General features: G+C 61.7%; 53 protein-coding genes and 1 tRNA gene (1 of these 54 running past the window's edge). 23 read left to right on the forward strand and 31 right to left on the reverse strand.

Going from position 1 to position 57671, the window contains the following annotated elements:
* The 4 genes from AC1HIY_RS09330 to AC1HIY_RS09345 all read left to right on the forward strand — a co-directional run.
* Positions 1-813 (forward strand): type IV pilus twitching motility protein PilT (locus AC1HIY_RS09330; protein ID WP_479576458.1); only part of this gene is annotated, 813 nt, incomplete at its 5' end.
* A gap of 43 nt (positions 814-856) precedes the next feature.
* Positions 857-2815: a PilN domain-containing protein gene (locus AC1HIY_RS09335; protein WP_479576459.1), complete on the forward strand. Its 1959-nt coding sequence runs from the start codon at positions 857-859 to the stop codon at positions 2813-2815.
* A gap of 22 nt (positions 2816-2837) precedes the next feature.
* A complete protein-coding gene (locus tag AC1HIY_RS09340) occupies positions 2838-3836 on the forward strand; it encodes a hypothetical protein (protein WP_479576460.1) in 999 nt (332 codons plus the stop codon).
* Positions 3837-3872: 36 nt separating this feature from the next.
* Positions 3873-5297: a type II and III secretion system protein gene (locus AC1HIY_RS09345; RefSeq protein ID WP_479576461.1), complete on the forward strand. Its 1425-nt coding sequence runs from the start codon at positions 3873-3875 to the stop codon at positions 5295-5297.
* 55 nt (positions 5298-5352) lie between these two features.
* On the opposite strand, the gene AC1HIY_RS09350 is transcribed toward AC1HIY_RS09345, so the two are convergent.
* Positions 5353-6108: a hypothetical protein gene (locus AC1HIY_RS09350; RefSeq protein WP_479576462.1), complete on the reverse strand. Its 756-nt coding sequence runs from the start codon at positions 6106-6108 to the stop codon at positions 5353-5355.
* Positions 6109-6575: 467 nt separating this feature from the next.
* Between AC1HIY_RS09350 and AC1HIY_RS09355 the strand changes: the two genes are divergently transcribed.
* Positions 6576-7769 (forward strand): zinc-binding metallopeptidase family protein, encoded by a 1194-nt coding sequence (locus AC1HIY_RS09355; RefSeq protein ID WP_479576463.1) that lies wholly within the window; start codon positions 6576-6578, stop codon positions 7767-7769.
* Positions 7770-7796: 27 nt separating this feature from the next.
* The gene (locus AC1HIY_RS09360) at positions 7797-8594 is read left to right on the forward strand and encodes a sugar phosphate isomerase/epimerase family protein (protein WP_479576464.1); all 798 of its coding nucleotides are present in this window, start codon (positions 7797-7799) and stop codon (positions 8592-8594) included.
* Here AC1HIY_RS09360 and AC1HIY_RS09365 read toward each other — a convergent pair.
* The gene (locus tag AC1HIY_RS09365; RefSeq protein ID WP_479576465.1) at positions 8591-9271 is read right to left on the reverse strand and encodes a porin family protein; all 681 of its coding nucleotides are present in this window, start codon (positions 9269-9271) and stop codon (positions 8591-8593) included. The genes AC1HIY_RS09360 and AC1HIY_RS09365 overlap by 4 nt on opposite strands.
* Positions 9272-9511: 240 nt before the next feature.
* Between AC1HIY_RS09365 and AC1HIY_RS09370 the strand changes: the two genes are divergently transcribed.
* The 7 genes from AC1HIY_RS09370 to AC1HIY_RS09400 all read left to right on the forward strand — a co-directional run bounded on the left by AC1HIY_RS09370 (position 9512) and on the right by AC1HIY_RS09400 (position 16227).
* Entirely contained in the window at positions 9512-10174 is a 663-nt protein-coding gene (locus AC1HIY_RS09370) for a lysophospholipid acyltransferase family protein (protein ID WP_479576466.1), read from the forward strand.
* Between the two features lie 60 nt (positions 10175-10234).
* Complete coding sequence (locus AC1HIY_RS09375) at positions 10235-10564, forward strand: hypothetical protein (protein WP_479576467.1); 330 nt, start codon at positions 10235-10237, stop codon at positions 10562-10564.
* A 24-nt stretch (positions 10565-10588) separates the two neighbouring features.
* Positions 10589-11749, forward strand: a complete 1161-nt coding sequence (locus AC1HIY_RS09380; RefSeq protein WP_479576468.1) for a DNA cytosine methyltransferase — start codon at positions 10589-10591, stop codon at positions 11747-11749.
* 6 nt (positions 11750-11755) lie between these two features.
* A complete protein-coding gene (locus AC1HIY_RS09385) occupies positions 11756-12172 on the forward strand; it encodes a very short patch repair endonuclease (RefSeq protein ID WP_479576469.1) in 417 nt (138 codons plus the stop codon).
* A 4-nt stretch (positions 12173-12176) separates the two neighbouring features.
* Positions 12177-13034, forward strand: coding sequence for an NgoMIV family type II restriction endonuclease (locus AC1HIY_RS09390; RefSeq protein WP_479576470.1), 858 nt, complete (start codon positions 12177-12179; stop codon positions 13032-13034).
* A gap of 306 nt (positions 13035-13340) precedes the next feature.
* Positions 13341-14681, forward strand: a complete 1341-nt coding sequence (locus AC1HIY_RS09395) for a hypothetical protein (RefSeq protein WP_479576471.1) — start codon at positions 13341-13343, stop codon at positions 14679-14681.
* The gene (locus AC1HIY_RS09400) at positions 14668-16227 is read left to right on the forward strand and encodes a hypothetical protein (RefSeq protein WP_479576472.1); all 1560 of its coding nucleotides are present in this window, start codon (positions 14668-14670) and stop codon (positions 16225-16227) included. The genes AC1HIY_RS09395 and AC1HIY_RS09400 overlap by 14 nt, the downstream gene beginning before the upstream one ends.
* A 9-nt stretch (positions 16228-16236) precedes the next feature.
* Here the strand turns inward: AC1HIY_RS09400 and AC1HIY_RS09405 are convergent, their stop codons facing one another.
* The 3 genes from AC1HIY_RS09405 to AC1HIY_RS09415 are packed head-to-tail and all read right to left on the reverse strand — an operon-like array spanning position 16237 to position 18108.
* Positions 16237-16647, reverse strand: a complete 411-nt coding sequence (locus AC1HIY_RS09405; RefSeq protein ID WP_479576473.1) for an ExbD/TolR family protein — start codon at positions 16645-16647, stop codon at positions 16237-16239.
* A gap of 41 nt (positions 16648-16688) precedes the next feature.
* Positions 16689-17414, reverse strand: a complete 726-nt coding sequence (locus tag AC1HIY_RS09410; protein WP_479576474.1) for a MotA/TolQ/ExbB proton channel family protein — start codon at positions 17412-17414, stop codon at positions 16689-16691.
* A gap of 31 nt (positions 17415-17445) precedes the next feature.
* Entirely contained in the window at positions 17446-18108 is a 663-nt protein-coding gene (locus AC1HIY_RS09415) for an SPOR domain-containing protein (RefSeq protein WP_479576475.1), read from the reverse strand.
* A gap of 18 nt (positions 18109-18126) precedes the next feature.
* Here AC1HIY_RS09415 and AC1HIY_RS09420 point away from each other — a divergent pair, with 18 nt between their 5' ends.
* Positions 18127-18897, forward strand: coding sequence for a hypothetical protein (locus AC1HIY_RS09420; RefSeq protein WP_479576476.1), 771 nt, complete (start codon positions 18127-18129; stop codon positions 18895-18897).
* A 21-nt stretch (positions 18898-18918) separates the two neighbouring features.
* On the opposite strand, the gene AC1HIY_RS09425 is transcribed toward AC1HIY_RS09420, so the two are convergent.
* From AC1HIY_RS09425 to AC1HIY_RS09435, 3 genes are all read right to left on the reverse strand, one after another.
* Positions 18919-19140 carry an HU family DNA-binding protein gene (locus AC1HIY_RS09425; RefSeq protein ID WP_479576477.1) on the reverse strand — a complete coding sequence of 74 codons (222 nt, stop codon included), beginning with the start codon at positions 19138-19140 and terminating at the stop codon, positions 18919-18921.
* A gap of 125 nt (positions 19141-19265) precedes the next feature.
* On the reverse strand, positions 19266-21062 hold the full coding sequence (locus AC1HIY_RS09430; protein WP_479576478.1) for a porin family protein: 1797 nt from the start codon (positions 21060-21062) through the stop codon (positions 19266-19268).
* A 43-nt stretch (positions 21063-21105) separates the two neighbouring features.
* Complete coding sequence (locus AC1HIY_RS09435; RefSeq protein ID WP_479576479.1) at positions 21106-24030, reverse strand: tetratricopeptide repeat protein; 2925 nt, start codon at positions 24028-24030, stop codon at positions 21106-21108.
* A 416-nt stretch (positions 24031-24446) separates the two neighbouring features.
* Between AC1HIY_RS09435 and AC1HIY_RS09440 the strand changes: the two genes are divergently transcribed.
* The 5 genes from AC1HIY_RS09440 to folB all read left to right on the forward strand — a co-directional run bounded on the left by AC1HIY_RS09440 (position 24447) and on the right by folB (position 27897).
* Entirely contained in the window at positions 24447-24674 is a 228-nt protein-coding gene (locus tag AC1HIY_RS09440) for a hypothetical protein (RefSeq protein WP_479576480.1), read from the forward strand.
* A gap of 53 nt (positions 24675-24727) precedes the next feature.
* The gene (locus AC1HIY_RS09445; RefSeq protein WP_479576481.1) at positions 24728-25414 is read left to right on the forward strand and encodes a hypothetical protein; all 687 of its coding nucleotides are present in this window, start codon (positions 24728-24730) and stop codon (positions 25412-25414) included.
* A gap of 109 nt (positions 25415-25523) precedes the next feature.
* Positions 25524-26456, forward strand: a complete 933-nt coding sequence (locus tag AC1HIY_RS09450; RefSeq protein WP_479576482.1) for a PfkB family carbohydrate kinase — start codon at positions 25524-25526, stop codon at positions 26454-26456.
* A 26-nt stretch (positions 26457-26482) separates the two neighbouring features.
* Positions 26483-27505, forward strand: a complete 1023-nt coding sequence (locus AC1HIY_RS09455) for a hypothetical protein (RefSeq protein WP_479576483.1) — start codon at positions 26483-26485, stop codon at positions 27503-27505.
* Between the two features lie 11 nt (positions 27506-27516).
* Positions 27517-27897 (forward strand): dihydroneopterin aldolase, encoded by a 381-nt coding sequence (gene folB / locus AC1HIY_RS09460; RefSeq protein ID WP_479576484.1) that lies wholly within the window; start codon positions 27517-27519, stop codon positions 27895-27897.
* A gap of 1 nt (position 27898) precedes the next feature.
* Here the strand turns inward: folB and miaA are convergent, their stop codons facing one another.
* The 20 genes from miaA to AC1HIY_RS09560 form a co-directional block, all read right to left on the reverse strand.
* On the reverse strand, positions 27899-28816 hold the full coding sequence (gene miaA / locus AC1HIY_RS09465) for a tRNA (adenosine(37)-N6)-dimethylallyltransferase MiaA (RefSeq protein WP_479576485.1): 918 nt from the start codon (positions 28814-28816) through the stop codon (positions 27899-27901).
* A gap of 14 nt (positions 28817-28830) precedes the next feature.
* Positions 28831-29172, reverse strand: a complete 342-nt coding sequence (locus tag AC1HIY_RS09470; RefSeq protein WP_479576486.1) for a rhodanese-like domain-containing protein — start codon at positions 29170-29172, stop codon at positions 28831-28833.
* Positions 29173-29178: 6 nt separating this feature from the next.
* The gene (locus AC1HIY_RS09475; RefSeq protein WP_479576487.1) at positions 29179-30129 is read right to left on the reverse strand and encodes a tyrosine-type recombinase/integrase; all 951 of its coding nucleotides are present in this window, start codon (positions 30127-30129) and stop codon (positions 29179-29181) included.
* Between the two features lie 126 nt (positions 30130-30255).
* Positions 30256-31059: a tellurite resistance TerB family protein gene (locus tag AC1HIY_RS09480; protein WP_479576488.1), complete on the reverse strand. Its 804-nt coding sequence runs from the start codon at positions 31057-31059 to the stop codon at positions 30256-30258.
* Between the two features lie 61 nt (positions 31060-31120).
* A tRNA-Lys gene (locus AC1HIY_RS09485) sits at positions 31121-31196 on the reverse strand.
* A gap of 95 nt (positions 31197-31291) precedes the next feature.
* The gene (locus tag AC1HIY_RS09490; protein WP_479576489.1) at positions 31292-33223 is read right to left on the reverse strand and encodes a DNA gyrase/topoisomerase IV subunit B; all 1932 of its coding nucleotides are present in this window, start codon (positions 33221-33223) and stop codon (positions 31292-31294) included.
* 30 nt (positions 33224-33253) lie between these two features.
* Entirely contained in the window at positions 33254-35593 is a 2340-nt protein-coding gene (locus AC1HIY_RS09495) for a DNA gyrase/topoisomerase IV subunit A (protein WP_479576490.1), read from the reverse strand.
* Positions 35594-35753: 160 nt separating this feature from the next.
* Positions 35754-36407, reverse strand: a complete 654-nt coding sequence (locus AC1HIY_RS09500; RefSeq protein ID WP_479576491.1) for an AlbA family DNA-binding domain-containing protein — start codon at positions 36405-36407, stop codon at positions 35754-35756.
* 20 nt (positions 36408-36427) lie between these two features.
* The gene (locus AC1HIY_RS09505; RefSeq protein ID WP_479576492.1) at positions 36428-37456 is read right to left on the reverse strand and encodes an NAD(P)H-dependent glycerol-3-phosphate dehydrogenase; all 1029 of its coding nucleotides are present in this window, start codon (positions 37454-37456) and stop codon (positions 36428-36430) included.
* Between the two features lie 54 nt (positions 37457-37510).
* On the reverse strand, positions 37511-38194 hold the full coding sequence (gene plsY / locus AC1HIY_RS09510; RefSeq protein ID WP_479576493.1) for a glycerol-3-phosphate 1-O-acyltransferase PlsY: 684 nt from the start codon (positions 38192-38194) through the stop codon (positions 37511-37513).
* Positions 38195-38356: 162 nt separating this feature from the next.
* Positions 38357-38548: a PID-CTERM protein-sorting domain-containing protein gene (locus AC1HIY_RS09515; RefSeq protein ID WP_479576494.1), complete on the reverse strand. Its 192-nt coding sequence runs from the start codon at positions 38546-38548 to the stop codon at positions 38357-38359.
* A 39-nt stretch (positions 38549-38587) separates the two neighbouring features.
* Positions 38588-41062, reverse strand: a complete 2475-nt coding sequence (locus tag AC1HIY_RS09520) for a T9SS type A sorting domain-containing protein (protein ID WP_479576495.1) — start codon at positions 41060-41062, stop codon at positions 38588-38590.
* Between the two features lie 274 nt (positions 41063-41336).
* Complete coding sequence (purM, locus tag AC1HIY_RS09525) at positions 41337-42335, reverse strand: phosphoribosylformylglycinamidine cyclo-ligase (protein WP_479576496.1); 999 nt, start codon at positions 42333-42335, stop codon at positions 41337-41339.
* Between the two features lie 150 nt (positions 42336-42485).
* Positions 42486-43313, reverse strand: a complete 828-nt coding sequence (locus AC1HIY_RS09530) for a squalene/phytoene synthase family protein (protein ID WP_479576497.1) — start codon at positions 43311-43313, stop codon at positions 42486-42488.
* A 229-nt stretch (positions 43314-43542) separates the two neighbouring features.
* Positions 43543-44337: an enoyl-CoA hydratase/isomerase family protein gene (locus AC1HIY_RS09535; RefSeq protein WP_479576498.1), complete on the reverse strand. Its 795-nt coding sequence runs from the start codon at positions 44335-44337 to the stop codon at positions 43543-43545.
* Positions 44338-44354: 17 nt separating this feature from the next.
* A complete protein-coding gene (locus AC1HIY_RS09540; RefSeq protein WP_479576499.1) occupies positions 44355-45086 on the reverse strand; it encodes a hypothetical protein in 732 nt (243 codons plus the stop codon).
* Positions 45079-46383 carry a threonine synthase gene (gene thrC / locus AC1HIY_RS09545; protein ID WP_479576500.1) on the reverse strand — a complete coding sequence of 435 codons (1305 nt, stop codon included), beginning with the start codon at positions 46381-46383 and terminating at the stop codon, positions 45079-45081. Before thrC ends, AC1HIY_RS09540 begins: the two co-directional genes overlap by 8 nt.
* On the reverse strand, positions 46383-47360 hold the full coding sequence (locus AC1HIY_RS09550; protein WP_479576501.1) for a homoserine kinase: 978 nt from the start codon (positions 47358-47360) through the stop codon (positions 46383-46385). The genes thrC and AC1HIY_RS09550 overlap by 1 nt, the downstream gene beginning before the upstream one ends.
* Before the next feature lie 79 nt (positions 47361-47439).
* Positions 47440-48489, reverse strand: coding sequence for a class 1 fructose-bisphosphatase (gene fbp, locus AC1HIY_RS09555; protein WP_479576599.1), 1050 nt, complete (start codon positions 48487-48489; stop codon positions 47440-47442).
* Between the two features lie 100 nt (positions 48490-48589).
* Complete coding sequence (locus tag AC1HIY_RS09560; protein ID WP_479576502.1) at positions 48590-49429, reverse strand: alpha/beta hydrolase; 840 nt, start codon at positions 49427-49429, stop codon at positions 48590-48592.
* A gap of 295 nt (positions 49430-49724) precedes the next feature.
* On the opposite strand from AC1HIY_RS09560, the gene AC1HIY_RS09565 reads away from it, so the two are divergent.
* Positions 49725-50918: an ATP-grasp domain-containing protein gene (locus AC1HIY_RS09565; RefSeq protein ID WP_479576503.1), complete on the forward strand. Its 1194-nt coding sequence runs from the start codon at positions 49725-49727 to the stop codon at positions 50916-50918.
* 231 nt (positions 50919-51149) lie between these two features.
* On the forward strand, positions 51150-51887 hold the full coding sequence (locus AC1HIY_RS09570) for an SH3 domain-containing protein (RefSeq protein WP_479576504.1): 738 nt from the start codon (positions 51150-51152) through the stop codon (positions 51885-51887).
* Positions 51888-51914: 27 nt separating this feature from the next.
* Here the strand turns inward: AC1HIY_RS09570 and AC1HIY_RS09575 are convergent, their stop codons facing one another.
* Positions 51915-52607 (reverse strand): TIGR04282 family arsenosugar biosynthesis glycosyltransferase, encoded by a 693-nt coding sequence (locus AC1HIY_RS09575; RefSeq protein ID WP_479576505.1) that lies wholly within the window; start codon positions 52605-52607, stop codon positions 51915-51917.
* A 35-nt stretch (positions 52608-52642) separates the two neighbouring features.
* Complete coding sequence (locus AC1HIY_RS09580; protein WP_479576506.1) at positions 52643-53803, reverse strand: cysteine desulfurase family protein; 1161 nt, start codon at positions 53801-53803, stop codon at positions 52643-52645.
* Positions 53804-54024: 221 nt separating this feature from the next.
* Here AC1HIY_RS09580 and murA point away from each other — a divergent pair, with 221 nt between their 5' ends.
* Entirely contained in the window at positions 54025-55344 is a 1320-nt protein-coding gene (gene murA, locus AC1HIY_RS09585; protein WP_479576507.1) for a UDP-N-acetylglucosamine 1-carboxyvinyltransferase, read from the forward strand.
* A gap of 26 nt (positions 55345-55370) precedes the next feature.
* Positions 55371-56195, forward strand: coding sequence for a TIGR02757 family protein (locus AC1HIY_RS09590; protein WP_479576508.1), 825 nt, complete (start codon positions 55371-55373; stop codon positions 56193-56195).
* On the opposite strand, the gene AC1HIY_RS09595 is transcribed toward AC1HIY_RS09590, so the two are convergent.
* On the reverse strand, positions 56158-57671 hold the 3' portion of the coding sequence (locus AC1HIY_RS09595) for an LTA synthase family protein (protein WP_479576509.1). Its footprint extends 631 nt past the window's final position; the window shows 1514 of its 2145 coding nt (coding positions 632-2145); the start codon falls outside the window, past its right edge; it ends in the stop codon at positions 56158-56160. The genes AC1HIY_RS09590 and AC1HIY_RS09595 overlap by 38 nt on opposite strands.

Raw genomic sequence — 57671 nt, forward strand, 5'->3', positions numbered from 1 at the left:
GCCACCATTTATTTCGATATGGAACACCTGGCGCTGAACATGCGCGCCATCAGCGAAGAACTGCGCCCGCTCCGCTCGCTGGCGTTCCACCCGCTCATCGAGCGCGGCCTCATGTTTCGCCATGTGCGGGACGGGCTCACACTCGTGACCGGGGTCACCGGATCGGGTAAAAGCACCACGCTCGACGCCATCGTCGACGCCAACAACAAAGACATCCCCGGGCACATCGTCATCATCGGAAAGCCCATCGAATTCATGCATGTCTCCAAGATGTGCATCGTGCGCCATCGGGAGGTCGGCAGCGACGTGCCCTCGTTCAAGGACGGCATCGTGCAGGCGCTTCGCCAGGACCCCGACATCGTGGTCATCGGCGAGATGCGCGACCCCGAGACGATCTCCTCCGCGCTCGAAATCACGGATTCGGGCCACAAAGTTTTCTCCACGCTCCATACCTCCTCCGCCGTCGAAAGCATCGACCGCATCATCGGGGAATACCCGCCGGAGGAGCAGACGCGCATACGAAACCGGCTGGCCGACGTCCTGCGCTGTGTGATCTCCCAGAAACTATGCCCTCGCGTCGGCGGCGGGCGGGTGCTGGCCAAAGAGGTGCTCTGGATGACGCCCTCGACGCGGGCGGCCATCAAGAATGAGAACACCAACGAGATCTATCAGATGATGTGGGAAGGGTGGAATCAGGGGCAGATCACCCTGGAACAGGATCTTTTCAGGCTCATGCGTCAGGGAAGCATCACGCCGGAGATTGCCATGAACTATGCCAACAACAAGCGTCGGATGAAGCAGCTCATGGGATAGCCGAACGCAAGGCCTGGACACGGACGCAAGATCAAAACGCACTATGAAAAAGTACGGAAGCAAACCATACGTTCTCGGGGTCATGGTCACCAGTCGCACCATCGACGCGGTGCTGCTTCATGACGGTCCGGAAGGGCCCGTGATCCTTCGCACGTTCCGGCGGCATCGAAACACCATGCCGGCTATGGCGGCGGACATGAGCGAGCCGTCCGGCATGGAGAGCGATGAGAGCGGTGGCGACTTCACCATCCAGTTCGGAGACGCCGGCGATACGGGTGCGGATCTGTTCCTGATGTCCGAGTTCGACAGCCTCGATCCGGCCGCGTCCGGAGAAGTGGGCGACCCCGGGGGAGCGCTCGAAGTCAAAACCTTTGAGCTCGAGCTCCGAGACATCATCGCAGAGTGTGAAGATGCGGGCTATGCCGACCCCAGGGTCGCATTCTGCAACGGAAGCATAGACGTAAAGACCACGGAGGTGCGCACGCCGGTCCTCAGGAAAGAGGAAGCGAAGGACGGGGAGTCCAAAAAGAAGAAGGAGAAGCGGAAAAAGCGGGAGGAAGCAAAAGCGAAGCGGAACGCGAAACCGCTCGACAAAGGGGCGCTCGTCGAGAGGCTCGCGGAACAGACGGGCGAGGAAGTGGACCCGGAGCGGGTCGCATTTCTCCCCATGACGCCGGGCGAAGGCGATCTCCCCCGGTATCTCGCCATTATCGGGAAGGATGCCGACCCGGTGGTCGAGACGGTCAAGGTTCTTCGTTCAAAGAAGAGCCGAATGCCGCAGATTCGCCTGCTGGACAACGAAATTTCCGCCTATCTCGGTCTGGCCCGGGCTGCGAATCTCCTGCGGATGAATGCGGAGATGGAGGAGGGGGCCGAAGTCGCCTTCGATCCGCTCGACCCGGAGCCTCGAAAGACCCTGGTGGTTCGGGCGGGCGTGGAAGACACCCTCGTGATGTTCCTCGAAGAGGACACGCTTCAGCACTTCGAAAGTCTCCGGTCGATCACGACGTACGATGCGCCGGAGACGATCTGCAGCCGTGTGCTGTTGCTCCAGGATGAATATGGTACGGGCGAGGTGCAACAGGTTTATCTTCTGGGAGAGGAGCGTGAGGAGACGCTGCTCGAGAGCTTTACGCTGTTCTTCCCGGACGCATACGTCGAGTCGCTCCGCACGTATCTGCCGTTTTCGGAGGGGGAGGAAGCCTCCCTGGAACGGACCAAGGTGCTGGCCGTCGCCGCCGGTCTCCGGCTGATCAAGGACGACCTGTATGAAAGCGTCTTCCCCGACGTCAACCTGATCCCGGAGAAGATGCTTCGCAGACAGTTCACGATGCCGGTCTCGTGGCATTCCGTGGCGCTTCTGGTGATCCTGTTCTGCACCGTGCTCTTCTTCGTATACCGGTATTTCACGCTCCGGCATCACGAAACGCTTGCGCGCCAGCGCCTGCAGCTCCAGAATATGGCCGAGGTGGAAGCGGACGCCAAGAAGCTTCAGGCGCGCATCGACAGCATGGAAGCCGCCACGGCCGGCTACGTGCGCGCGCTCGACGTGCTCGACTCGCTGCTCGTCGGCAGCGATCAATGGAGCCGAGCGCTCGAAAAAACCGCGCGCGAGACGGCCGCCATTGCAGGAGGCATCTGGGTCGAGAGCTGGCGCATGGAAGGGCCGAACCTCGAACTGGAGGGCAACGCTACCTCACGGGATTACGTCGTGAGCCTCGCCGATCGGCTCGACGCCTCGATCCGAAGCCTGTCCTTCTCCGAGATCCGGGAATGGCCCGTGTTCTCGTTCCGGATGATCTTCCCCATCACGCGCGAATTGCCCGAAGCGGCCCGGTATCTCCGGGAGCACGTCACCGTCGAAGACGCCCTCGAGCCCGTTTCCGGAGAAGAGGCGCCGGAGGAAGCGGCCCGAACGACGGCTGAGGCGCAAACGCCTGCGGAGACCGAACCTTCGGAGACTCCGGAGACGCCCGTCACCCCAACAAGCACGCCCCTTTAATTTCCCCAGGATTCAAGCCGCCATGTCAAACATCATTCAAAACATCGTAGTGCTGGCCGTCTGCTGGTTGCTCGTCACCGGTGCGGGGATATACGTGACGTTTTTTGAACAGCCGGAGGAGATCGCCCGTCTCGCCAAAGCCGAGAAGGTGGCGCGAATGAAGAAAGCCGAAGTGGCTGCGCTTCTGGCCGAAGAGGCGTCCACGGAGGAACGCGCCGAGCAGATCGTGCGTCGCTGGCGGGCCCGGTACAAGGTGATCCCGAAGAAGCTCGAAGACGAGGAAGTGGTGGCGTATCTCAACCACCTCAGCCACGACGGATTCAACAATTTCGACATCACGTTCGAAGGGGAAAAACGCAATCCGGATTTTCGAACCTATTCGTATCAGGTTTCGGGACGCGGGTACTTCGACGATCTGTACCGCGTCGTGTGGCAACTCGAGAACAACCGGAATTTCTACCGGGTGCGTGAACTTCGGCTGAACCACATCGACCTCATGACGAAGGATCGTGAGACCGAGCGGGACGCCCTTCAGGTGATGGTCTCCTTCACGATGAAAGTGGATGCCTTCTTCGGCGGGGCCAAGGGCCTCAGCGCCGAAACGATGGTGACGAGCCTCTACGAGAACGGCGAACTTCAGGCGCAACCCATGAGCGCCCTGCCACCGGTGCCGGCCGAGGTGCTCCCGGATGCACAGCCGGCCAAAAACCCGTTCTTCCCGATCATCATGGAGCGCATCCCTCCAAATACGGACAACCTGGTCGATCTCGAAGAAGCGACTCTGGTCTCGATCGTGGGCGGGAAGGCCGTTTTCCACTGGAAAGGCGACTACTATCAGCTGGACGTGGGCGACCGCGTTTATCTCGGGCAGATTATCGCGGTCGATCCCACCGAGGACCGTGTGGTGGCCCGGCTGAACAAAGGCGGCATCATCGACGAGATCGAGATGAGTCTGCAAACCGGGGAACGCTACCGCCAGGCCCTCGGCCCCGTCAACCTCTCTCCCCTCCAGGACCATTAAACACACCCGCGCTGATGTGACGCGGAGGCAATGCATATGAAACGGAAAGACATGAAACGCTATGCGGCCCTTATCACGCTCGGTCTGTTGCCCCTGGTGACGGCTCTGACGTGGGTTGCGCCGGTACAGGCACAGGACCGCCCGCCCGAGCGCCAGATCCGAAGCTATATTCCGCCGGATCAACTCGTCTCTTTCTTGCCGTCGACGCCGTTCGATAAATTCATCGACTTCCTCAACCCGATCTTTCAACGCGTCACCGGCAAGCAGGTCATCGACCCGGACAGCCGCACCCAACCGATCGGAATCTCGATCGCGGGTGTGCACTTCTTCGACGCCTTCGAACTGGTGCTTCAGTACAACGGGTTGACGTATCGGGAGACGGAACGGTACTTCATCGTGGAGAATGCGCCCGAGGCGCCCTCGGTCATTCTCGACGCCGATCAGGCGGCAGGACGGGAATCTCCCGAAGCTTCGATCTCGGTGCAGGGGGAATCGCTTCCGGCTACGCTGGGGACGCGAGAGATTCAGATTAACGCGATCCTCTTTGAACTCGATCACACGCGCGCCAGGGACATCGGCATCAACTGGGGCGTCTTCCTCGGCAATACCACAGGAGGTGCGGGGGGATCCGGCGGATCGGGTGGATCCTCCGGTTCGTCGGGTGGAAGCTCCGGAGGAACGAACGGACAGGGAAAAAAGGACTTCTTCCTGAAAACAGACGAACTCTTCAGCGGCGTGAAAGACGTCGTCATTGCCCCGGAACGCCTCAATTTCAAGGACCTGAACCAGTTTTTCCGGCTCGCGGAACAGCAGGGCATCGGGGAAACGATCGCCAGCCCCAACGTCACCGTGCAAAGCGGCGAGAAAGGACGCATCCAGATCGGAACCGACGTGCCGGTCCAGGTGCGTGACTTTGCCGGCAATACCGTGACGCAGTTTTTCTCGACCGGCATCATCGTCGACGTGACGCCGACGTTGATCGAGCAGGCCGTGGTCGATACCGCCGACGCCCCGACGATCGAGTTCATCCATCTCAACGTGAAGGTGGAGAAGTCGGGCAGCACGCCTTCGGCAGCCGGCCCGGTCATCGACCGGAATGCCGCGAACACGCAGGTTTTGCTCCTCGACGGCGAACAGACCGTCATCGGCGGCCTGTACTCTACGGATGAGTCGGTCTCGAGGTCGGGCGTGCCGATCCTCAAGGATCTTCCGGGGTGGTTCTTCGGACTTCGCTACATCTTCGGCCGCACGCAGCGTTCCACGACGCAGAAAGAGTTGCTGATCGTGCTACAGGCGCATGTGCTGGACCCGCTCGAAGATCGGGCCGCGCGTCCGATTCGTGAAAACGTCCTCGATGAACAGCGCCGGATGATCGAAAAAGCACTCCGACAGTTCAATCAAGAGGTAGGCGCGAAGACGGAGATGATGGAGAAGTACCACCAGGAACTGGAGAATAATTAGCCTTCCCGGAGGTCAAAGCGGAAAAGGGCGGCGTCGTAACTGACGCCGCCCTTTTTTATGCCGCCAGGTGTTGGGAGGGATCGAGCAGGCGGGGTCGCGGACGCGCCCGGTAGAGGGGGATATGTCGGTAGCGCGGCTTGCGTTTCGGGCGTTCGGGGGGGGGCGAAGCGGCCCTACGAGTCCAGGCGCTGAGGGCGTCCGCGAGCGAGGGAAGGTTCTGGCGGAGCCGGCGAAGAAGCCAGAGCCGGTACATCTCTGCCGGCGTGATCACAGCGGTGACGCCGACGAGAAGCGCAAGCGCCGCGACGTTGCCGGTGGGACCGGCAGCGTCGCCCCCGAGGAAAAAGAGCAAGCTGAGCAACAGGAGCAGCGCGTCGAAGCCCGGACGCGGCAGCGGCATGCGTCGGAGCAGCCGTTGCCGGGGGGAAGGAGGCGGGGTCGTCTGCCGGGGGTGCGTCGGCGGGGTGAGCCGGGCGGCCAGCGTGGAGGCGAGCAGGCTTCGTTCTCGGATGCGCCCATGATGGAGAAGCGCCGTGAGCAGGTCCGGGGCGGCTTCCGCGTACCGGAGGAACTGCCGCTCCATCCCGAGTTGCCGCGCCGCGTGATGCGAGCGGAGGGCAAGCCATCCTTTCCTCATGAGATAAAGCGAGAGAAAGAGGAGCGAGAGGGGCGTCGTGTAACCCTCCGCCGGCCCGGAAAAGGAGTATGCCAACACGCCGAACGCGGTGAGAAAGCAGACCAGACTGACGAAGCGAAGGCGGGCGTACGTGCGCCCGATGCCTATCGTACGGGTTAAAATGCTTGCCAACATCGCATGGGTGGGAAAGCGTTCATGCATGGCAGGGCCGCCGTGGACACCGATCGTACAAAAATGCTGCGGCTTTCGCAAGCGCAACACGGGGGGCAACCTCGAAAAAACTTGGATAATGAATGGATTTAGAGGGAAAACGAGGGGTGGTTTGTTTCTGATGTTGCCGCGATAGGGAACGTCTCCGGAGAAAAAGCTATTTTCGAGATATGCCTGCCGACAAATCGTCCCCGCAACCTCCCCGTCGCCCTGCTTCTTGCGCCGGGCGCCCGGCGCAGCGTTTCTTGCTTGCGCTCGGAGCATTCGTCGCGGTCCTTTCTGCGTACGGATGTGTCACCGTCGCAGTCGACGAAGAGCCGGTTCGTTCTACGCCGCTTCGCCCGGTATGGTCGGAGTTGGAAGTGCGGCGGCATCTGAGCTTTTTTAACAGCGATGCGGTTGCAGGCCGCGCCACGGGAACGAGGGCGTACGTGCTGGCTTCAGCGTACGTGGCGGCGCGCATGCGCGCGTTCGGGCTTCAGCCGGCTCTGGGCTCCGAGTTCCGCACGCTCTACCCCACGCGCGTCAACTTTCCGAAAGCCTTCAGGCTGACGGCGTCCGGGCGGCTCGACACCCTGCTCTTCATCCCGGGCGTCGATGCGCTGCCCGACGGCAGAACGGACGGCGGGCACATCGAGGGGGATCGGGTGCTCATCCGACCGGACAGCGCGCAGCGTCTGAGCGACCACGTGGTGCTCTGGCCCGCCGAAGAGGCGACGACCGAGGCGCTCATGGGTCTGAGGAGGCAGGGCGCTCGGGCAGTGCTCACCGTCGGGCCGCTTACCCCGCGGCGGGTGGAAGCGCCCGTCACGGGCCTCGTGGTGCTTCAGGTGACGGAGCAGGCGCTCGGGCGACTGCTCGGCGTCGACGAGGCGGCGGCCCGGCGGATTCTGGCGGAGACGCGCAACCGCACGCGTCGCCTGCCGCGAACGATTGAACTCGACGTGGAGGTCGAGGCGCTCCCCGAACTGCAGGGGATCAATCTCCTGGGATATGTGCCCGGAAAGGTCCCTCCCCATCTCTCGGAACTGGTCATCGTGTGCGCCGACCTCGACGCCGTTGGGGACTTCGGCGGGGCGCGCGTCATCGATCGCGCCCATCCCGGTGCAGGCGCGGCGGCGCTCCTCGAACTGGCGCGGCAGTATAGCGTTTTTGCCGACTACCTCACCATCCCCGACCGCACGATTCTCTTCGCCGTCTGGTCCGGCGCACGCACCGGACACGCGGGACTTCGCGCCTATCTCGAAGAGCCGGGCTGGGTGCGGGACAACATCCGATCGGTCATCTACGTCGGTCCCGATGCGGCGGACACGACTGGCCTGCGCGCACTGGTCGAGCCGCACGGGTGGCGTTTTCACGCCGTCCTGCCTCCGGACAGCCTCGCTCCCGTACCGGAGCCGATCCTCCTGCCGGAGGCCCCCTGGATGAAGGTGCTGCGCGATCTCCGCCCCGACGACGTCCCGCCGGCTCCCGATCTCGACGAAGAGCGCACCCGTGCCGGGCAAGCCGCCCTTGCCCTCGCTGACCGGGCGCACCGACGAATCTTACGGGAAACCGTGGTTCCCGCGCCGCCTGTCCTGTTCATCGGAGATTCGCTCTACGTTCCACGTGTGAACAACGAATGAGCGCAAGCCTTCAAAAATGTCGTGCCCATGTCTCCCGTCTGGCTTACCGACACCGTGACCCCCGACCTTGACCGCGCGCTTCACTACACGCATCTGTGGGGACTCGAAGGGTTGGTGCTTCGCACGCTCGGACGCGCAGGCGACCGCGTGCCGTTCGTCAATGAAGCCAAACTTCGCCGTCGCATGGCCGAGCATGAGATGCCGGTGGCCGCCGTCGTGCCCGGTATGTTCGAAGGCGACGTTTCGGACCGCATCGCATGGTTGAATGAGTTGGCGGCGTTCGAGGAGACGCTCGCCTTCTGCCGCCGGATCGATTGTCCGTGTGTGCTCGTTTCGGCGTTTCAGCCGGGAGCGCCCGTCGAGGCCGCCGCCGAGGTGCTTCGGCGTGCAGGCGAAGCCGCCGCTCGGCGAGGGGTCGTGGTGGGGGTGTGCAACGAATGGGGCGGCGCGTTCCCGACGGCGCGCGCGCTCGGTTCCGTGCTGGAGGTCGTCGCGCATCCCTCCGTGCGGGCCGCCTGGAGCCCCGCCGACGCGCGCCGCGCGGGAGAACCGGCGACGGAGGGGATGGAAGCCCTTCAGGGGCGTCTGACGTTCGTCCGATGCCTGGACGGGAGGGGGGAAGGAGAGACCTGGCGACCGACGGCGCTCGGAGAAGGAGAGGTCGGTTGGGGCGAAGTGCTTCGGTGTCTGTGCGCCGACGGGTACGAGGGGGCGCTCGGCCTCGAAGTGACCACCCTGCCTCGCCCTCGCGCCGGACTGCGGGACGCGACGGCGTTGCTCAAGATGCTTCGCGCGGCTGAGCGGGAGCACATGGGAGGGGCTTAGAACGCAACGCCGGTGAAGAAAATGAAACTCGTATTGCGAAGCGGCGAGGAGCGGCGTTTCCGGGTGTTGGCCAGGCCGTACGAAGCGCGCACGCCGAAGCTCAGGCGTTGTCCCCCTACGTCGAACTCCAGCCCGCCACCGACCACCGCGCCGTAATCAACGCCCTCCACCGTGGAATCGCTCTCTTCTTGTTCGGGACCCCCCGAAAGCGCTCGAAAGCGGACCTTCGCGTCGAGGAGAAAAGAGAGCGACGGGCCGGCGAATACCTTCGGATGCACGCGGCCGTTCGTCTCCAGGCGAAAGACGACGAGCACCGGAATTTCGACGTACGTGAACTCGAAGTTGGCCCGGATGGGCACGCCCTCGCCCCCGCCCTCACGGATTGGTGTGAGCAGACCCTGATCACTGAGCACGAAATCCGCCTGCGTGCCTTTCACCACGTACAAAAACTCGGGCATGACGCTCAGTCCGTGGCGGAACCTGTAGCGGAACCCGACGCCTCCCGCAAACCCGGTGCGGGTCCGGAAATCGGCCGCGGATTCCCCCCGGAGTGTGGTCGCGGCCAAGCCGATCTTGAACTCGGGGGTGATGTTTTGCGCCGTGGCGACGGAGGTTGCGAACGAGAGCGCGAGGAACAGGAATCCGAGAAATATTTGTATGGGGCGGCTGAAATTCATGCATCTCGCGGAGTACCTTCGGACGGACGACGTGGAAAAGGTACGTGCCCCGAGAGCGGTCTCCAAGGCAGAAACCGGTGCATCGGAACGCGCATTCCTCCCCATCGACGGTTGTACGTTCGAGAAACAGCGCTTATGAAGCGAGGAGCGAGGAAGCCGGAAACCGTTTCCGGTGAAGGACTCCGGAAGACGTGGAAGACGCGTCTCTTTGCCGTATGGGCCGTATCGTGGGCTTCGCTCATGACGGTCCTCTTCGCGGTGGGGTATCTGGTGAGCAACCTCATCCGCTCGAAGCCCGGCACCTTTCGATGGTGGGCCGGCCGGTGGGGGCGAGCCATCCTTTTCGGCATCGGCGTTCGCCTCGTGGTGGAGGAACGCGCGGCGCTCGATCCGGATCAGCCCTACGTCTTCATCGCCAATCACCAAAACTCGCTCGACATCCCGGTGCTCGCGGCGGCGCTCCGGCATCCGTTCGGCTTCGTGGCAAAGGCCGAACTCGAGAAAACGCCTTTCCTGGGGTGGGTGCTCAAACATTCGCCGTCGGTCTTCGTGGATCGTCGAGAGCCCCGGCGCTCGCTCGAAAGCATCAAAAGGGCGGGCGAGCGCATCCGAAAAGGTAATTCGGTCATCATTTTCCCCGAAGGGGAGCGCACTTTTTGCGGGCGGCTGGCTCCGTTTCGGAAAGGCGCGTTCGTGCTCGCCGTCGAAGCAGGGGTGCCGATGGCGCCGGTCATCATCCGCGACGCCTACCTCGTACTGGACGAGCGGAGGCACGTGGCCCGTCCGGGGGTGATCCACGTCGTCGTGGGCGAACCGATTCCGCTCGAAAACAAACGCCGCCGAGACATCCCGGCCCTCATGGAGACCGCCCGCCGCGCCATCGCCCGCGAGCTCGACCCGTGAGCCGGAATTTTCTTTGCATTGGTATCACTTAAGCGTGCTTGTTGAAGGCTTGAAAATTAGTTGCGATCTATCAACTATCTCCAATATGCTGTCAACATAATTGTTGACATTGCCAACGATTATGTTGAACTTGCGGTTGCAACGATCCGACACGCCATGTTGTCCATAGACCGCGTCATCGAGCTTAAGGGCGTCATAAAGTGGAACGCCGTCTTCTGTGAGGCGGGGCTGAACCCCAACACCATGCGGAGCGCCGTTCACAATCGTCGCAAACTCCGCCGGGACGAGGCTGCCGCCTTGTTGCGGGTTTTGCGGAAATACGGAATTCACCTCGACGGGCCTGCAGAACCGACCCTTTTTTCGGAAATCGGAGCCAAGGCATTGAAATGACATTTTCCGACATTACGGTATATCATGCAAAGACCATTTCGTCTCATTGATTTGTTCGCCGGAGCGGGCGGTTTGACGCAGGGATTTACCGAATTCCGCAATATCGAGGGAGAAAGTGTTTTCTCCCCCGTATGGGCCAATGACTTCAACAAAGATGCCGCCGCTACCTACAACGCAAATTTCGGCGATCACTGCCGGCACGGCGACATCTTAGACATTCTGGAAGATCCCGAGACACAAATTCCCGAGGCCGATGTGGTTGTCGGCGGCCCGCCTTGTCAGGGGTTTAGTCTGCTGAATAAAAAGAGGAAGACCGACCCTCGAAAACAGCTTTGGCGCCCGTTCATGCAAATCGTCGAATCCAGCGGTGCACGAGTGTTCGTGATGGAAAACGTTCGCCAGCTTTTGGGTTCGGACGAGTTCCGTGAGATCGAGCAAGAGGCCGAACGCCTCGGGTTTAAGATAGCGTCCGCGCTCCTCTGTGCCGCCGACTACGGCGTGCCTCAAGAGCGGTATCGCGCCTTCGTCGTCGGCGTACGCGGTGGGACACCGTCAAAAGCTTTTCCGCCCAAGAAAACACACTTCAATCCGAAAGCCCTGAAGAGGGGAATGCTCTCTCTTTATGAGTACGTGGACGATCCGAAACCATGGCGAACCGTCCGTGAAGCCATCGCCGACTTACCGGAACCGATCGGCACGGAGATTCGGGATGAACCGGGACCTTTCAATTTGCACTTCGGGCGAAATCCGACGGAAATGAGTAAGAAGCGATACCGGGCCGTTCCACCCGGCGGCAATCGCTTCGACCTCCAGAGGAATGCCCCGGAAATTACGCCCATGTGTTGGATTCGGAAGAAATCCGGGGGCACCGACTTGTTCGGTCGGCTCTGGTGGGATCGCCCTTCGGTAACCATTCGCACCGAGTTCTACAAGCCGGAAAAGGGCCGTTATCTTCATCCGGAACGGCATCGTCCCATCACACATCGGGAGGCCGCACGCCTCCAGTCGTTCCCCGACGATTTCGTGTTTACGGGAAGCAAAGTTGAGATAGCCCGTCAAATCGGAAATGCCGTGCCGCCGTTGCTCGGAAAAGCCGTAGCAGGTTCCGTTTATGCTTTGTTGACGGGAGACCATAAGCGCGCCGGCAAGGAACAAGTGCATATTTCCGAACCTGCCCTTGGCTAGCTCCTCATGCCCGATCTACTGTCGAAAAAGGAGCGTTCTCGGCTGATGTCCCGGGTGAAGAACAAGAACACCCGACCCGAATTGCTGGTGCGGAGCATGCTGCATCGGATGGGTTACCGCTACCGTCTCCATCGAAGCGATCTGCCTGGCGCTCCGGACATTGTTCTCCCGCGACACCGGAAGGTGATCTTTGTCCACGGGTGTTTTTGGCACGGCCACGATTGTCCTCGCGGAAAACGTCCGAGCACGCGCACGGAGTTTTGGGATGCCAAGCTGGACGCCAATATCGCCCGCGATCGTGCAAACCGAGAAGCACTTGAAAAACAGGGCTGGAAGGTGCTGGTCGTGTGGGAATGCGAACTGAAGGACCCGAAAGCCGTGCGCGAGAAACTTCGACGTTTTCTCGAATCCAATGACAGGTAGTGCGATGACCGGCTTGATCGCAAAGGCTCGAGCATCTTTTCACGAATCCTTGTTGGAAAGCGTGCTTCGTCGGGATAAAAATGGAATTCCCGGGAATGCGGACAAGCATAGTCGTCAAAGTCTGGCGCTGGCCGGAGGTATTTTGGACCGGATCGGTGAGCGGAGCCGCGGTTCACGCCTCGTCGGTCAGAGATCGGGAGCGAAGTTCGAAGAAATATGTGAAAACTATGTTCGGGAGACGTTCAATGCATTGGAACATCTCCGCCCCGGGACTTGGCAAATAGGACGAAAGGTTGCGGCGGGACGTCTCGGTATTGCACGGTTCGACCAGTACGCACATCTTGCAGCCCTTGACAAATTGGCAAGTGAGAATCCGGAATTGGCCTCCGCACTCGGTTCGGATTACATCATTAAGCCGGACGTGGTCATTGCACGTGAACCTGAGGAAGACGGAGACATCAATAAAACCGCTCACATCGTGGATTCCGAAAGCTCACGCCTTTCAAGTTTGAGGCGTTCGAATAACGACAAGCTTATCCTGCACGCCAGCATTTCGTGCAAGTGGACGCTCCGAAGTGATCGTGCACAAAATGCCCGTTCCGAAGGATTAAACTTGGTGCAGAACAGGAAAGGGAAACTTCCCCATGTCGTTGTGATCACGGGTGAACCGACACCGAACAGGATTGCTTCGATCGCGCTCGGCACGGGCCACATCGATTGCGTTTATCACTTCGCGCTCCCTGAACTGGTAGAGACTGCCCAAGAGTTGGATTTCGATGATGCGGTGGAGCTTTTACATACCATGATCGACGGGAAGAGACTTCGGGATATCTCCGACCTGCCGCTTGATCTGATTATCTGAAGCGGAGACCGCCCGCCGCGCCATCGCCCGCGAGCTCGACCCGTGAGCCGGAAAGCCCCGTCCCGGCGCATATTTCCCCGCTTCTTTCGCGGTGTGCCCGCATATCTTGCGCTTCGAAACCAGAATCTCAATCCAGAGGATTGCAGGTCCATCGAACGGACCTGGCGGGCAAAGCCCCACCGTACTCAGGTCAATATGGCGCGTGGGTGAACCCTCGTCGCTCGAAAACTGCCGGGCGGGGATGACTCATAAAGCCGGATCGGTTATCTTCCGTGCGAACGATGATCATCCTCGGATAAAGACGAAATGAAGACGCGCGCGATGGTGCTGGGATTGGTCGTGATGTTGGGGGGGGCTGCGCCGGCATGGGGGCAGTCCCAGGCGTCGCTCTCCGAGGTGCTTCCCCGTGTGAAGGAGGCGCTCTCGCGGGTGGATGCGGAGGGGCTGCTGGCATTCGGGGTCAATGAGTACGCCATTGCGCCGCAGACCTTCGCGGGCGTCGAGGCGGTCCGCATGGATGCGGTCAAAGACTACGGCGTGCAGCGGTTTCAGGTGTATAAAGGCGAAAAGCCGGTCTTCGAACTCGAAGCGATCTTTGCCAAGTCCGCCGATGCAAGCGGAGGGGCGGAACTGGAGCGGCCGTGGCATCTGATCAACCTCCGCGAATTGACCGAGGCGCACGACGATTACCTCGACGTCATTCGAGGGCTCCATCCGAACCTGAAGGGCCGCGGGCTGACCCTCCCGGCGTCGGCGCACGAGGACCGGTTCCGGGCGCTCGCGGCGCTCGTGCACGAGGACAGCCCGGCCGTTCGCCGTTTCCTCGAAGAAAACAGCGTGACGTCCCTGCTCCGGTATAAGCTCGAACCCATCGGCGAGACGCTGTACATCCTTCGGGGGCTCGAGGCCCGGTATGCGGATGCGCACACCGTTCCGTTCGACCTCGTCCTTGAAAAAAATGCGCCGCTCGACGTGGGCCGCCCGACGGCAAACTGGTACATCACCTACACCACCCTGGCCGGTCTGGGGCCGCAGTCGCTCTTCGAGCGCATGATGGCTCGTGTGGTGGAGCAGACCGGGGCGGGGGAGGAGGACGCGGCCGCGCTCCTGTTCGACATGGTGGACCTCTTCGAGGATCTCGAAGTGCATCTCAACCTCATCGCCGATCCCGAGCGTCCCCACGACAAACGTTTCGAAACGGTTCGTGAGACCGTGGACACGTTTTTTGAGTCGGACGAATCCGTCGTGCAGATCTCGAGCAAGAAGTATGGACTCGTCATCCCGCGCTCGGTGGATCGTTACCTTCGCCGTCTCAGTCGCCTCGACGAGCTCTTCGGCTATCGTCGCGTGCGCTTCGATTTCGAGAAGGGCGTCGAGTTTCAGGACATACAAAAAATCGCCGGCGAGCCGAATGCCTACGACGCGGTGTTCGTGCTCTGGCAGATCTTCGAGTCGGAGAACGCGGACGGGCGCATTTATCAGGATGCCACAAAAAAACGCTTCCGCGCCGTCATCCGTCGGGTCAATGACAACCGATGGGAGATCAAGCTGACGCAAGTGCTCGTGGACGACACGCAGACCCTGGAGGTGTATCTTCGCTACATCCGGCCTTCGCTCGTCAAAGGGGGACTGAATGGGGGGATTTAGGACGTTTTTGCTCATCGGAAGCATGGCCCTGGCGGCCTTCCCGGCGTTCGGGCGACAGCAGGATTTCACGAGTCAGGCCGCCGAGCGGCTTCGACGCGCGCTCGAGAACCAGTCTCGGGAGGCGATGGAACGCCTCGCTGCACCCGGGCACGCCGCCGGGACCGAGCATTTCTTCGACCGCTATGAGGACTTCGACGTCTCGGGGGCGACGGAGTGGAGCCTGCAACAGTTTGCCTCCGTGCGCGGGGGCGGACGTTATCTGACGGGGGTCTTTACGAAGACGGAGGTGGAGCCGGGGGCCTACCGATGGGTGCTCGTCGATGCCTTCTGGGGTTCGACGCGTCGGCTGAACGCGGGAGCGATCAGCGCCGCCGTCGATCGGGGGCGGCGAGCGACGGCGCGTTACGACGGCTTCAACCCGCTGGCGCACGACGCTCGCTTCCTCGACTTCTCGATGGCGGTGAATGCCCGGAACGCTCGTCTCCTCGCGTTTCTGAAAGACCATGGCGTCACGGACCTCGGGCGAGTGCGCATCGCTCCGCTGGATCACCATTCGTTCTTCGTGATCGATGACGTCCGCGCGCTCCGACGAGCGGAGGGAAGCCCCGTTCGTTTGCGATTCGTCTGGGCGTATCTGCCCTCAGGCGAGGGACGGGTCACCTCCGGATGGTTCCTGCGCGACGTGCGCGAGCGACCGGAGACGGTTGCTTCGGTGTCGCCGCCGCCTCGCGCTTCGAGCACCGAAGCCCGCGACGAGACCCGTGAGCAGGCGGCAGAGGCGGATGCCGAGGCGCGCTGCTGTGCGGAAGCGGAACGACTGCGGGCGCTCCGGGCGGTGGAGCGCGCGGAACGGGAAAAGGTCGAAGCCGAGCAGGAACGGCTGCTCACGGAAACGGCGCAGCTCCGCGCGGAACGGGATCGGGCGGAAGCGGAACGCCGGGCCGTCGCTGCGCGGCTCGATTCGCTCAAGGCGAAAAACAGGCCTCTGCCGGCCGAACGGGAACGAAGGCTAGCCTCCTCGGAGAAGAGCGACCTCGTCGCGGCCGCGTATTCCTTCGTTCCCGGAGGCGGACAGTTCTACAAGGGCAATTTCCGGCGGGGCGTCACGTATGCCTCGATCATCACCACGAGCTTCGTTCTTGCGGCCCTGACGCAACGCGGCGTCGATGGCGCAGACAAGTTGTTTAAGCTTCGCCGGGGGAAGGTGCAGCAGATCAATGGCATCATACGTACGTGCGAAGGCTGCACGGCCCGGGATCGCGAGCGCCTGATCGCCGAACGGGATCGGCTCATCATCAAACGCGACAGGGCCAGAGAGACCCGGTCCGACCGCCGGTTCTGGCGCAACCTCAGCCTCTTCGCGGGGGTGACCACCGTGGCCGTCTCCATCCTGGACAGCATCGAACTCGACCGGAAGATCGGCGAGCGATTCTTCCATCGTAAGGATCTGGTTTCCGGCGGGGCGTATCGGATCTCGCTCCCGCGCCCGGGCTTCAGCCTCCGCGACGGGTCGACCTCGGTGCGGGTTACCGTTCGATGGAAGTGAGGCGTCGGTTCAGCGGCGGACGCGCTCCCGTTCGGTGGCCATCAGGAGACGGAGGTTGAGGGCTTTGGCAATGGTGGCCACGCTCGCAAAGTCGCCGACGGTGGCGTCCTCGTCGGCGCGGAGCACGAGCGCGGTGCGCGCGCCCATCGCGTCCCGAATGGCGTTGAGCAATTCTTCCTTTGGAACCTGCTTCCCCTCCACAAAGAAGCGCCCGTCGTCCGTGATGGACACGTTCACGTACTGCGCTTCCATCGGGGCGGCGGCGTTGGCCTGCGGCAGGTTCACCTGGATGCCGAACTGCGGGATGAAACTGGAGGTCAGGAGAAAGAAAATGAGCAGGAGGAACACCACGTCCGCCATCCCGGCCAGGCTGTACGTCTTGAGGGGTTTTTTTGACGTGGAAAAATCGATGGCAGCCATGGGACATGCAGGGGCTTGGCGGAGAACGGACGGGCGGGTGCTCAGAAAGAGCCTTCGTAGCGGGGCTGATTCGAGGTGGGCGCCGGCGTCTGAAGCAGGTCGATGAAGTCGGTGGCCGAGCGCTCCATGTCGTTGACGAGACGGTTGATGCGCGTGAGCAGGTAATTGTAGAAGAAGAAGGCCAGGATGCCGACGATGAGCCCCGCCGCTGTGCTGATGAGCGCCTCCCAGATTCCCCCGGCCAGCACACTCGGGTTGACGTTGCCCTGGAGATTCTGGATCTGCTGAAAGGCGCGGATCATGCCCGTGACCGTGCCGAGGAAGCCCAGCATCGGCGCGATGCCCGCGATGCTGGCGAGCAGGTCGGTGCGCTTTTCGAGCTCGAAAGCCTCGTGTTTGCCGGTGGCATTGACGGCATCCCGAATCTCGGCGATGGGACGACCAAGGCGCTCCAGGCCATGTTTCAGAATGCGCGTGATGGGCTTGTCCTGCGCGTCGCAGAAGGCCTGGGCGCCGTGGATGTTGCCCGCCCGTACGTACTCGCGGATGCGCTCGGTGATCTCGGCCGGATCGGTAGCGGCGCGACGCAACGTGAGCAAACGCTCGACGAAGATGTAAATCGCCAGAAAGGAGAGAAGGATGATGGGGACGAGGATCCATCCCCCGAGCAGGAGGGTGTCGAGGATCGTCGTCGTGCCGGTGGCGGAGGCCGCCTGCGTCGAGTCCTGAGCGAGGGTCCCTGCTTCCTGAAGCAGCAGCAGTGTCATAGGATTCCGAGAGGGTTGTGCAAGGCTATGGTTACATCCGCGAGGTAATCCGCAGCGGCCAGGCGCCCGGGGGAAGCCGGTCGCCCAACCGACGGATGGCGGCTTCGGCTTCCGCCTGGCTGGCAAACTGACCAACGCCGACACGGTACCGCGTGACTCCCTTCGACACCCCGCGAAGGACGTCCACGGGGAGATCGAGATCGAGGTACGGTTGCGCCGCTGCCTCCGCCGCCTCCGGGGTCGTCTCCGAGGCTACGATCACCGTCCATCCCCCGGCGTTCCGGTCGATGCCGCCGAGGGTACGCCGAACCGGGGGCTCCGGTTCGGCGGGAGCTTCCGCCCGGGCACTGTCGGCCGGAGGCAGGGCGGAAGCGGCGGACGTATCCGCCGGAGGCATGTCCTCGGAGAGGGCAGGCGTCTCGGGCTCCCCGGCGCCGGGCTTGAGCATCTGATAGGCAAAGAATGCGCCGGTGAGCACCGCAAGGACGCCGATGACGATGAAAAACCCGGTCCTGGAGGCACGGTCCCGGCGTACGGGGGTGCGCGGCGGATGCATGGCCGCTCTCTTGATCGTCTCAATCTCTTCTTCCGAAGCCAGAACGGCCTCTTCTTCGGCTTCCGGTTCGGTCGCTGCCTCGGCCTCCGGTTCGGCTGCGTCGACCGCTTCTCCGGCGGACTCACCGATGTCCTTCATCTCCTCGTCATCCTCGAAATGAATGACGTTGAAAATCGATGCTTCATCTTCGACCTCGTCGGGTGCTTCCGCCTCCGCTTCGTCTTCGGAATCGCTTGTTTCCACCGTTTCCGCGACGATCTCGACCTCCTCGACGGTTTCCTCGACCACGTCGTAATCGGCCTCCTCGAAATCCGGTTCCGGAAGCGGGCCGAGCGGATGATCGGCGTCGTCACGCGGGGCTTCCCAAACCTCTTCCTCAAGGGACTCTTCGAACGCAACAGTCTCGAACAAATCGGGCGCTTCCGCATCGGCTGTTTCTTCCGATGCTTCGTCGGGTTCTTCGGTCCCGGTCGCATCCTCTGTGCCCAACGCTTCTTTTTCTTCCGCTTCTTCTCCGGAGGGGGGAGGAGGGGCATCGGCGACGGATTCTTCAGCTTCTGCGACTACTTCTTCGGGACCGGCCGGTTCGTCTTCGGGACCGGCCTCCTCCATCTCGTTCTCTTCGACATCGCTTGTGCGCTCTTCCGGCTCCGGGGAGACAGGCAGCGCGGGCATTCCGGCGAAGCGGTAATTAGCGGCGATTTCGAGGGCGGGCGCCGCTTCGAACGTGAGGCCCTCCCTTGCGCGGCGGAAAACTCCGAGGCCGGGGATCGTCGTCTCACCATTGGTGCGAAGGTCCTCGTGGAGGCGGGCAATCAGAGTCTGGAGCGAACGCTCGGCTTCTTCGGAGGAGATCCCGAGGCGGGCGGCAAGCTGCTCGATCAGCGAAGCGGACATAAGGGTGGGGGCGCATCGCGCTCCGTTTGATTCGTACGACGGCGATTGCTGTTATTGCTCGGCCTCAAAAACGACCGTGTCGCGAGGAGGGAGGACGACGCTGCGGCCGTTCTCGTCTTCTGAGAGCCGGCTCGGAAAATGTTCGAGATGAAAGGATCCGAGACCGGGAACGTCCACGGCCTTTCCCTCCAATACACCGTCACGAACGATGTCGGCGAGGGCATTAGCTATCTGTTCTGTCGAGATTTGTGCCATGGGGTTTTTTCGTTTCACGGGAGCAAAAACACGAAGCGCTCCGGGCGTTGTTCCGTAAAGGGGGGCGTATGATAAAGATACGGTAATTTTCGTTCGGAATAAAAGGCGGAGCGGCCAGGGGCACGAATATCCGTTATTGCATGTCAAAAACGAACCCGCAGACCGACCAGGAAGGCCGCAGGAATCTCGGGATAGTTATCCCATCGGGTGAGGCGATTGCCGACGAGGTTTTCCGCGCGTCCGAGGATCCCAACCCACGGAGTGACCTGGTAGGAGGCCTCCACGTCCAGGTTGAAGTAGGCTCCGACCCTGTTTTCGGGCGTGCGTTCGCGGGCGCGGTACCGCGGGCTCTCGTACACGCTGCTGAGTTGGAAGAGCCCGTCGCCTCCGGCGAAGATGTAGGACAGCATTGCCGTGCCCTTGAGGGGCGCGAAGTAGGGGAGTTCGGCGTCGGCTTCGATGAGGCGTCCCTTGCGCACATCGAGGCCGATGGAGGCGTGAAGACCGCTCGTCAGCATGAAGGACGCCTCACCGCCCACCCGGTAGATGCGGGCCTTGCCGTATCGGGCGGAAGTGAGGCCCTCGGTATAGATGCCGAACCCACGGCCGGCCTCCTGCTCGAAGTAGAGGTAGTTCGGTGCTTCTTCGAAACCGGCGCGTCCGGCCATCTGAACGTTTCCGAAGAAATATCGCACGCCAATCTCGGCATCGACCGTGCGGAGGGTCGGTTGCATGCGTGGTTCGTCGACGAGGTATGGGTTTTCCCGGTACAGATCGCCGAGCGAAAGCATTTCGAGCGCGGGACGGTTTTGGACGTAGAGGTTCAGGCCCGTCTGAGGATAAAGATCGATGCGGAGATCGGGTGAGACGTACGTTGCATTCCGGTTGCCGCCGGTGGGCGTCTGTCCCTCGGCGGAGAACCCCAGTACGCGAAGGCCGAGCGTCACGCGATAGGCGTCCCGGTAAAGGAAGCGATACCCGGCTCCAGCGTAGAGTGCCCGCACCGTCGAGCCGAGGAGGCCGTCGGTGTCGAGCCCGGTGGTGGAAGCTTGAGCGACGACGTCTAGCCTTCCGCTCGACACTGGAACGGAAAGGGCGCCGTCGAAGTCGAGCCGGCGTTCGAGGCGGGTGAAATTGGGGTCTTCGCCGGCAGGATCGGCGAAAACGTCGGTTTGTATGCGAGCGGCGCCGTATCGGATCTCCGCGTCGAGGTCGAAGGCGGCGGCGGCCTGTGTACGCGCCCACAGACTCAGGCTCCCCCCACGTCCTTCCCGGTCGGGAAAGGGCACGAAGAGCGAACGGACCGGACTCCGGGCGCCGTACAGCGTATAGTTCTCGAAGAACCCCGCGACGGTGGCTCCGGTGACGGCGACGGACGACCGCGTCTGCAGACTCGCGGAGGCTTCGAGCGCGTCGTACGGGTTTTTCAGGTCCGGAAAGGTCTGTTCGAAGGGTGTGTTTCCGTCGGAGCCCCGGTAGTCGACGCGTGCGCGGAAGGTCGCGCTTTCCGAAACGGGCACGCCCACCCGGGCCCGCACTGCCCGGCTGAGATACCGCCCGGCCGCTGCTTCGAAGGCTCCGTCGATGGGCGCGGCTCCGGTGAGCGAGGAGACGGCCGGAGGCTCCGGCGCCTGAAGCGGGCTCGGCGGCAGGTCGGCGCTTTCCTGCTTGTAGGGTTCGATGAAGGGACGCCGGTCGGGAGGAATCTCCGGCACGCGCGGGGGCGGGTTGAAGCCGATCAACGGCTGTCTCTGAAGCGAGGGAAACGTGATCTCGAGCTGCCCGAGGATCTCGACTTCGCGCGGGGCGAGGTCGGGCAGGGCCGGGTCCCGGCCCTGTGTTTCCTGTCCCATAGCCTGCGCCGCGGGGAAGGCAAGCAAGAGCGCGAAGGCGAGCCGGAACGGGAGGATTGAGAACGGGTGTTTCAACGGGGACGGCATGTTGGCTTCGGAATGGGGGGGTGAGAGACGATGGGGGCGGGCGCTAGAGCTCGGTTTGCTCACGGGCGGCAATCTCGGCGGCTTCGGTTCCGGCGTATTGGGTGGTGAGGAGCTCATAGAGGCGGAGCGCTTCGCCCGTCTGTCCTAATTGTCGGAAGGCGCGCGCCTGGGTCAGATAGCCGCGGGACACCCAGTCGACGTAGTTCGGGAAGAGCACCGGCAGCCGACCGAGCTCTTCGATGGCCTGCTCGGCGTCCCCGTTCTTGAGGAGCAATTCTCCGAGTCGGGCAAGGGCTTCGGCCCCCGCCTCGTCCCGGCTCTTGTCGGCAATGTCTCGGTAGAGACGGAGCGCTTCGTCGGTCTTGCCGTCGCTCTCATAGAGCCGGGCGAGGCCGAGCCGCGCGGGGATAACCTGCGGAGAGTCGGGGGCGGCGGAGATGGCTTCCTGAAGCAACTCTTCCGCCTCGCGATGACGCCCGAGATTCATCAACGCGATGCTCTGGCCGTACCGGGCCTGGGCGAGGAGCAACCCGTCCTTCGTCTGGTTTGCGATGGACTCGAGGAGGCGGTATGTGCGGAGCGCGTCCTCATGCCGGTTCTCGTTTGCGTAGAGTTCTCCGAGTCGCCTGGCCGCATCGGCGCGGCGGGGGCTGTCGGGATACTGCTCGATGAGCCTCCGAAAATAGTTCTGTGCCTCCTGGATCTGACCTCGATCGGCGTAGATCGAACCGACGTAGAAATAGGCTTCCGGCAGGAGGGTCTCACTTCGAGCCGAGCGGATGAAGGCAAGGAAGCCACCCAGGGCTTCTTCTTCCCGTCCGCCCTGGAATTTTGCTTCGGCCTGACGGAACCGGAGTTCGTCCACGATCGGGGAATCCGGATGCTCGGCAATGAAGGCATCGAGGATCTCGGCGGCGCGGGCTTCGTCGTCGAGGGCGAGGAGCGCGTACTGGATGCCGGCGGCGGCGTCGGCGATGAAGGGGCTGTCGGGATAGCGCGTGAGCACTTTTTGATAGGCCTCCACGGCTTCTTCGAGACGTCCTGCGTTGAAGAGGGCGTCGCCGATGCCGTATTGAGCCTTGGCGGCGAGGGGGTCGCGAGGATAGTCATCGATGAGCGACTGATATTCCTCGATGGCGCGGTCGTAGTCCTGATTCAGGAAATAGAGGTAGCCGAGTGAATACTGGGCTTCCTCGCGATACTCACTCTGCGGGTACTCGACGAGGAGTTCGCGGAATTTCGTGATGGCTTCGAAGGCGTCGCCGGCATTGGAATAGGCCTGCGCCATCTGATAGAGGGCGTAGTCCTCGCCCTCGGCGGCGACGAGGGAATAGATGCGAATGGCTTCAGGATAGCGCTTGAGGGCGTAATAACTGTCGGCCAGGCGGAGTCGAGCGTCGGTGCGGTACGGCACCGTCTCGTCGGCCTCCCGATAATGGTCGAGGAACCATTTGAATTCCGTTATTGCAAGAGCAAACTCACTTCTCTTGAAATACACCCAACCAAGCGCATAATGCGCCGCCTCGACGTGACGGGCGGCCGGGTAGTCCTTCAGATACTTCTGAAAGAGGCGGGCCGCCCGATCCAGCGCCCCGTTCTGGTAAAAGCTCTCGGCGGCCCAGAAAAGGGCCTCGTCGGCCTTCGGACCCTTCGGGCTTTCCTGATAGAGCGACATGAACGCCGGGGCGGCCTCGGAGAACTTGCGGCTCCGATACAGGAGCCAGGCTTTCTGAAAAACGACTTCCTCTTTGAGCGACTCGGGCGCCGCATCGAGGGCCACGGCCCGGTCGAAGCTCTCCAGCGCTTCGTTGAACCGTCCCAGCGCGATGAAGGTGTTTCCCTGGTGATAATAGGCCTCGCCGAGCAACGAGGATTCGGGATAAGATCGAATCAGTCGTCCGAAAATCTCATTGGCCTCTTTCCACTGATGAAGTTCATACTGCGTGAGCCCGAGTTCATAGAGGGCGTGATCGGCAAGGGCATGCTGAGGCCAACGGTCCGCCGCCTCCTGGAAGAGCCGAATCGCGACCTCGGGCTCGGCGGCCAGCTTCCGGTTCACGGCGGCGTAATACGTGGCCCTGGCGGCCAGGTCGTCGTCGAAACCGGCCCGCACCCGGTCGAATTCATCGGCGGCCCACTGATACGCTTTTTCGAAGTGATAATTCCACGCCAGACCGTAAAGGGCCCGTCGGAAATATGGGCTGTCGGGGTTGCCCTCGGAGAAGCGCCGGTAATAAACGATCGCGTTATCGTAGTCTCTGAGCTGGTTGTAGGACTCGGCCAGTAGGAAGGTCGCGCGCTCCCGGGCTTCGCCGGAAAGGTTCGGGAGGCGACGCTGAATTTCGGTGACGGCCCGCGGGTAGTCGCCAAGCTCATAGTAAACTTCCGCAAGCGCCAGCCCGATGTTCTGCGCATACGGGGAATTCGGATATCGGGCGGCGAGGAGTTCGAAAGCCCGGGCGGCGGCGTCGTACCGCTCACGTTGGACCTCCGCCACGGCGATGGCGTACAGCGCGATGGGCGCCGTGGTGGTCTCCCGGTATGCATCGGCGGCGCGTTGATAGTACCCGATGGCTTCCTCGATACGACCGAGATGGATCGCGGATTCTCCCATCCAGTAGAGTGCTTTCGCAGCCAGATCCGGCAAGGGATTGGAAGCGAGCACTTCCGAAAGCACGCGAAGGGCCTGCTCATAGTCACCCGCTTCGTAGAAGTGCTTCCCGAGGGCAAGGCGCGCCTGAAAAGCCAGAGGATGCGCCGGATAAAGCTCCTGGAACCGTGAGAACAGCCGGATGGCTTCTTCCTCATGACCTAACGTCAGCGCTGCCTCGGCCTGATAATACAAGGCCTCCGGGGCGCTGACGTGATCCGGGTAGCGTTTACGAAAAGCGTCGAACACCTCGATGGACTGCTCATACAGATGTTCGGCGTATAGCTTGAAACCCTCCGCAAAGATGGATTCGGGCAACTCGGGTTCACGTTGCGCGTGCGCAGATTGCCTTCCGGAAAATTCGGGACCGATCAACAGGAGAATCGCAACGAGGACGAAGCTAACGGGCAAAGCACGATAGAGAGAGCGTATGGAAGGCACAGAGTCGTCAGGTTTTGTCGTTGGAATCCAGGAAGAAACGGGGCGTCGGATCGTCGTGTGGCTGACGCACCCTCTTCGCGTGACGGTATGAATCATGTTTCAGCCCTCAGGTTTCTCGCCTGTTCGAACAATTGAGTGAGGCTTCTCAATCGGGTGCGCGTTTCCGTCAAAACCCGAGAGCGTTCAGGAACGTTATCAAGCTTGCGAGTTAACACATCGGAAAGCCCGCGCCCCCAACACCGCCTCACCGGGGCGCATCAGGGCTCCGGGCAAAAACTTATCCAGAAACTACCATGCAACCCGAACGGATCCGGGGCGGCGCTGCAACCGATACGGAGGTCCCGGCCCATGACGCAACTGGTGAAGCAACCCCGTCGTCCGAAACGGAGCCGACGGGCGATGCGACGGCTATGTTGCGCGCGGCCTCTCCGGAAGCCTGGGTGCGCGAGCATCAGACGGCCGCGCTGATCGGTTCTTTCGCAGTCGGTGTCTTTCTCGGTGTGCTGCTGCGTCGAACCTGAGCGCGCCAGCGGCCGGATCTGATCATGAATCCAGCAAGGTAAGAGGTGACGTCATGGATGAACGGAAAGGCGTGGATGTAGAGGAAGCGGTTCCCGAGACCGACGGCGCTGAACGTGCCGAGGAACGCACGGTGAACGAAGCCTCCGCTCGAATCCATACGATGCGTGAGGAGCTGCGAGAAACCATTGAGAGCTTACGAGGCGACCTCGAGCGCCTGGAACTGGGAGAAGTCCGGGATCGCGCCCGTGCATGGGTCAAAGAGCATCCCGGTCGGGCGACGCTGTTGGCGGCAGGCGTCGGTATGTTCATCGGCGGCGCATTGACACGCGCGCTGACCCCCAAACCTGCGCCCCTCTCCGCTCGGGCCCGGCGTCGCGCACAAAGACTGGCCGGCCATGTGGGCAAAGTTGCTCGCGAGACGGGCGCGCATCTCGTGCATGACGCCGTAGACGTCGGTCAGAAGCTCATGGATCAAGTGAGCCGGGAAAGCGAAAAGTTGCCTCGTCGGGCGCGTCAGTTGGGCGAGGACGTTGTGCACCGCACGGAAGCGCTGGCCGAGACGCTCGTCCAGCAGGCCGAAACGGCGGCAAAAGAGGGCATGGACGAGCTCTTAGCGTCCGTTCAGACACACAAAAGGCGGATGAACGGCGCTCTCGATCCTCTGTTTCAGGCTCTCCGAGTCGCTCTGGCCGTGACTTTTTTCAAGAAAATGACCGAGCGATTCCGCCGAGAAGGGTGAGGGAAGTCTTCATTTCATACAACATGCATTCCCGCAAGGCTCGCTTTCGACGGGGTTGCCCTTATATTTATCAGGTTTGAACGCACGCTAACCCACCCGACCTGATCAAGTGAGCATACTGGCAGTAGGCACCGTCGCCGTCGATTCGATAGAGACCCCCTTCGGCTCGGTGAGCCGCGTTCTGGGCGGGAGCGCCACGTACATTTCTATGGCAGCCAGGTACCTGAGCCGCCCGGTGGGTCTACTGGCCGTGGTCGGCGGCGACTTCCCCGAGTCCTATATGCACATGCTTGAAGCCTGCGACCTCGATCTCCAGGGGATAGAGGTCAGAGAAGGCGAGAAGACGTTCTCGTGGGGGGGGAAGTATCACTATGATCTAAACGACCGGGACACGCTTTTTACGCACCTCAACGTGCTGGCGAACTTTGAGCCGACCGTGCCGGAGGCCTATCGTAAGAGTAAGGTGGTCTGTCTCGGCAACCTCGACCCAGACATCCAGTGCGAGATCCTCGATCAGGTGGATGGACCGGAAATGGTGATCTGCGACACGATGAATTACTGGATCGAGAACACGCCGGAAGGGTTGTGCCGGGTGCTGGAGCGGATCGACTGTCTGATCGTCAATGACGCCGAGGCACGCGAACTCTCGGGCGAACCGAACCTGGTCAAGGCTGCGCGGATCATACGCGCGCTTGGCCCCGAGATCCTCGTCATCAAGAAAGGGGAACACGGGGCCCTGCTCTTCGCAGACGGCGCCGTCTTTAGCGCACCAGCATATCCCCTTGAAGAAATTCAGGATCCTACGGGCGCCGGCGACGCTTTTATGGGCGGTTTTGCGGGCTATCTCGCAAGCAAGAATTGCTATGACATCGACCACCTGAGGCGAGCCGTCATCTATGGCAGTGCGATGGCTTCATTTACGGTGGAAGAATTTGGTCCGCAACGGTTGCTCGCACTCAAAGAGACCGAGATTCTCCAACGCATCAATGCCTTTCTCACACTGGCGCATATACCCATCTCTCCGTATTTCATTGAGCCTTAAGGGCGGCCTTAGGCGGGAGGCATACCATGGATCGGATCGTACCTGGAAGGTGGTATAAGGCAAGGGGTACTTTCTTGGTTATATATGCTGTTATCATCTCCCTTTTGTTATGGACCAATATTTCCTGTGTGCGTGAGAAAGGAAACACCGAAGAATCCGACCTTGCGTTCGTAGATTTTGAAAAATCCAATACGGAGTTGCTCCTGCGATACTATTTTGGAGCCTATCTGCCCGATCGTGAACAGGATGCCTTTGAAGGAGGCTTTGTTCGGCGAATGGATGGAAAATATTACGTCGACCGGGATAAGATCCGCCAATCCCCCTTGTTGTCGCGACTGATCTCGGACGGATATTTGGAAGATGGGGCGCTAGACTGGGATGAGTTCTCTGCGTTCATTCGGGAGACCTATTATCAAAGTCGGAGTCCATATCCAAACCTGGATGCTGTATACAAAGGGCTTGCTTTCCGTCCCGGAGATTCGTCGTGGTTTCATGTGGACGTCAGAGGGGTTATGACCACCGCGCTAAGGCGGGTATACGTTAAGAAAGCGGCTCTGAAGGCAGCCCTTGGGACGTACCTCGCCAACGACCGACGGCTTTTGTATCCTGTTGGGACGACGTTTATCGGAGAGCACTGGATGGATTCATCACGGGTGGAAACGACCGTGATGAGCAAGCGCCCGGATGGATTCTGGGATTTTTTTATTTATGGATCCGAAGGGCAACTGGCAGGAGAGACCAATACGCCTCCAAAAAAGTTGACCGCCCCGATCCAATGTTTCGGATGTCATACCGGCAGTAAGTTGTTCGAGCCCGAGAAGAGTTTCCCGGGTTTCGCGAAGGAGGGCCCCCACGGCCCGAGAGCGCTCTATGTGGAGGACACATTTCGCAACAAGGAAGTGGCAGCCTACTTCGATGAACATCGAAAAAGAAGCGACATGATTCTCGGGATATACAATACACTTTACGTCTCGGAAATGCTGGTGCGAAGGCGGAACGGCGATCTTTCGAAAGAGGACGAGACTTTGTTAACCGATCTTGGACTTTAAACCACAACCAGATGACTACCGGAACGGTTCGTTTGATCAATGCCGTCTTTTATGCACACCATGGTGTGATGAAGGAAGAGCACCAGATTGGCGGCAGATACGAGGTGGATGTGAGTATCGATCTTGACTTCAGCGATGCCGCGGAACATGACGATTTAAAGAAAACAGTAGATTACGAAAAAGTATACAGGATAGTTAAGGGAATCATTACTCGAAATAAATTTTACCTCATCGAGCGCTTGGCCTATATGATCGCCAATAGTATCGTAGATGAATATGACTATGTATACTCGGTTGAAGTTATTGTGAGAAAGCCTAATCCTCCAGTTGGAGGGCCATGTGATCGAGCAGAAGCAGTGTTTAAAAAAATAGTCTCATCGTCTGACGTGTAAATTAATGTATACTATGCATAATTTTATTAATAATACAATCGACCGAATCATTTGCATCAATCCATCTGAATGAGGGATATCTTCTGAACCAGGTCAGTTGTCGCTTGGCATACCTTCTGGTGTTGCGCTTGATGAGCCTCAGCATTTCTGTATGTGAAATATTGTCTCGAAGACGAGAGACGACCTCTTTATAACCTATGGTTTTTAGAACAACCGAATCGGGATCAATGCCGGAGGAGATAATTTCTTTTACTTCCTTCTCCAATCCGTTTTCTATCATCTCCTCGGCGCGTCTATTGATGCGCTCGTACAATACTTCCCGTTCTCGGAAAAGCACAAAGGTATAGAAGCTGTAACGATGTTGTTTAGCCTGTCCTGTGTGGAAAGAGGAGAGGGGGCGCCCGGCGCCGTAGTATACCTCTAGTGCTCGCACTATACGTTGTGCATTCTTCGGGTCTATGGCGTGAGCAGTTTGTGGGTCCAGCAAAGTTAGTTCATGGTAGAGTGCTTCCAGGCCTTCCGTCGTGAGTCGTTGCTGCAGTGCGGCCCTTACGCTTCTATCGATAGAAGGGATGTCCGACAATCCGTATAGCAGCGCGTGGAGATAAAGCGTTGAGCCGCCCACAATAAGAGGGATCTTACCCTTCCTGTGCAGGGCCTCGATCAAACGCGTCGCTTCGTTCGCAAAGATCCCGGCCGAGTAGGGTTCCGGGAGGTGGCGCTCGTCAATGAGGTGATGGCGCACGGACGCAAGTTCTTCCGGCGAGGGTTTGGCCGTGCCGATCGTCAGTTCTCGGTAGATCTGACGACTGTCGGAGGAGATGATCTCTGTATGGAGCGCCTGCGCCAGCTGGATCGAAAGCGACGTTTTGCCTGCGGCCGTCGGGCCGGTGAGAACGATGACGGGCAGTTCCGACAAGGTGCGCTCACGGTTTAGTAGAGGGGGACGGTTGGGTCGATCTCAGTGCTCCAGGCCAGTATTCCACCCTCCAGGTTGTATACCTCGGTAAACCCCATCGACATCATGTAAGCGGCGGCGTTGTCCGACCTGGCTCCGGAACGACAGTACACGACGATCCTCTCGTCTCGTCGATCCTTGAGTTGATCCAGACCTTCCGACAGCTCGGAGAGCGGGATGTTCATACCCCCGATAGTGGCAATTTCACGTTCCTCGGGCTGTCGCACGTCGATTAATATAAACGGCGCGCCTTCATCCATCAGGCGTTTGAGGTCGCGGACGTTCATTTGCGGCGGTTTTGGACGAAAGAATTGCATGAGCATTCAGGGTTTTTTAAGGTCGATGAAGTCGGCGGCGCTGTTTCTGAGGCGGTCACTTTGATGAATGTAAATCATCGTTGTTTCTATGTTTTTGTGCCGTGCATGTGATTGCACCTGTTGCAGTGAGGCGCCGGCCTCTATCGCCAGCGTGCAGCCGGTATGACGGAGCGTATGCGCTCCAATGTCGGGCAGGCCTGCGAGACGCGCCGTATCTCTTATAATGGTGTAAATTGAGTGGGTAGAGAGTCGGCCGCCGTAGTTGTTGTTGCTGAGCGAACGCCAGAGAGGACCCGAAGAAATGCCGTAGTGATCTTTCATGCGTTCGATCTCCTCATAAACGTGGTTCGGCATCTTGATATACTGGTCGGCGCCACCTTTGGTGAATGGGAGTTCGAGGATCCAGTATTTGCCGAGGGGTTTGATGTGCTCGACGTCCATGGCTGCAGCTTCCGAGCGTCTCAATACGCAGTGAAGCAGTGTGATGACGAGCGCGCGGTCCCGTGGGCCCGTCTTGCTTCGCTGTTCTGCTGCATGGATCAGGGCCTGTGCCTGCTCTTTCGTCAGGCTGATGATGGGCCGATCGCGTTGCGAGGTGCTTCGTACCCTTCGAAGCAGCTGTCGATGTGCCGGGTTGTGTTCGAGTGCGCCGAGGGCCAGCAGCCAGTCGAAAAAGCCTCGAATGGCGGCAAGTTTCCGTTTGATCGTCGAGGCTTTGTACTGATCGTTTTCCAGACTGGTGAGATAGGCATTGAGGTCAACGAAGGTGATGCTCCGCGCCATTTCATAGGTGACGGGGGCTTGCCCGAAGAAGCGCACGAGATCGTTCCGATACGCCTTGCGGGTGTGGGGCCGGTCGAAACGCTGGAGGTACAGCGCCAGCAGGTCTCGTGAGGGGTCGGCGCCGGTGAGCGGATGATGTTCGGTCCGATCAAGGGCTCGTGACGGTTTGTTCATCGCAGGCCTTCTCCGGGTGCGGGGTGTTTTTTCTTGCTCAACCTTTGATAACTATCCTTATCGTAGGTTGGGGAATATAGGCCTTGTGTGCGTCTTGTGCAAGAACCGGGCGCTGCTCTAACGCAGTCAGGATGCGTGTTCGATCCGGATGTCGATATCCCACGCATCCGCCAGCGAACGAATCATGGAGACGGCGTGTTGATTGAGCGGGCCGTCCGTCCGGGCAATCGAAACGAGGTCGTTCACGACGGCAAAACACTGGATCTTCGAGAACGCTCGTTGGATCGCATTCATCGTGTCGTGGATCTCCTCGGACTCGAGACCCTCGGAGTAACTCTGAAGAGCCTCGCGAAGAATCGAGCGGATTTCTTCTTCCGTGAGATCGGGCTGCCATTCCGACAACCGTTCGATCATCTCATGGATTTCCTGGTTGCTCAGGCGGTTATCCGAACTGTGCGCGACGATGAGGTACAGAAGTGCGATGTCGTGAAGCAGGCTCCAGCCTTCGGATACTTCTACATGGGCCGTCGATTGGCTGAGTAATTCCTGCTCGATCTCTTTCAGTCCCCACGTGGTGGCAACCAGGCCGATCAGATTCTGCTCGGCGCTCAGGAGAACGCCGTCGGCTTCGGCTATCCGCATGATGTTCTCCAGAACATGTTGCCGCTGCTCGGGTGTCAGCGCTTTTTCGAGAGACTGAATCGTGTGCGAGAGTTCCGAGCTGAGATCGCCCTCAAGGTAGACACTGAACGCTTCCATGACCAGTTCATGGATCTTCTCGACGTCTTGTCCGGGCAACCATTCCTTCAAAGAATTGACGATGGTGTTGAGTTCGTCTTCGCTGAGTTCGTGATCCGTCCCGTACGCAACGGAGAGAAACAGGAGCGCCAGGTCATGCTCCCGGGTCCACTGCTCTGAAGTCTTGCTCATGGCTTCCCCTTTGAACGTTTCCCTGATGAAAAAAAGCCTCTGAACCGTGCATTCAGAGGCTTGGTAGGCCCGGAGGGACTCGAACCCTCAACCCACGGATTAAGAGTCCGTTGCTCTGCCAATTGAGCTACGGGCCTGTGGTTTCGTGCACGAAGTTAATGGAATGAAGCTTATAATTAAAGAACAATAACGGCCTTATCTCATTATTCAACCCCGGAGACCCTGCGGTTCTTTAGACATCGAGATCCGCGACTTCCGAGGCGTTCTCCATGATGATGCGATACCTGGCGGAGGCATCTTTCCCCATGAGATCGCTGATCGTGCGTTCGGTAAGCATCCGTTCCGTATCGGGTATCGTGACCTGAAGCAACCTCCGTTTTTTCGGATCGAGCGTGGTCTCTTTCAAAGTCGCGGGCATCATCTCACCGAGACCCTTAAAGCGCTGAACGTCTATTTTTACGTTCTTTCGGCGTCTTTTGATCTTTTTCTCGATGCGCGCCCGGTCGGCGTCATCGAGCGCCCAGTAGGTCTCTTTGCCGGCGTCGAGCCGGTACAGGGGCGGCTGCGCCAGGTAGACGTACCCCTCCTCGATGAGAGGTCGGAGGTAACGATAGAAGAAGGTCAGGAGCAACGTGGCGATGTGGTGGCCGTCGGAGTCAGCGTCCATGAGCAGGATGACCTTATGGTAGCGCAACGCGCTCAGGTTGAGGTCGTCTCCGAGCCCGCATCCGAGCGCCTGCACGATGTTGGAGAGCTCCTTGTTATCGTGGACCTTTTTCAGGGTGGCCTGTTCGGAGTTGAGCACTTTCCCGCGCAGAGGCAGGATTGCCTGACGTCGACGGTCACGGCCCTGTTTGGCGGAGCCGCCGGCCGAATCGCCCTCTACGATGAAGATCTCACTCTCGGCCGGGTCGGTTGATGAGCAATCGGCCAGTTTTCCGGGCAGGTTGAGCCGATGACTTACGTTGCTCTTGCGACGGACCTGGCGCGCGGCGGCTCGGCTGGCATGCCGGGCGCGCGCTGCCTGCACTACCCGTGTCGCGATGGCGTCGCCGGTGGTCGGGTGAGCGTTGAGGAAGCGTTCGAGTTCGATTCGCACGGCTCCGGTGATGAGCGATCGTGCCTCCGGGTTGTTCAGCTTCTCCTTCGTCTGCCCCTGAAACTGCGGGTCCATCATGTACAGGTTAATGACGGCCACGAGTCCTTCCCGAATATCGTCCGCCGAAATGTCGAGATTTTTCGGCATCAGGTTGTGCGTGTCCATGTATGCCCGGATAGCGCTTCGGACCGCATCCTTCAGCCCTTGCTCGTGCGTGCCCCCGTCCCGTGTGGGGATGCCGTTCACGTAGGAGCGGAAATATTCCCTGGGTAGTTCGGTCCATTGCAGCGCCACCTCGACGCGGCTTCCGTCATTCAGGGCGTCTTGCCGCAAGACAAAGGCATCCTGATGCACCGGGCGCGCGGTCCTTTCTTCGATGAGGTGCGCCAGGTATTCCGCAATGCCGCCTTCATGATGAAACTCGGCGCGGGTCTGATGCGCCTCGTCCTTGAAAATGATCCTCAGGTTACCGTTGAGGTATGTTTTGACCTCCAGCTGCTCGCTGATCCATTGCGCGTCGAACGCGGTCGTCTCGAAAATTTCAGGGTCCGGGCGAAAGAAGATCGTGGTGCCGGATCCTCGGGTATTTCGGGAGATGCATTTCAGTTTGGTGACCGGCACGCCCCTCTTGTAGCGCTGCTCGTAGGTTTTTCCGTCCCGCTTCACCGTCGCGATGAGTTCTTCCGAGAGCGCATTCACCACGGATGCGCCCACCCCGTGAAGTCCGCCGGAAGTGATGTAGTTGCGGTTGTCGAACTTCCCGCCGGCGTGCAGTGTGGTCAGGATGAGTTCGAGCGTGGGTATCTTCTTCACCGGGTGCTTCCCCACCGGGATGCCGCGACCGTTGTCACTCACGGTGATGCTCTTCCCGTCTCGGTGTAGTACGACCTCGATTTGTGAGGCGTAGCCGTTCGTCGCTTCATCGACGGCGTTGTCGACGACTTCCCAGAGCAGATGATGGAGTCCCGGCTTGCCCGTCCCCCCGATGTACATGCCCGGTCGTTTTCGGACGGGTTCGAGGCCTTCAAGGACCTGTATGTCTTCGGCTTGATATGTTTTTTGCATTGCAATAACGGAATTAATGCGCGGGGCTCGTCAACCCCGCCCGTTGCTTCGCTCCAGCGTCTTTTCCACCGGTGGAAGGACGACCTCTCGCAGACTGCCGCGCCGGATGATGAGCCGCCCCCGGTTGCCTCGATTGGTTACTTCAAACTTGGTCGTGCGCACGACCTCACGACGTCCACGGCTCGTCTCCACCTCCAACCCCTTGCGTGCCGAAGCCGATAAGGTGAAACCCAGGATGCGATCGTCCGACCCGATACGCATTGCGATGACCCCCTTGCCTGCGTTCTTGTACACGGGAACCTGGCGGGACGGGAAAATGAGCACATACCCTTTCTCCGAGGCCAGACAAACGTGCTCGTGGCCCGCGCCAACCTCGGCGCTCACCACCTCATCTCCCTGCTGCAGCCGAACGTACAACCGCCCGTTCTTCGTGGACGGCTCGGAGTAGGCCGACACAGACAGCCGCGAGACGAACCCCTTCCGCGTGACGGCGACCAGAAAAGGGCCCTCGCCGGACTGTTTCCCGTTCGCTTCGAAAAGCTCGGGAGAAGGATCAGGAAGCGCCACCGGTTTCGGCAACAGGCGCGGGTCGGTCACGATGACGCCGACAATACGTTCTCTGTCCGAAAAGTCGAAGAGCTTCTGAATGGGGATGCCATGCCCGGTGGTGCCGGGGAGCGCGTCGATTCGAGTGGTGTACGCTCTTCCGAAGTTCGTGAGGAAGCATACGGTTTCCCGCGTAGAGCCCTGAAGCACCCATCCGATCTCGTCTCCTTCGCGCACGCGGATGTTCTGAAGTTCCGTGTACGAACGCTGCCGCTTGACCCATCCGTTGCGGGTGACGATGACGTAGACGTCCTCTGCGATGATGTAGTCTTCTTCCGAGTATTCGAGCGTTTCATCCGGCCCTGAGATGTGGGTGCGGCGCGGATCGGCAAAGCGTTTCCTCAGCGCTCGGAGTTCCTCCCGGATGAGTTTCCACCGGGCTTCCTCGTCGGAGAGTAGCGTTCGGAGCGCAGCCGCCAGGGTCTCCTTCTCTTCGAGTTCTTTCCGGATCGCATCGATCTCGAGACGGGCCAGCTTATACAGCTTGGTCTCGAGGATCGCCTCCGTCTGAATCTCGTCGAGACGGAAGCGGTGCATCAGTCGCTGGGCCGCGTCCTGTTTGTTGTCCGAAGATCGGATGATTTTAACGGCCTCGTCGAGGGCATTGAAGATGATCTCGAACCCGCGCAGGATGTGGATGCGTTTTTCGAGCTGGTCGAGATCGAAGCGGAGCCGTCGGACGACAACGTCCATCCGGAACGTCAGAAATTCCCGGAGCACCGTCAGTAAGTCGACCCTGGCGGGCGCGCCGACCTCCGGATTCTCCGTTGGGATGAGACAGGTAAGATTGACGTGAAAGCGGGTCTGGAGCGATGTGTGTTTGAAGAGATACGCCATCGCAACCTCGGGGCGCGCGCCGCGCCGAAGCTCGAGCACAATACGCACTTCATCGGTCGACTCGTCCCGCACGTCTACGATCTGAGGTATCTTGCCCTTGATGATGTGATCGGCGATCTGCTCGATGAGGTTGGCTTTCGAAAAACCATAGGGGATGGAATGAATGACGATGTGCTTCTTCCCTTCGAGCCGGTACTCGGCCCGGACCTCGATGGCCCCCTCCCCTTTCTCATAAATCTGAATCAACTCGTCTTCGGTGTTGAGCACACGCCCACCCGTGGGGAAATCCGGACCCTTGATGTGGTTTTTGACGAGGGTGGCCACCCGGGCATTGGGCGAGCCGATGAGATAAATCAGCGCGTCGACGACCTCACCCAGGTTGTGCGGCGGAATGTTCGTCGCCATGCCCACGGCGATGCCGCTCGCTCCGTTGACCAGAAGGTTGGGGAACCGCGCGGGCAACACGACCGGTTCGAACAATGTGCCGTCGAAGTTGGGCCGGAAATCGACCGTTTGCTTCTTGATCTCGGCAAGCATCTCCATCGACAACGGGAGGAGCTTCGCTTCGGTGTATCGCATCGCGGCGGGATTGTCGCCGTCGAGCGAGCCGAAGTTGCCGTGTCCGTCGACCAGGGGCGCGCGGAGCGAGAACGGTTGCGCCATCCGCACCATGGCATCGTAGATCGCCGAGTCGCCGTGAGGATGATACTTGCCCATCACTTCCCCGACCACGGTCGCGCTCTTGCGATAACGCCCTTCCGGATACAGCCGAAGGTTGGTGTACATCGCATAGAGGATGCGACGCTGAACCGGCTTGAGTCCATCCCGGATGTCCGGCAGAGCGCGACTGGTAATAACGGATAATGCGTAATTGAGATACCGCTCACGCGCCGTTTCGTGTAAGGGGATGGTATCTATGACTGGCATTTTTTCTTTGCAATAACGGATTACAAGGGGTGGTCGAGGAGAATCTACAAAAAGGCGGTGACAAAGGTTCGACAGGCTCCGAAGAATTCCCTCACCTTTTCAATCCGCCCTGAAAGGGATAGATCCTCGACGGGAAGGATTGTCGACGCGTCGGGAAACGTTAGACCGCCCGCGCCCGCGCAAGGGTGAAATAGTCCTGCTTCGGGTGTGCGTGAAGGGCGAGCACGCGGGCGCGGGTCATCAGAACGAGCGTCTGAGAGGCGCGGCGGCGGGAGATGTGGGCAAGGCTGGCGAATTGCTCGACGGTGATGCGGCCGTAGCTTTCCAGATAACGCATGAGCATCAGTTCGTGATCGCCGAACGTAAATTTGACATCCCGAGGCCGGGTTTCGGCACGCATCAAGCGCACTTTTTCCCGACTGGCCTCGATGCTCATGTCCTCCAGGCGCACGTACGCCGTTCTTGACGCGCGCCCGTTGCCGACCACGAAATGAGGCTTCTCCGAACTCTCGCGAACGACGACGACGATCACGTCGCGCTTACGGGAGATGGCTACGCGCTCCGTCTCGACCGGCACGATCGGGTGGCAGTGATTCTCGAGAGAAACTCTTAGCGCGTATTCCTCCTCTTCGGCATCGCGCACCCCATGGATCGACCCGTCGTCGTCGATCCCGAGGAGCAGACGTCCCCCCCTCGTGTTCGCAAAGGCGATGATCTCCTTGGCGATCCGCTCCGGTTGCGGCACCTTGCGTTTGAATTCAAGGTGAGGTCCTTCGCCGAGCGAGACCAAACGTGTAAGGTCTTGTAAGGTCATGCGACTCGAAAGAACGATTGCTAGGCCTGCAGGAAATCCGGCAGCCAGTCTTCCTGTTTGGCCGAACGGGTCATGAGGTCCTCTACCGCTTCTTCCGGCTTCTTGCCCTCGAAGAGAATGGCATAGACGGCCTCGGTGATGGGCATCTCGATGTTCAACCTTTTGGCCAGATCGTGGACGGAGCGCGTGGTGCGAACGCCTTCGGCCACCATGGTCATTTCGGTTTCCACCTGTTTCAGGGTCTTGCCGCGTCCGATCTGCTCTCCGAGATAGCGGTTGCGACTGTGCTTGCTCATACACGTGACCACGAGGTCGCCGATGCCTGCCAGTCCGGCGAACGTGGACGCTTTGGCTCCGAGCGCCATGCCCAGCCGCGCGATCTCTGCGATGCCGCGTGTGATGAGAGCAGCCTTCGCATTGTCTCCGTATCCCACGCCGTCGCTCATGCCGGCGGCGACGGCGAGCACGTTCTTCACCGAACCGGCAATTTCGACGCCGATGACGTCGGTGTTTACGTACACCCGCAGCCGCGAAGTCATGAACGTCTCCTGAACCTCCTCCGCCACGGCGGGATCATAGGCGGCGGCTACGACGGCCGAGGGACACCCCCCCACCACCTCCTCCGCGTGACTTGGCCCATAAAGCACCGCGAGCCGTTCGCGGGGAAGGTTCGTCAGCACCTCGTCGAGCACCCGTGTCGTGGTAAGCAACGTGCCGTTCTCGATCCCTTTGGCCACCGAAACGGCCACGAGATCCGGATGTGCGTAGGGCAAGAGGCGCCCCGCGACTTCGCGCACGGCCTGCGAAGGAGTAGCAAAGACCCAGAGGTCCTGATCGTTTGCGGCGGCAGCAAGGTTGGACGTGATGCGCACGGTGTCGGGGATGTGCGCTTTCGGCAGATAGGTCGGATTGTGCCGCTCCTGATCCATGAAAGCGGCAGCGGCAGGTCGGCGCGCCCAGAGGGTCACGTCGTGGCCGGCTGCGGCCAGGCTGATGGTGAGGGCTGTCCCCCAACTCCCGGCCCCGATCACTGCAATGTTCTTTGCCAAGGATGCCTGTCGGCCTGATGAAAGTCTCCTACGATGGCGCCGGCGGCAGGCGCCTCAGAGCTCGCCGCGTCCGCGCATCCCGCGCGCCGGGCGAAACGTCCGGATCCGGCTTTCCGTGCCATTGACAAGGCGCTTGATGTTGGCCCGATGCGCATAGACGATGGCCAGCATCATCACGATGCTGATGATCAACAGGCTGCCGTCAAGCGAATCGACGTGGAAGACGTACTTCCGAATGGCGACGGTAGCCGGAAAGGCAACGGTCGCAAGGAGAGAAGCCAGCGACACATACCGCGAGGTAAAGAGTACGAGGGCGAAGACCCCGAGCACGATTAACATGGTGACGGGCGAAAGCGCAAACAGCACTCCGGCCGCCGTGTTGACGCCCTTGCCTCCCTTGAACCCGGCCCAGATCGGGAACATGTGGCCGATGATAGCGGCAAAACCGGCCAAAAGACGGACGAACGTCTCGATCTGCCAGAACTCAAGACCGGAGGGCAGACCATCCAGCCGGATGGTGGCGATCACGCCTGCAGCAAAAAGGCCCTTTCCGAGGTCTACGACCGTGGCAAGTACACCGGCCTTCCAGCCCAATACGCGGAAAGCATTCGTTGCGCCGGCATTCCCGCTGCCGTGCTCCCGTATGTCGAGGCCATAAAGCCACTTGCCGACCCATACACTGCCGGGTATGGAGCCGACCAGATAACTGAGCACAAGAATGACTACGAGCGATAACATGGCTTACGAGTTTTTCTCCGCGAAAATGGAACGTGTCTGGTTTGCTTTTCTCGTTCAACGGCCGAGCCGAGTGTTTTGTTTTCCACAGGGGCGCCCGGCAAGCTTCATATGATCTCAGATCGTGCGGCGGCTCTCCTCCCTGCTTCACGCTCTTTTGAGCATTTAGAGCGATTTTCTATGTTTTCGAAGGCGATAAGCCGCATAGCCTGCGCCCGCTGCCATCAGCAAGGCCAGACCCTCCACGGGCGCTTGATTGGGCGCGGGCGGCATGTCGGGCGGTATTTGCGCCAGCGCGGGAAGGGCCAGGAGAAATGCCAGAATGACAAAAATGGGGATGAAAAAGGGGCGTTTCATGGAGGGTTCCTCTCGTTTATCTCGCTTCCACAGTTCAGATTATTTGACCAGGAGCATGGTGCGCGTTTCCACGTTCCCGTTGACGACCAGGCGATAGACGTAGACGCCGCTCGGGAAGTCCCGGGCCTCCCACGTCGCCGTGTGCCATCCAGCCTGCAAGCGTCCGGAGACGAGGGTCGTCACCTCCCGCCCCAGCACGTCATACACGGCCAGATGCACCGTGCCTTGCTCCGGCACCCCGAATCGGATGCTCGTCGCGGGGTTGAAAGGATTCGGGTAGTTCTGTTCCAGTATGAGGCTGGACGGCAGTTCCGAGGACGTCGTTTCTTCGACGGCCGTAACGATACCTGGCCGCACCTCGATCTCGAAGCGCGGCGTGCCCGCTGCGGTCATGAAGGCAGTGTCCGGCGACCCGAACCGCCCTTCGCCGTCTTTGCCCGCCTCGCTCGCGTCCTCAAACGAATAGCTGTTCGCAACCCGCATATCCACGGTTGTGCCTGTGGTCAGGTCCGTGAGCAGCACGTCCCAGTCCTCGGGGATATTCTTCCATTCGGGCCATCGCAGGGTGAAGGTCCCGGAGAGGCCTTCATTGACCAGATCCAGCGTATACTTTTGCGTCTCCGTGGGATCGGCCGGCCGCGCGTCCTGCGCGAGCATGAGCGTCTCGCCGTCCTTCTCCTGCTGAAAAGCGAGTGTGGCGTATTGCCCGAGAAACGGCGTCAGTTTCGTCGCGTCGTATCCGTCATGACCGGGAGAGGCTTGCGGATGAAAGAAAAGTTGCACGGCGCGGTCGAGGTTTCCTGCGGGACCTTCGAGTTCGAGCTGAATGGAGCGCCACACGGGGCTCCCTTTCGAGAACTGTGCGACCGTGGCCGCGTCGTTTGAACGCGCAGAGACGGGGATGGTCACCTGGGTGGCGTCGTCGCTTTCGAGAAAGAAGCCCTGCCAGACCGAGACGACCTCGCCCGTGCCGAAATTGAAGACGACGTACGAGCCGGTCGAAGGGCCGGGATCGCCGCCGCCCGGAGCGCCGGCGCCGTCATCCCATACCTGAATGGGGCCGAGACCGCCATTGACGACGCCCGTGCCGTTCCCCGTGAGATCATCCAGGTTGAGGTTCGTGGCAAACGGGTTGCCGACCAGCGTGAAGCCTCCGAGTTCGAGCGCGACGGATACGTCGGCGGTGGGTTCGAGGCCGGTCGTGGAGAGGTCGAGCGGGAGCGGGGAGCTTCCGTTCACAGTGTTGTCGAAGAAATAGACGATGAAGCCCAGCCCGTCTCCGAAGGGCGTGCTCACGTCGGTCGGCTCGGTCCAGGCGCCGGTGCTCGGATAGAAGAGCGCGTTGGCGTCGGCGGTGGGACTCGGGCCGCCGGTGATGCCCTGAATGGCCGTGTCATCGGCGATGTCGTTGAGCACGAATCCGGTCTTCGGGGCGGAGAGCATGCGCCAGCCCGCATCGCCGGAGATGGTCACACTCCGCACGAGCGGCGTGTCGTTGCGGAAGAACTGCACCTTTCCCTGATCACTCTCTCCGATGAATGCCTCTGCATCGCCGTCGCCGTCGATGTCTACGAATGTGGGCGTACGGTCGAAAAGCGAGGCCGACTCGGCCACATCGAGCGGGTTATCGGTCCCCGTGCGCTGGAGGAACGCCGGGTTGGCGTTGTCCCCCGTATTCTCGAAATAGAAGATGGACGAGGTGTTGGTGGAGAAGCTGAAGAACTCACCGATGAAGGCATCGAAGTCTCCATCCTCATCACAATCGACGAAGGCGGGTGAGAGGCGCTCCCCGAGGTTGAAGGCTGCGTCGAGGGGGTTGGCCGTGCCGGTCCGCTCGAGGAAGGCGGGGGTGGTCACCGAACCCGTGTTTTCAAAGAAACCCACCCTGCCGCCGTAAAAACCATTGTTGCCGTTCCCGATGAAAGCATCGAAGTCGCCGTCGTTGTCGATATCGACGAAGGTCGGCATGGCATAGTTATCGACCGTCACACGGAGCGGGTTGTCGGTGCCCAGGATTTCGACAAAAGCGGGACTCGTCGCCGAACCCGTATTCTCGAAGTACCGAACCCGACCGTCACCCGCACCGACGAAGGCGTCCATGTCGCCGTCGTTGTCAATGTCGACGAACGCCGGAGCGGCGCGTCCGTCGTTGGCTGACACGTCCACCAGATCGAGCGGGTTTGCCGTACCCGTGCGCTCGACGAACGACGGCGTGGCGCTCGTGCCCGTGTTTTCGAAGTAGGCGACGTCGCCATAGCCGCCGAGGAGCGAATTGCCCGTCCCGACGAACAGGTCGGAGTCGCCGTCGTTGTCGATGTCGACGAACGCCGGCGCACTCCGGCCGAGCACGTCGACGACGTCCACCGGATTGCCGGCACCGGTCACTTCGGTAAATACGGCGTTCGCTCCCCCGCGCATGGGAAACGTCCAGCCCGGCTCCGGCGCGTGCGACGCCCAGGGCGCCGGCTGCCGGTACCACGGCTCCGCGCGCTCGATCGCGTCATCCCGAGGCACGCTCCTGTCTGCATCGTCGGCAGACGCGAGGCCGGCCTCATTAACCATTCCCAGACACAAGCCACTCAGGAGAATCGTGCGTCCGGCTTGTTTGAAATCTTTGAATACTATCTTTTTCCGCTCACGTGGGGCCACAGCCTGCCTCCTTCGCAATAGTTCATTGGGGGTTTCAATCACTCAGCGCCTTAGTATCGCTCAAATCAGACCAAAAAATAAAGTCTGCCGAGCAAGAAGACGGACTTTATTTGACCACAACGGATCCACGGCACATCGCTCACGCACGCACTTCTCCGATCCGAAAGGTCTTTTCGCCCATCGCATGAAGAATATTCTCTGCCCTTTCGAGGCGCTCGGGCGGCACGAGGGCAATGAGCCCGATGCCGAGGTTGAAGGTCCGGCGCATATCTTCTTCGGGAACGTCGCCGAGCCTCTGGATCAGACGGAAGATCGGCGGCCGTTCCCAGGCGTCATAGTCCACCTCGAAGCCCAGGGCCTCGGGGATGACGCGCGCCGTGTTGCCGGGAATGCCGCCGCCCGTGACGTGAACGAACCCGTGGACGCAGTCGGCAGCGGCGAGCGCCTGAACCGGCTTGAGGTAGGACCGGTGCACCCGCAAGAGCGCCTCCCCGATCGTTTCACCGCCAAGCGCTTCGGGCGCGTCGTCGACGTCGTAGTGCGCAAAGAGCACCTTTCGGGCAAGGGAATAACCGTTCGTGTGCAACCCGGTCGAGGGGAGCCCGAGGAGCACGTCGCCCGGTCGAATGCGGCTTCCGTCGATGATCCGACTCTTCTCGACGACGCCCACGATCGTCCCGGCGAGGTCATATTCTCCCTCGGCGTACAGGTCGGGCATCTCCGCCGTTTCGCCCCCGATCAGCGCACATCCGTTTTCCCGACAGGCTTTCGCGAAGCCGGAGACGACCTGTTCCGCCACGTCCGGGACGAGCGTTCCGGTTGAGTAATAATCCAGAAAATAGAGCGGCTTTGCCCCGCACACCGCAATGTCGTTCACGCAATGGTTCACGAGGTCCTGCCCCACGGTGTCGTGCCGCCCCACACGAAACGCAACCTTCAGCTTCGTGCCCACCCCATCGACCGAAGAGACGAGCACGGGGCGTTCATAGCCTTCGAGGTCGAGTTCGAAGAAAGCTCCGAACGCGCCGATATCGGTCAGCACCCCCGGCGTGAACGTCTGCCGGACGAGCGGCTTGATGCGGCGAACGGTTTCCTCGCCGGCATCGATGTCGACGCCGGCCTCGCGGTAGGTGGTCATGGCTCGGGGGATAAAAAAGAAGGACGTGGAAACGGCGCGTCGGACCTCGACCGCCTTTGCCGATAAAATATGGATTTTCGGGACGGCATTTGTCCACGTTCCGTAAAGAATACCAACGAGAAGAAACCGCTTTTTCTCGGTGCGCCCTTCTTACCCGCGTTTGAAGACGGAACGGCCCAGATGTGCCTGAAGCTTGGCCTGCCAGCGTTGCCGGAGGGAAAGCCCGAGGGGCCGGGACCACAGGTCATAGTCGCGTCGCTCGATCTCGTTGAGCACCTCGAGTGCGCCGTGCCACCAGCGTTTGAGCGACCGGGCGTACCGGGGCTCGAGCTCGTCGATCAGCGGACGGCCCTGAGCAAAGGCATCGCGGGCGCGAATGACCGGCTTCCACAGCGCGCGCCTGGTCTTCGCGTCCCTCCTCCCTTCACGGAAAGCCTCGAGCCGGGCGTCTGCCTGGTGCAGATCCGAGAGCGGAAAGAAGAACCAGTCACGGGCCAGATCTTCACGAAGCGCGGCGAGACGCCCCGTCAGAAAGAACCCGAACGCCAGATCCTCGATCCACGGACGCTGCCACCGGCCCTTCGCCCCGGCCATCGCGGCAAGGAGACGGGCGTGCGACCCTGCCCAGAGGTCCGAGAATGCTCGAAGATCGGCGGCATCGGCAAACCGGACTTGCGCGCCGAAGCGGCGGGCCGCCCGCACCTGATCGGCCAGCCCGCCGAGGGGCAACCCTTCCGCCTCACACGCCCGATACGCCGCCCGCGCGACCTCCTCCGGCACGAGCGAAATCATCCGCCCCGCCTCGACCTTGTCCGCCAGCGCCTCGAAAGACGCCGCGACGTTCATAGAGGCCAGCCTGTGGGGACGAAAGAGCGCCCGGTGCCAGCCCCACAGAGCCTGCGCCGCGTCGCGCTTTGGGCCCCGCCAGGGCGTTTCGAGAAAAGGCGTCGGAAGTCCTTCTGATAAAGGGTCGGACATGAAAGGCAGAAGGCTGAATCGAAATCGTTCGCCAAAATATCGATTTCTCGGGAAAGACACGCCGCAGAGGACCAAAAGAAGGCCCGGTCTCCCACCAAAAGACCGGGCCTTCACATCACCCATCGATGTGCATAACAGGAGACGCGTTGCCGGAAGAGTGACGGCGAGAAGCCGCTGTTTAAGAAGGTCTCCGGGGAAAAAATACGGTGGGCGGGCCGGACGGCGTTCTTCACGCCTTCCTTCGCCACGGCGGGTCGGTGCGGGTGAGGAAGGCCTCGATGCCCGCCCGGCAATCCTCCGTGCCCCGGGCAAAGGCGTTCATCTGACGCGCGTACGCGAGGGCCTCGCGCAGTCCCATGCCCGGCACGTGCGCGAGCATCTGTTTGGTGAGCGCCACCGCCGAGCCGCTCGTCTCCGTGGCCATCTCGCGCGCAAGTTCTGCCACCGCGTCGTCGAGATGCCCGGGCGGAACGGCGCGGGTGATGAGCCCGATCTCAGCGGCCCGTTCGGACGTGATGAGGCGCCCGCGAAGCATCAGATCCCGCGCGGCGCTCTCGCCCAGTTTCCGCAGCGTGAACACCATGACGATCGCCGGGACGAAGCCGATCCGCACCTCGGTGAAGCCCATCTTTACGCCTTCGGCAGCGATGGAGAGATCACACACGGCCGCAAGCCCGCATCCCCCGGCAATGGCATGCCCGTGCACCTTTGCGATCACCGGCTTCGGATGCAGGTAAATGCTTTCGAAGAGCTCGGCCAGCCGGGAAGAGTCGGTCAAGTTCTCGAGCGGCGTGGCCCGTTGAAGCGCTTCGAGCGCCGCCAGGTCCGCACCCGCCGAAAAGGCCCGCCCGGCGCCCGTCAGCACCACAACACGGACGGCCTCCTCCCCCGCCGCGCGCGCGAGCGCATCGTGGAGCGCCTCGACGAGCGCATCGTTGAGCGCATTGCGCTTGTCGGGACGGTTCATGGTCACCGTCGCCACGCCATCCGCGACGTGATAGTGCACGATCGGTTCGTTTTCCATACGGCTTTCGGTTGGGTTCAGCATCCCGCAAAATAGCGATACAACGGCCAGAGTGCGCGAACGGCCTCGAGCGCGTGCAGCACGAGATCACCACGCCACCGAAGCACGTCCGACCGCGCAAAGGTGCGACGCACCCAGAGGCTCTTCGCTTTCGACATCTCTTCCGGGATCGATGGTAAAGGGGGCGTGTAGCCGAACTGTTTCCGGCCGGTTCCGATGATTGTTTTGTACTGCAATAACGGACTTAAGAGGCCGAGAAACGGCTCCGGCTCCCGGAGCATACGGCCACGGGCCGAAGAAAACATCGTCCCCATTCGCTCGCCCACGAACAGCCCCACCGTGAAACCGTCGGGGCGGATCGTATGCGCCAGCTGTACGTCCGTCAAGCGCCGCCGCCCCGGACGATAGAACGACAGCCAGAGATGATGATGACATCCGCCCGCCCCGAAATCATTCTTCAGGAGCCGGCTGAAAACGCCTCGTTCGGTCTCGAACGCAAGCCGGTTCGGAAGCACGAACGACACGACGAGATCGTCCCGGTATCGCTGAAAAGGGGTCGTCAGGTGCGCCCGGATGGCGGCTTTCTCCTTCCGGTACTGCTCGATGTGAGGGTGCGCACGGAGCCGTTCGAGCACCGCAAACGATGCCTCCGAAAAGCCCTCGAAGCCGGAATCGAGGACCTCCGGTACGCGCAGCGCTTCGAGGGGGACGAGCGCCGGGTCCAGCCGCAGGCGGTCGAGGTCAAACATGGGCGAGGAGGCGTTCCTTGAGCGCCGCCGGTGTCGGAGCCAGCGCGGCTACGTTCGTCGGACGATGCATGAGCGCGGCCAGCCGTTCGGGCGTCTCGGGAGAGAAGCCGAGGGCCCGCTCGACCGTTTCGGGAAATTTCGCGGGATGAGCCGTTGCCAGCACGACGGCGGGAGCGGCATCGCCCGTTTCCGCGCGATACCGACGCACGGCTTCGAGCCCGACGGCGGTATGGGGGTCGGCGACATACCCGGTCTCCTCATACACCCGCCGCATCGACGCCACCGTCGCCCGGTCGGCCACGCTCGTGCCCCAGATGCGCGCCTGCATCTCCTCCGGGCCGAGCAAAGCGGTGATCCGCTCAAAATTGCTCGGCGCCCCCACGTCCATCGCGTTCGAGAGCGTGCGGCGTGAGGCTTTCGGTGTTTCCGCCCGTCCGGCGAGCACGTTTGGGAAGAAATCGTTGGCGTTGTGCGCAGCCAGGAAGCGACGCACGGGCAAGCCGCTCAGCGCCGCGAGCAACCCGCCCGTTAGATTGCCCAGATTGCCACTCGGGACGGAGAAAATGACCTCCTCTCCTCTTTGCCGGCCCGCCCAGAAATAGTATAACATCTGCGGAAGGAGCCGCCCGATGTTGATCGAATTGGCCGAAGAGAGGCCCAGCGCGGCCGTCTCCGGATCGACGAAGGCGGCCTTCACCATGCGCTGGCAATCATCGAAAGTTCCGGCGACGGCGAAGCTCCTCACGCCGGGACGACGCACGATCAATTGCCGTTCTTGCGTCGGGCTGACCTGCCCTTTCGGATAAAGGAGGACGACCCGGATGTTGTCCATCCCCGCAAACCCGTCGGCGACGGCGCTGCCGGTGTCCCCGGACGTAGCCACCAGGATGGTGAGCCGCTCGTCGGACGCTTCGAGGAAATGCCCCATGAGCCGGGCCATCGTCCGCGCTCCAAAGTCCTTGAACGAGAGGGTCGGGCCGTGAAAGAGTTCGAGCACCGAAACGCCTTCCCAGCCTTTTCCCGAAAGCGGAACGAGCGGGACGGGGAACGAAAAGGCGTCGCGGGAAAGTGCGGTGAGGCGATCGGGCGGAACCTCGGCGGCAAGCCATCGCGTGAGCACTTCGGCGGCGAGGGCGGGAAAGTCGGGGGCTTCGCGCGGGATCTCGGGCGGAATCACCGGGATCGATTCCGGCACGAAAAGACCGCCGTCCGGCGCGAGCCCCGTGAGCAGCGCTTCGCGGAAAGAGACGCCGCGCGTCCCTCCTCGTGTGCTTCGATAGAGGGGTCCCTTATTCATCATGCCACCGTTTGAACGCCTTCGTTATTCACTTCCGTGGCGATCCCACGCGCTTCGATGCCGGCGCTCCGGCTCGCCGACACCATCGCGTCGCGAATGTGTTCTGCCGCCGCGCGCGTCTCGGCCAGGGCAAACATAGCGGGACCCGAGCCACTGAGGGCGCATCCGAGCGCCCCCGCTTCCATCGCCGCCGAACGCACGGCGTCATAACACGGCAAAAGCTTCGCCCGCACCGGCTCGACGAGCACGTCGGCCATGATGCAGCGCCCGACGGTCTCCCAGTCCCCGGCGTGGAAGGCATCGATCATGAACGCCAGTTCGGAAGCGTTGTGCACGGCGTTTCCGAGGGGCACGTGTTTCGGGAGAATGGCGCGCGCCTGCCGGGTGAGCACCTGCACGTTCGGCAGGATCACCGCCATCGGGAGCGCGCGTGGCAGCGATATGCGGCGGCTCCGCATCGGGTCGTCCGAAGAGACGAGGATCAGCCCGCCGAAGAGGGCCGGGAGCACGTTGTCGCCGTGGCGACTGCCCGCCGCCACCGCTTCGCCTTCGAGGACGGCATCGACGAGGGCGGCCTTGTCGAGCGGTGCGCCGAAGAGCAGGTTGGCCGCCCAGGCGCCCGCCACGGCGCTCGCCGCCGAGCTGCCGACACCCGAGCCCGGCGGGATGCCCTTACGTATCCGAAGCGCCATCCCCTCTGCCGCGCCGAGGGTGCGAAGCACGGCCTGCGCCGCCACCGCCGCCGTATTCTTCGCCGGATCGATGGGTGCGCGCCAGTCCACCGCACTCTCCCCGATCTCGATGCGGACCCCCGGTTGCGTCTCCCGCCATGCCTCCACGACGTCGCCCCAACCGGAGAGGCACAGTCCGAGTGCGTCGAAGCCCGGCCCCAGGTTCGAAAGCGTGGCCGGCCCCCACACGGTGACGGTGGCCGAGGCGGGAGAATCGTCGCGACGGAGCGGGCTGCCGGAATACACGAGCGTGAGGGATGAGCGTGACGGATGACAGCAATGCAACGCTTCAACGTTCAAACGTTCCGGCGTCCCATCATCGTTTTCAATCGAGGTCGCGTTTGCCCTGAAGGAATTCCTCCGCTACCCGCACCATCTCCGCGCTTCCGATATAAAGCGGCGTCCGTTGATGCAGTTCACGGGGCTTTTTTCGGAGAATGGGCGTCCGCCCGTCCGTGGCGACCCCGCCCGCCTGTTCGACGATAAAGGCCATCGGGTTAGCCTCGTACATTAACCGGAGCTTCCCTTCGGGGCTGCTCTCCGTGGCGGGATAGATGTAAATGCCGCCTTTGAGGAGATTCCGATGAAAGTCGGAGACGAACGAGCCGATGTACCGGGTCTTGTATGGGCGACCGGTTGCCTTGTCCTTCTGCTGCACCCACTTGATGTATTTCTTGAGACCGCGTTCGAAAGAGTTATAATTCCCTTCGTTGATGGCGTACATTTTTCCGGTCTTCGGCGTGCGAATGTTCGGATGGGACAGGAGAAATTCCCCGATAGACGGGTCGAGGGTGAAGCCGTTGACTCCGTGTCCGGTCGTATAGACGAGCATGGTCGAGGAGCCGTAGACCACGTACCCCGCGCCGATCTGATCCACGCCGGGCTGAAGGGCCGCTTCCAGCGTCGCTTCGGTAGCGCCCTCGGGCAGGCGGTAGATGCTGAAAATCGTACCCACGGAGACGTTCACCTCGATGTTCGAGGAACCGTCGAGCGGATCGAGGAGGACGATGTATTTCCCCGAGCTGTCGCCGTTCGTGCGGATCGGGATGGCTTCGGCGTGCTCCTCGGAGCCGATCAGACAACACTCGCCGCCGCGCTTGAGCGCCCGGACGAACTCCTTGTGGGCGAGGGCGTCCATCTTTTTCTGCACCTCACCCTGCACGTTGATCTCCCCCGTGTTCCCGTAGATGTCCACGAGACCGGCGCGGCGCATGTCGTGGTTGACGATCTTCGCCGCCACGGAGATGTCGCGAAGCAGCCGGGAGAAGGCCCCGGTGGAATGCGGCAACGATTCCTGACGCTCGATGATGAACTGTTCGAGGGTCTTGAACCTTCCGAGATCATTGCCGGTGGATGCCGTGTTCGTATCGATCATTCTTTCAGTCATTCATAAATCGTTTTGAGAGGGCGCACTCCGTCTCCGAAAAAGATAGGGAAAAGCCGGAACCGCTTCCAATGCCCGGACAAGCCTTCTTTCACCGAAGGCTGACCGCCGTCCGGGGCACACGGGGATGAAGCAGGAAGCGCAGGGGGACATCCACGCGTTCCCGCCAGGCGGTTTCCGAGTGAGGCGCGCCGGGAAACCGTTCCGTCATAAGATTCACGTCCCGCACGTAGCCCGCGCGGAGAAAGAGCGCGTCCACTTCGCGCTGAATATGCTCGTACGTGGCGATATGCGCCTCGACCCCGTAATCGAAGTAGACGACGTGGGTGTGCGGATCGGGGATGCGTTCCTTCAGGTAGGGCAGCATCACCTTGCCGCCGACGGTCCAGCTCGTCGACAGGCAGGCCGCGCCGCGGAAGACCTCCGGGTATTCGCACAGCGCATACAGCGTGACCAGCCCGCCCATGCTCGAACCCATCATGAACGTATACGGGCGGCGTTCGAGCGTCCGATAGCTCGCATCGATGAACGGCTTGAGTTCATATACGATAAACCGGAGATACGCGTCCGAGATCGGAGGTCCGCCGTACGTCTGTACGAAGCGTTTCCGTCGCTTTTTGCTCCCGTACCTTTCAAGAGGCTTCTGCGGCATGTATTCCTGGATGCGGCGCGGCGTGTTCCAGATGCCCACGATGATGACGCCGTCGATCTCCCCGTCGCGCATCATGCGTTCGACCGTCTCGTTCACGCCCCAGGCGACCCCGCTGAACGAGAGGCGACCGTCGAAGAGGTTTTGCCCGTCGTGCATGTAGAGCACCGGATACCGCCGGCGTGGACCCGTCTCATAGCCGGGCGGCAGCCACACGTCCACCGTCCGGGGTTCGACCCAACCGGACGCGAATTGCTCATACCGTTCGAGATGTCCTTTCACCAACTCGCCGGGGTTCGGCCTCGCGCAACTTCTTCTTTCACGACGCCCCGGCAGACCTGTTGACGTGCCTCCCCGGGGTTGCGTCGCGCAAACTACGAAAAGCCACGTCGAATCGAACCCTTCGTCCCGATGCTTTCGCGTGACGCGTACTATTCTCAATTTATTATTAACATGACCGGGAGCCTTTTGCCCGGATGCGTCTATCATGGCGTCGATTTTTTCGCGCCCGACGTTTCGCGCGTCCCATGATGGCTCGAACGTCACGTTCCTTTTTCCGCCCCCAAACCGCCCGCTCATGAACATCCTCTGCATCGCTTCCTACTTCAAGGGAACGACCTTTATGGAAGCCTGTCATCGCCTCGGCCATCGCGTCTTCCTCCTCACGGCGGAGAAACTGCGAGACGAAGCCTGGCCCCGCGACGCGCTCGAAGACCTTTTCTTCTTTCCCGGCGACGAGGACACGTGGAAGCGTGAAGATCTGATTGCCGGCGTCAGTTATCTGGCCCGCGCGATCAAGTTCGACCGCATCGTGCCCCTCGACGACTTCGACCTCGAGAAAGCCGCCTTCCTCCGCGAGCACCTTCGCGTGCCGGGCATGGGCGACACGCGCACCCGGTATTTCCGCGACAAACTCGCCATGCGCACGCAGGCGCGCGAGCACGGCATCCCCGTCCCGGAGTTCGTGCACGTGCTCAACGACGACGAAATCCGCCGATTCACCGAAACCGTCCCGCCGCCGTGGGTGCTCAAGCCCCGTTCTTCGGCTTCGGCGGCGGGCATCAAAAAAGTTCGATCCACCGAACAACTCTGGAAAGAGATCGAAAAGCTCGGCGACGAACGGTCCTTTTTCCTCCTCGAACGCTTCATCCCCGGGGACATCTACCATGTGGACTGCGTCGTCTTCGACGAGCGCGTGGTCTTCGCGCGCGCCCACCGGTACCTCGACCCACCGCTTCAGGTGGCTCATGAGGGCGGCATCTTCGCCACGGCAAACCTCCCGTACGGCGCCCCCGAAGAAGCGCCGCTGCTCGCAATGAACGAGGCGGTCATCGGCGCGATGGGTTTGCGCGCGGGGGTCTCCCACACCGAGTTCATCCGCGCCGGGGATGGAAGCCTCTTCTTCCTCGAAACGTCGGCGAGGGTGGGCGGCGCGCACATTGCGGAGATGCTCGAAGCCTCGAGCGGCGTCAACCTGTGGGCGGAGTGGGCGCGCATCGAGACGCTGCCGGAGGGCGAACCGTATACCCTCCCGGAGATCCGGCGCGACCACGCAGGCGTCATCATCTCCCTCGCCCGGCAAGAACGCCCCGACCTCTCCGCCTATGACGATCCGGAGATTGTCTGGCGCATGGACAAACCCTTTCACGCCGGACTCATCGTGTGCGCTCCGGATCATGACCGGGTGCAGGCGCTCCTTCGGTCGTACATCGAGCGCTTCCACCGGGATTTCTTCGCCACGGCTCCGGCGCTCGACAAGCCGAACTCCTGACCGGCAGACCCTCGAGGACAAGAAAGCGTTCCGGCATGGAAACCTGAACAAATAGGATCGTAAAAATCTGACATCGAAAGTCGCAACCTCACGGTATTATGATATTTCCTCGTGACGGAGCGATCCGTTCCTTCCAACCAATCGAGCGCCGGCTTCCCGTCCATAGTCTACCCGTTCGTTCCGGGACTGCCGAAGCCGGTGTGCCCTGCTTCCACTCACTGGGTCATAACGATGCGTGTACTCCCGGGACTCCTCCTCTTCGTTCTTCTGTTGATCCCCGCCCGTGATCTCCGAGCGCAGGACGACAGAGTTGGCTATTTAAAAGTGGATCACACGGTCTTCTCCGAACCAAACGGGGTGGCGATCAAAAAGCTTCCGCGCGGCACGAAGGTCAAAGCCATACCCGTTCCCGCACCCTCTCACTGGTTCCTCATCTATACGGTCGTGGGCGATGGGGAACAACGTATGGGATATACGATGGACCCATGGCTCATGGAGACGCTTCCGCCCGGAACGAAGGAAGCCACCGACCTGACCGCCGGGCGCGCGCAACCTCCTCCGGCCTCGGTCCGGTCGCTCGAAGCCGGGCAGACGCGGTATCTCCATTCGTTCAGCAACGTCCGCGCCGCCCCTTCGATCTCGAGCCGGGTGGTGGCCCAACTCCCTCCCGGCAGCGTCGTCGAGATCGTTGAAACGGATGGGAAGTGGGCGCTCGTCCTCCCCGCTCATGCTCATGACGAAGGTTCGCACGAGGCGCTCGCCCCTCTCGGCTACGTCTCCCGCGCCCTGCTCAAGTCCGAGCCCCCGGCCAGGGAGCAGGAGACGCTCGTCTATGTGACGCGGTCCGGGAAAAAGTACCACCTCAAGGACTGCCGCTACGTGCGCAACGGGAAGTTCACCCTCACCCTCGAAGAGGCGCTCGCGAAGGGCTACGAAGCCTGCAAAGTATGCCGTCCGCCCAAACAGTGATGCGCAGCCGGCGCGCTCGGGCCAGGGTCAATCCGCCAGTTCGGGATAGGCGGTCTTGAGCTCAGCCATCACGCCCCGTGTGTGGGAAGCAGCCACGTCCGGGGCGTCAAGGTCGGCGGCAAGACGGCGGAGGGCGTCCGGAGTGTCCACGTCGTACCACATCGGAAGCACCGTCGTGGCCGCGCGCGTCGCCGAGCAACGTTCGAGCGTCTGCCGAAAGACGTCGCCGTGGCTGTACGTCATTCCTTTGAAGACACTCGTGTACGGCTCGTTCATACCCAGCAGGTAATAACCGCCGTCGTCGCTGGGACCAAGGCAGAGCGCCTGCGGTCCGGCGAGCGCGGCGAAGGCCTGCTCGATGAACGCCGTCGGGAGCGTGGGATGATCCGTTCCAATGATCACGACGCGCTCATACCCTGCCGCGAACGTCTCGATGAACGCCGCCGCCATCCGCTCGCCAAGCCCGGCCCCACGCTGCCAGTGCACGCTCACATCCGGTGGCACGAGGCCGTCCGGGATCGGCTCGGCGGGAGGGCCGAGATAGAGCCGCACGTCGACGCCGAGCCTGCCGTACTGCGCAAGCGCATCCCTGAGGAACGCCGTGTAGAGCCGGCATGCATCCGCCTCGGTGAGCACGGTCGTCAGCCGGGTCTTCACCCGTCCGGGGTGCGGAATCTTCGCAAAAACGATCAGCGCCTGCGTGCGTGCGTCCGGGTCCATTGCTTCGGGTGTCATTAAAAATGCGCGTGAGCGCCTCAAAGCGCCCCGACCATTCGGTGAACAATAGCCGCCAGCGTCTCCACCGTACGGTCGATCTCGGCTTCGGTATTGTCTTTCCCGAGCGAGAAACGGAGGGCGGCGGCAGCCGTCTCGGGCGGGCGACCGAGGGCCAGGAGCACATGGCTCGGCGCGACGGCGCCGCTCGTGCAGGCAGACCCGGAAGAAGCACAGATCCCTTCCATGTCGAGATTGAGAAGGAGCATCTCTCCGTCGACGGGCCGGTCCTCACGCGGAGGAAAAGCGATGTTGAGGATGTGCGGGGCGGAAGCTGCGTCCTCGAGAGGGGTGTTGCAGACGAAGCGATCTCCGAGCGCTTCACGCAGGAGGCGATGCAGCCGACGGCGCAGGTCGGCGACATGCGCGAGACGAGCGTCCGCCTCGGCGAGGGCGAGGTCGAGCGCTTCGGCCATGCCCACGATGGCGGCCACGTTCTCCGTCCCGGCGCGGCGGCGGCGTTCCTGAGCCCCTCCTTCGATGAGGGCACGGAAGTCGGAGCCCCCCCGCACGTAGAGCGCGCCGACACCTTTCGGACCGTAAAACTTGTGCGCCGAGAGCGAGAGCGCATCCACGCCGAGTTCGTCGACGGAGAGGCGGAAGAGCCCGGCGGTCTGCACGGCGTCGGTGTGGAAGGCCACTCCTTTTTCCCGGCAGACCTCGGCCACGGCCCGGACGTCCGTGAGCGTGCCGACCTCGTTGTTCGCGTGCATGAGCGAGACGAGCCGCGTCTCGTCGGTGATGGCATCGGCCACCCGTTCCGGCGTCACGGCCCCGCTCGCCTCCGGCGTGAGCGTCACGACCGGGACGCCTTCGGCCGCGAGCCGCTCGGCGGCGCGAAGCACGGCTTCGTGCTCGGTCCTCGACGTGACGACCCCGCATCGCTCGCCCCGGTGCAACCCACGAAGCGCCGCATTGTCGGCCTCCGTGCCGCCGCTCGTGAAGATGATTTCGCCCGGCTCGGCCCCGAGCGCCCCCGCGATGCGCTCGCGACTCTCCTCCACGGCGAAGCGCGCTTTCCGTCCGAGAGCGTGCACCGAAGAAGCGTTCCCGAAATGCTCACGTAGAAACGGAAGCATCGCTTCGAACACGCGCGGGTCGAGCGGCGTGGTGGCGGCATGATCGAGATAGACGCGTCGCATCCTGTTTTCGAATTATGAACAAAACGTGCGCTCCGGAAACGCCGGAACCTCCTTCCTGATTCCAGGATTCGTATTATTGCGCGGTTTTTTTACCTGGCGCGTCACCCCCGCCTCCTCCCCCCTTCAACCTCGCGTCTCACCTCCGAACGGCCCGTATCGGAGTCTTTTGTGCACGGCGACGGCTGCCCGGCAGACCCGTCTCCCCTTTCCCACACGGCACCATGGACAAACTCGTCATCGAAGGCGGGCATACGCTTCGCGGGACGCTTCCCATCAGCGGCTCGAAAAACACCGCGCTGGCGCTCATGGCCGCCGGGCTTCTCGGCGACGGCCCGACGACCCTTGAAAATATCCCGAACCTCCGGGACATCAATACGTTTGCCCGCGTCATCGGAGTCACCGGCGCCGAAGTTGCCTTCGATCCGGTGGAACACGTGCTCACGCTCGATCCGACGACGCTCGAGTACCCCGAAGCGCCCTACGAGCTCGTCAAGCGCATGCGCGCTTCTTTCTACATGCTCGGCGCGTTGCTCGGTCGCGTGGGCGAGGCGCGTGTCTCTCTCCCCGGGGGATGCGCCTGGGGGCCGCGCCCCGTGGACCTTCATCTCCGGGGGATGGAGGCGTTCGGGGCCTCCGTCGCGCTCGATCAGGGCTACGTGGTGGCCCGCGCGCCCGGCGGGCGGCTCCCCGGCGGCGTCTTCCGCCTCGAACCCTCGAGCGTCGGCGCGACGATCAACCTCGTGCTCGCCACCGTGACCGCGCGCGGCGGCTCGCGCATCGAGAACGCCGCCATCGAACCGGACGTCGTCGTTTTCTGCGACGCGCTCCGGGCCATGGGCGCCCACATCGACGGCGTGGGCACGCGCACGCTCGAGATCGAAGGCGTCTCGTCGCTCCGTCCCGTCACCTTCCGCAACGCTTCGGATCGGATCGAGCTCGGCACCTTCATGATCGCCGCGGCGCTCGCGGGCGCCCCCGGCGAGACGGTCCGCCTCTCGCACGCCGACCCCGATCACCTCGGCGAGGCCTTCACGGAGGCCTTCATTCGCACCGGCGCGGGCTTCCAACCCGGCCCGGACTTCGTCGACGTCGTCGCGCCCGAAGAGATCCGTCCGGTGTCCATCGAGACGGCCGTGTACCCCGGCTTCCCGACCGACCTCCAGGCACAGTGGACCGTCCTCATGACACAGGCATCCGGCAATTCGAAGATCATCGACAACGTCTACTTCGACCGCTTCAAGCACATCCCCGAACTCCGCCGCATGGGCGTCAACGCCATCGTCATCGGGAACGAAGTGGTCATCGAGGGGAAGATTCCCATCCAGGGCGCACAGGTGATGAGCACCGACCTCAGGGCCAGTGTCTCGCTCGTGCTCGCGGGCCTCGTGGCCGAAGGCGAGACGCACGTGCTCCGCGTCTACCACCTCGACCGGGGGTATGAGAACCTGGAAAACAAGCTCGCCGCCGCCGGCATCCCCATCCGCCGCGAGCGGTACGACGAGTTCGCCGACCCCGTGCTCGAACACCCGCACGACGCCTGAGCGACTCGCTCGCCACCGTGATTGTTATGGCTGAACCATCCGAACTCGCCGCCTATCTCGAGACGCTCGTTCGTCAATTCGAACATCCGGATTTTATCCTCACCGACCCCATCTCGATTCCACACGGCTTCGATGATCCGGCCGACCGGGAAATTATCGGGCTCTTCGCCGCGCTCCTCGCCTGGGGGCAGCGCAAGACCCTGCTTCGGAAGATGGAGGATTTGTGCGAGCGGATGGACTACCGTCCCCACCGGTTCGTCCGGGATTTCGACGAGGTGCGGGACGCCTGGAAACTCGAAGGCTTCAAGCACCGCACGTTCCAGCCCATCGATGCGCTCTGGCTGACGAAGAGCCTGCAAGCCGTCCTCCGCCGCTACGGCTCGCTCGAAAACCTGTTCGCGCGCCACCTTCCACCCGAGGCTTTGGACGTAGGTCCAGCGCTTCAGGGCTTCAGCGAGAGCGTGCTGCAGGCGCTCCCCGGCGCCCCGTCCCGGCTCCGGAAACACCTCGCCCGCCCGAGCACCGGAAGCGCCTGCAAGCGGCTGAACATGTATCTGCGGTGGATGGTTCGCAGCGGCCCCGTCGATCTCGGCCTCTGGCCCCGGATCCGTCCGGATCAACTCCTGCTCCCCCTCGACGTGCACTCGGGGCGTCAGGCGCGCGCGCTCGGGCTGCTGACCCGCAACTCCGACGACTGGCGGGCCGTTCTCGAACTGACCGCAGCATGCCGCTCTTTTTCCCCGCACGATCCTGCGCGCTACGACTTCGCGCTCTTTGGCCCCGGCGCCTTCGGCGTCCCCCTCGACCCTCGCTTCATCGTCCGTCCGGAAGCCCTCGATAGAGGTCGTTGACCCGTTTCCGCCAGAGTAAAAGCTCCATCTCGACGGCTTCGAGCCGTTTCCCGGGGTACTGCCCGGCGAGATTGCGGCGTTCATACGGATCCTTCGCCACGTCGTAGACTTCCATGGGCCGACGCCGATAGTGATAGATGAACTTTTTCGTGCCCTCTCGAAGGGCCATCGACTGGTTCTCGATCCATCCGGAATGATACAGTTTGCGGTTCGCCGGAACGGGTGAGAAGAGCGATTGGCCGGGCAGGCGCCCCTCTTCGAGCGTGAAGCCGAGCGCTTCCGCCACGGTCGGGAGGATGTCCGTTTGCTGGCGCGGTCCGGTGATGCGCCCGCTCCGGGGAAAGAGCGTGGGACTGAAGATCAGCGCCGGGACCCGCAGCCCTTCGTCCCAGATCACCGCGCTGTGGAACCGCCGCCCGTGCTCGGCAAATGCTTCCCCGTGATCCCCCAGGAGGATGAAAATCGTCTCCTCGATCAGCCCGCGCGCCTCGAAAGCCTCGAACAGATCGGCAAGAAAAGCATCCGTATAGGCGACCGTGTTGAGGTATGCGTTGAGATCCGGATCGTCTTTCGTGAAGGTGCGCCGTTCGAAGGAGATGGGCGTTTGATAGGGATGATGCGAAGTCAGGGTCAGATAGGTCAGGAGGAAGGGCTTCCCGGCGGCCCGCTGCCGGTCCACCCATGCGAGGCTCGGCTCCATCATGATGCGATCCTCGGAGCCGAAATAGTTCACCCGGAAAAACCCCTCATCGGAATAATCGCCGTCGCCAAACGTCTCCTCGAACCCCATCGCATCGAGCAAGGCCTCCTTCCGCTCGAAGTCGAGGCGGGCGGGGGTGAAGAAGGCCGAGGCATATCCGAGAGGCTCGAGGAGCTGCGGGAGGCAGGCTCCCGGCACACGCGCCTGCTCCCCCTGGTTGATCTCAGGATAGATCCCGCACAGAATCGGGGTCAGGGCCTTGTTCGTATGCGGCACCACGGCATACATATGCTCGACGAGGAGGGACCGACGGGCCAATGAGTCGAGGAAAGGCGTGGCGTCGAGGGCCGGGTCGTACGGCGTCACCGAGCGTGCCCGCGTGGATTCGAGGATGAGGAGAACGACGTTCATGCGCCGCGCATCCGTGCCAGGGACCAGGCGCAGCCGCCCCGTGTCGAAGATCGGCGCATCCGCCTCTGCCGGACGCGCCATCACGCCCGATTCCCACGGCGGCTCGCTAAAAAAACCACTCACCAGCTGCCCGAAGGTGCTTCCTTTGATCGGGTCCACGTCGGACGGCGTGTCGAAGTGCGGCAATACGAGCAGGAGCAACGCCGGGAACGCCACAGCCCCCACGCCCCGACGCCTCCGTTCCCCACGCCGCGACGACAGGTGTTCTACCAGCACGGGGGCCGCTACGGCCAGAAAGGGGAAAATCAGAAACGCCAGCTTCGGACCGCTCAGCTCATACGACATCGCAAACGAAAGATCCGACA

It is taken from the genome of Rhodocaloribacter sp., assembly GCF_056451265.1.

Bases quoted from the DNA above. Each gene is read 5' to 3' on its own strand.
- AC1HIY_RS09335 (WP_479576459.1), top strand. From the start codon at position 857: ATGAAAAAGTACGGAAGCAAACCATACGTTCTCGGGGTCATGGTCACC.
- AC1HIY_RS09340 (WP_479576460.1), top strand. From the start codon at position 2,838: ATGTCAAACATCATTCAAAACATCGTAGTGCTGGCCGTCTGCTGGTTG.
- AC1HIY_RS09345 (WP_479576461.1), top strand. From the start codon at position 3,873: ATGAAACGGAAAGACATGAAACGCTATGCGGCCCTTATCACGCTCGGT.
- AC1HIY_RS09350 (WP_479576462.1), bottom strand. From the start codon at position 6,108: ATGTTGGCAAGCATTTTAACCCGTACGATAGGCATCGGGCGCACGTAC.
- AC1HIY_RS09360 (WP_479576464.1), top strand. From the start codon at position 7,797: ATGTCTCCCGTCTGGCTTACCGACACCGTGACCCCCGACCTTGACCGC.
- AC1HIY_RS09365 (WP_479576465.1), bottom strand. From the start codon at position 9,271: ATGAATTTCAGCCGCCCCATACAAATATTTCTCGGATTCCTGTTCCTC.
- AC1HIY_RS09370 (WP_479576466.1), top strand. From the start codon at position 9,512: ATGACGGTCCTCTTCGCGGTGGGGTATCTGGTGAGCAACCTCATCCGC.
- AC1HIY_RS09380 (WP_479576468.1), top strand. From the start codon at position 10,589: ATGCAAAGACCATTTCGTCTCATTGATTTGTTCGCCGGAGCGGGCGGT.
- AC1HIY_RS09385 (WP_479576469.1), top strand. From the start codon at position 11,756: ATGCCCGATCTACTGTCGAAAAAGGAGCGTTCTCGGCTGATGTCCCGG.
- AC1HIY_RS09390 (WP_479576470.1), top strand. From the start codon at position 12,177: ATGACCGGCTTGATCGCAAAGGCTCGAGCATCTTTTCACGAATCCTTG.
- AC1HIY_RS09395 (WP_479576471.1), top strand. From the start codon at position 13,341: ATGAAGACGCGCGCGATGGTGCTGGGATTGGTCGTGATGTTGGGGGGG.
- AC1HIY_RS09400 (WP_479576472.1), top strand. From the start codon at position 14,668: ATGGGGGGATTTAGGACGTTTTTGCTCATCGGAAGCATGGCCCTGGCG.
- AC1HIY_RS09405 (WP_479576473.1), bottom strand. From the start codon at position 16,647: ATGGCTGCCATCGATTTTTCCACGTCAAAAAAACCCCTCAAGACGTAC.
- AC1HIY_RS09410 (WP_479576474.1), bottom strand. From the start codon at position 17,414: ATGACACTGCTGCTGCTTCAGGAAGCAGGGACCCTCGCTCAGGACTCG.
- AC1HIY_RS09415 (WP_479576475.1), bottom strand. From the start codon at position 18,108: ATGAAGGACATCGGTGAGTCCGCCGGAGAAGCGGTCGACGCAGCCGAA.
- AC1HIY_RS09420 (WP_479576476.1), top strand. From the start codon at position 18,127: ATGAATGACGTTGAAAATCGATGCTTCATCTTCGACCTCGTCGGGTGC.
- AC1HIY_RS09430 (WP_479576478.1), bottom strand. From the start codon at position 21,062: ATGCCGTCCCCGTTGAAACACCCGTTCTCAATCCTCCCGTTCCGGCTC.
- AC1HIY_RS09440 (WP_479576480.1), top strand. From the start codon at position 24,447: ATGCAACCCGAACGGATCCGGGGCGGCGCTGCAACCGATACGGAGGTC.
- AC1HIY_RS09445 (WP_479576481.1), top strand. From the start codon at position 24,728: ATGGATGAACGGAAAGGCGTGGATGTAGAGGAAGCGGTTCCCGAGACC.
- AC1HIY_RS09455 (WP_479576483.1), top strand. From the start codon at position 26,483: ATGGATCGGATCGTACCTGGAAGGTGGTATAAGGCAAGGGGTACTTTC.
- folB (WP_479576484.1), top strand. From the start codon at position 27,517: ATGACTACCGGAACGGTTCGTTTGATCAATGCCGTCTTTTATGCACAC.
- AC1HIY_RS09470 (WP_479576486.1), bottom strand. From the start codon at position 29,172: ATGCAATTCTTTCGTCCAAAACCGCCGCAAATGAACGTCCGCGACCTC.
- AC1HIY_RS09475 (WP_479576487.1), bottom strand. From the start codon at position 30,129: ATGAACAAACCGTCACGAGCCCTTGATCGGACCGAACATCATCCGCTC.
- AC1HIY_RS09480 (WP_479576488.1), bottom strand. From the start codon at position 31,059: ATGAGCAAGACTTCAGAGCAGTGGACCCGGGAGCATGACCTGGCGCTC.
- AC1HIY_RS09490 (WP_479576489.1), bottom strand. From the start codon at position 33,223: ATGCAAAAAACATATCAAGCCGAAGACATACAGGTCCTTGAAGGCCTC.
- AC1HIY_RS09495 (WP_479576490.1), bottom strand. From the start codon at position 35,593: ATGCCAGTCATAGATACCATCCCCTTACACGAAACGGCGCGTGAGCGG.
- AC1HIY_RS09500 (WP_479576491.1), bottom strand. From the start codon at position 36,407: ATGACCTTACAAGACCTTACACGTTTGGTCTCGCTCGGCGAAGGACCT.
- plsY (WP_479576493.1), bottom strand. From the start codon at position 38,194: ATGTTATCGCTCGTAGTCATTCTTGTGCTCAGTTATCTGGTCGGCTCC.
- AC1HIY_RS09515 (WP_479576494.1), bottom strand. From the start codon at position 38,548: ATGAAACGCCCCTTTTTCATCCCCATTTTTGTCATTCTGGCATTTCTC.
- purM (WP_479576496.1), bottom strand. From the start codon at position 42,335: ATGACCACCTACCGCGAGGCCGGCGTCGACATCGATGCCGGCGAGGAA.
- AC1HIY_RS09530 (WP_479576497.1), bottom strand. From the start codon at position 43,313: ATGTCCGACCCTTTATCAGAAGGACTTCCGACGCCTTTTCTCGAAACG.
- AC1HIY_RS09535 (WP_479576498.1), bottom strand. From the start codon at position 44,337: ATGGAAAACGAACCGATCGTGCACTATCACGTCGCGGATGGCGTGGCG.
- AC1HIY_RS09540 (WP_479576499.1), bottom strand. From the start codon at position 45,086: ATGTTTGACCTCGACCGCCTGCGGCTGGACCCGGCGCTCGTCCCCCTC.
- thrC (WP_479576500.1), bottom strand. From the start codon at position 46,383: ATGAATAAGGGACCCCTCTATCGAAGCACACGAGGAGGGACGCGCGGC.
- fbp (WP_479576599.1), bottom strand. From the start codon at position 48,489: ATGATCGATACGAACACGGCATCCACCGGCAATGATCTCGGAAGGTTC.
- AC1HIY_RS09565 (WP_479576503.1), top strand. From the start codon at position 49,725: ATGAACATCCTCTGCATCGCTTCCTACTTCAAGGGAACGACCTTTATG.
- AC1HIY_RS09570 (WP_479576504.1), top strand. From the start codon at position 51,150: ATGCGTGTACTCCCGGGACTCCTCCTCTTCGTTCTTCTGTTGATCCCC.
- AC1HIY_RS09575 (WP_479576505.1), bottom strand. From the start codon at position 52,607: ATGGACCCGGACGCACGCACGCAGGCGCTGATCGTTTTTGCGAAGATT.
- AC1HIY_RS09580 (WP_479576506.1), bottom strand. From the start codon at position 53,803: ATGCGACGCGTCTATCTCGATCATGCCGCCACCACGCCGCTCGACCCG.
- murA (WP_479576507.1), top strand. From the start codon at position 54,025: ATGGACAAACTCGTCATCGAAGGCGGGCATACGCTTCGCGGGACGCTT.
- AC1HIY_RS09590 (WP_479576508.1), top strand. From the start codon at position 55,371: ATGGCTGAACCATCCGAACTCGCCGCCTATCTCGAGACGCTCGTTCGT.